The 57,671-nt window shown below is 63.5% G+C and carries 52 protein-coding genes and 1 tRNA gene (2 of these 53 cut by a window edge); 13 read left to right on the top strand and 40 right to left on the bottom strand.

Going from position 1 to position 57,671, the window contains the following annotated elements; all coding sequences use genetic code 11:
- From BJ994_RS05835 to dinB, 14 genes are all read right to left on the bottom strand, one after another.
- Nucleotides 1-400: the beginning of a cell division protein FtsQ/DivIB gene (locus tag BJ994_RS05835; RefSeq protein ID WP_167992432.1), read on the bottom strand. 509 nt of this gene lie to the left of the window's left edge; 400 of the gene's 909 nt are visible here — the first part of the coding sequence; its start codon is at nt 398-400; its stop codon lies off the left edge, out of view.
- A complete protein-coding gene (murC, locus tag BJ994_RS05830; protein WP_167992431.1) occupies nt 397-1,803 on the bottom strand; it encodes a UDP-N-acetylmuramate--L-alanine ligase in 1,407 nt (468 codons plus the stop codon). The genes BJ994_RS05835 and murC overlap by 4 nt, the downstream gene beginning before the upstream one ends.
- Nucleotides 1,800-2,915, bottom strand: a complete 1,116-nt coding sequence (murG, locus tag BJ994_RS05825; protein ID WP_167992430.1) for an undecaprenyldiphospho-muramoylpentapeptide beta-N-acetylglucosaminyltransferase — start codon at nt 2,913-2,915, stop codon at nt 1,800-1,802. The genes murC and murG overlap by 4 nt, the downstream gene beginning before the upstream one ends.
- Complete coding sequence (gene ftsW, locus BJ994_RS05820) at nt 2,912-4,282, bottom strand: putative lipid II flippase FtsW (RefSeq protein ID WP_167992429.1); 1,371 nt, start codon at nt 4,280-4,282, stop codon at nt 2,912-2,914. The genes murG and ftsW overlap by 4 nt, the downstream gene beginning before the upstream one ends.
- Nucleotides 4,282-5,853, bottom strand: coding sequence for a UDP-N-acetylmuramoyl-L-alanine--D-glutamate ligase (gene murD, locus BJ994_RS05815; RefSeq protein ID WP_167992428.1), 1,572 nt, complete (start codon nt 5,851-5,853; stop codon nt 4,282-4,284). Before murD ends, ftsW begins: the two co-directional genes overlap by 1 nt.
- Nucleotides 5,835-6,938 carry a phospho-N-acetylmuramoyl-pentapeptide-transferase gene (gene mraY, locus BJ994_RS05810; protein ID WP_167992427.1) on the bottom strand — a complete coding sequence of 368 codons (1,104 nt, stop codon included), beginning with the start codon at nt 6,936-6,938 and terminating at the stop codon, nt 5,835-5,837. Before mraY ends, murD begins: the two co-directional genes overlap by 19 nt.
- Complete coding sequence (locus tag BJ994_RS05805) at nt 6,935-8,458, bottom strand: UDP-N-acetylmuramoyl-tripeptide--D-alanyl-D-alanine ligase (RefSeq protein WP_167992425.1); 1,524 nt, start codon at nt 8,456-8,458, stop codon at nt 6,935-6,937. Before BJ994_RS05805 ends, mraY begins: the two co-directional genes overlap by 4 nt.
- Before the next feature lie 6 nt (nt 8,459-8,464).
- Nucleotides 8,465-10,066, bottom strand: coding sequence for a UDP-N-acetylmuramoyl-L-alanyl-D-glutamate--2,6-diaminopimelate ligase (locus BJ994_RS05800; protein ID WP_167995879.1), 1,602 nt, complete (start codon nt 10,064-10,066; stop codon nt 8,465-8,467).
- 58 nt (nt 10,067-10,124) lie between these two features.
- Nucleotides 10,125-11,915 (bottom strand): peptidoglycan D,D-transpeptidase FtsI family protein, encoded by a 1,791-nt coding sequence (locus BJ994_RS05795; protein WP_342450298.1) that lies wholly within the window; start codon nt 11,913-11,915, stop codon nt 10,125-10,127.
- A gap of 35 nt (nt 11,916-11,950) precedes the next feature.
- The gene (gene ftsL / locus BJ994_RS05790; RefSeq protein ID WP_167992423.1) at nt 11,951-12,691 is read right to left on the bottom strand and encodes a cell division protein FtsL; all 741 of its coding nucleotides are present in this window, start codon (nt 12,689-12,691) and stop codon (nt 11,951-11,953) included.
- Nucleotides 12,688-13,680 (bottom strand): 16S rRNA (cytosine(1402)-N(4))-methyltransferase RsmH, encoded by a 993-nt coding sequence (gene rsmH, locus BJ994_RS05785; RefSeq protein ID WP_167992421.1) that lies wholly within the window; start codon nt 13,678-13,680, stop codon nt 12,688-12,690. Before rsmH ends, ftsL begins: the two co-directional genes overlap by 4 nt.
- 237 nt (nt 13,681-13,917) lie before the next feature.
- A complete protein-coding gene (gene mraZ / locus BJ994_RS05780; RefSeq protein ID WP_167992418.1) occupies nt 13,918-14,349 on the bottom strand; it encodes a division/cell wall cluster transcriptional repressor MraZ in 432 nt (143 codons plus the stop codon).
- 334 nt (nt 14,350-14,683) lie between these two features.
- Nucleotides 14,684-15,064 (bottom strand): DUF3040 domain-containing protein, encoded by a 381-nt coding sequence (locus BJ994_RS05775; RefSeq protein ID WP_167992415.1) that lies wholly within the window; start codon nt 15,062-15,064, stop codon nt 14,684-14,686.
- Between the two features lie 230 nt (nt 15,065-15,294).
- Nucleotides 15,295-16,518, bottom strand: coding sequence for a DNA polymerase IV (dinB, locus tag BJ994_RS05770; protein WP_167992413.1), 1,224 nt, complete (start codon nt 16,516-16,518; stop codon nt 15,295-15,297).
- Between the two features lie 182 nt (nt 16,519-16,700).
- On the opposite strand from dinB, the gene BJ994_RS05765 reads away from it, so the two are divergent.
- Nucleotides 16,701-17,810: a polyprenyl synthetase family protein gene (locus BJ994_RS05765; RefSeq protein ID WP_167992403.1), complete on the top strand. Its 1,110-nt coding sequence runs from the start codon at nt 16,701-16,703 to the stop codon at nt 17,808-17,810.
- Between the two features lie 33 nt (nt 17,811-17,843).
- Here BJ994_RS05765 and BJ994_RS05760 read toward each other — a convergent pair whose 3' ends face one another.
- Entirely contained in the window at nt 17,844-18,197 is a 354-nt protein-coding gene (locus BJ994_RS05760; protein ID WP_167992401.1) for an Rv2175c family DNA-binding protein, read from the bottom strand.
- 250 nt (nt 18,198-18,447) lie between these two features.
- Between BJ994_RS05760 and BJ994_RS05755 the strand changes: the two genes are divergently transcribed.
- Nucleotides 18,448-20,022, top strand: a complete 1,575-nt coding sequence (locus tag BJ994_RS05755) for a lytic transglycosylase domain-containing protein (protein WP_167992399.1) — start codon at nt 18,448-18,450, stop codon at nt 20,020-20,022.
- On the opposite strand, the gene BJ994_RS05750 is transcribed toward BJ994_RS05755, so the two are convergent.
- Complete coding sequence (locus tag BJ994_RS05750) at nt 20,004-20,180, bottom strand: hypothetical protein (RefSeq protein ID WP_167990072.1); 177 nt, start codon at nt 20,178-20,180, stop codon at nt 20,004-20,006. The two genes, BJ994_RS05755 and BJ994_RS05750, sit on opposite strands and share 19 nt — an antisense overlap.
- Before the next feature lie 21 nt (nt 20,181-20,201).
- Here BJ994_RS05750 and pknB point away from each other — a divergent pair, with 21 nt between their 5' ends.
- The gene (gene pknB, locus BJ994_RS05745) at nt 20,202-22,232 is read left to right on the top strand and encodes a Stk1 family PASTA domain-containing Ser/Thr kinase (protein WP_245192259.1); all 2,031 of its coding nucleotides are present in this window, start codon (nt 20,202-20,204) and stop codon (nt 22,230-22,232) included.
- Between the two features lie 50 nt (nt 22,233-22,282).
- Here pknB and BJ994_RS05740 read toward each other — a convergent pair whose 3' ends face one another.
- Nucleotides 22,283-23,653, bottom strand: a complete 1,371-nt coding sequence (locus tag BJ994_RS05740) for a class II 3-deoxy-7-phosphoheptulonate synthase (RefSeq protein WP_167992395.1) — start codon at nt 23,651-23,653, stop codon at nt 22,283-22,285.
- Nucleotides 23,654-23,719: 66 nt separating this feature from the next.
- Nucleotides 23,720-24,646, bottom strand: coding sequence for a 1-acyl-sn-glycerol-3-phosphate acyltransferase (locus BJ994_RS05735; RefSeq protein ID WP_167992392.1), 927 nt, complete (start codon nt 24,644-24,646; stop codon nt 23,720-23,722).
- A gap of 169 nt (nt 24,647-24,815) precedes the next feature.
- Between BJ994_RS05735 and BJ994_RS05730 the strand changes: the two genes are divergently transcribed.
- Both BJ994_RS05730 and BJ994_RS05725 read left to right on the top strand, forming a co-directional pair.
- Complete coding sequence (locus BJ994_RS05730; RefSeq protein ID WP_167992390.1) at nt 24,816-25,580, top strand: alpha/beta hydrolase; 765 nt, start codon at nt 24,816-24,818, stop codon at nt 25,578-25,580.
- On the top strand, nt 25,577-26,035 hold the full coding sequence (locus tag BJ994_RS05725; protein WP_167992388.1) for a hypothetical protein: 459 nt from the start codon (nt 25,577-25,579) through the stop codon (nt 26,033-26,035). The genes BJ994_RS05730 and BJ994_RS05725 overlap by 4 nt, the downstream gene beginning before the upstream one ends.
- A 24-nt stretch (nt 26,036-26,059) precedes the next feature.
- Here BJ994_RS05725 and BJ994_RS05720 read toward each other — a convergent pair whose 3' ends face one another.
- The gene (locus BJ994_RS05720; RefSeq protein WP_167995877.1) at nt 26,060-27,109 is read right to left on the bottom strand and encodes an ROK family glucokinase; all 1,050 of its coding nucleotides are present in this window, start codon (nt 27,107-27,109) and stop codon (nt 26,060-26,062) included.
- 241 nt (nt 27,110-27,350) lie between these two features.
- On the opposite strand from BJ994_RS05720, the gene BJ994_RS05715 reads away from it, so the two are divergent.
- Nucleotides 27,351-29,171 carry an AMP-binding protein gene (locus BJ994_RS05715; protein WP_167992385.1) on the top strand — a complete coding sequence of 607 codons (1,821 nt, stop codon included), beginning with the start codon at nt 27,351-27,353 and terminating at the stop codon, nt 29,169-29,171.
- Here the strand turns inward: BJ994_RS05715 and BJ994_RS05710 are convergent.
- The 3 genes from BJ994_RS05710 to BJ994_RS05700 all read right to left on the bottom strand — a co-directional run bounded on the left by BJ994_RS05710 (nt 29,168) and on the right by BJ994_RS05700 (nt 35,619).
- On the bottom strand, nt 29,168-30,586 hold the full coding sequence (locus BJ994_RS05710; protein ID WP_167992382.1) for a mycothione reductase: 1,419 nt from the start codon (nt 30,584-30,586) through the stop codon (nt 29,168-29,170). The genes BJ994_RS05715 and BJ994_RS05710 overlap by 4 nt on opposite strands.
- A 5-nt stretch (nt 30,587-30,591) precedes the next feature.
- Nucleotides 30,592-32,079 (bottom strand): MinD/ParA family ATP-binding protein, encoded by a 1,488-nt coding sequence (locus BJ994_RS18105; RefSeq protein ID WP_245192258.1) that lies wholly within the window; start codon nt 32,077-32,079, stop codon nt 30,592-30,594.
- Nucleotides 32,080-32,217: 138 nt separating this feature from the next.
- Nucleotides 32,218-35,619: a pyruvate carboxylase gene (locus tag BJ994_RS05700; RefSeq protein ID WP_167992380.1), complete on the bottom strand. Its 3,402-nt coding sequence runs from the start codon at nt 35,617-35,619 to the stop codon at nt 32,218-32,220.
- Nucleotides 35,620-35,888: 269 nt separating this feature from the next.
- On the opposite strand from BJ994_RS05700, the gene BJ994_RS05695 reads away from it, so the two are divergent.
- On the top strand, nt 35,889-36,716 hold the full coding sequence (locus BJ994_RS05695; protein WP_167992378.1) for an AAA family ATPase: 828 nt from the start codon (nt 35,889-35,891) through the stop codon (nt 36,714-36,716).
- Nucleotides 36,717-36,864: 148 nt separating this feature from the next.
- Here the strand turns inward: BJ994_RS05695 and BJ994_RS05690 are convergent, their stop codons facing one another.
- The 5 genes from BJ994_RS05690 to gcvH form a co-directional block, all read right to left on the bottom strand.
- A complete protein-coding gene (locus BJ994_RS05690; RefSeq protein ID WP_167992375.1) occupies nt 36,865-37,458 on the bottom strand; it encodes a MerR family transcriptional regulator in 594 nt (197 codons plus the stop codon).
- Nucleotides 37,459-37,638: 180 nt separating this feature from the next.
- Entirely contained in the window at nt 37,639-38,148 is a 510-nt protein-coding gene (locus BJ994_RS05685; protein WP_167992373.1) for a bifunctional nuclease family protein, read from the bottom strand.
- A gap of 9 nt (nt 38,149-38,157) precedes the next feature.
- Entirely contained in the window at nt 38,158-38,907 is a 750-nt protein-coding gene (gene ftsR / locus BJ994_RS05680) for a transcriptional regulator FtsR (protein ID WP_167992371.1), read from the bottom strand.
- 8 nt (nt 38,908-38,915) lie between these two features.
- Nucleotides 38,916-39,395 carry an FHA domain-containing protein gene (locus BJ994_RS05675; protein WP_167992368.1) on the bottom strand — a complete coding sequence of 160 codons (480 nt, stop codon included), beginning with the start codon at nt 39,393-39,395 and terminating at the stop codon, nt 38,916-38,918.
- Between the two features lie 76 nt (nt 39,396-39,471).
- Entirely contained in the window at nt 39,472-39,858 is a 387-nt protein-coding gene (gene gcvH / locus BJ994_RS05670; RefSeq protein WP_167992365.1) for a glycine cleavage system protein GcvH, read from the bottom strand.
- 147 nt (nt 39,859-40,005) lie between these two features.
- Between gcvH and BJ994_RS05665 the strand changes: the two genes are divergently transcribed.
- The 5 genes from BJ994_RS05665 (at nt 40,006) to BJ994_RS05645 (ending at nt 44,330) form a co-directional block, all read left to right on the top strand.
- Nucleotides 40,006-40,773: a class I SAM-dependent methyltransferase gene (locus BJ994_RS05665; RefSeq protein WP_167992363.1), complete on the top strand. Its 768-nt coding sequence runs from the start codon at nt 40,006-40,008 to the stop codon at nt 40,771-40,773.
- Nucleotides 40,774-40,805: 32 nt separating this feature from the next.
- Entirely contained in the window at nt 40,806-41,855 is a 1,050-nt protein-coding gene (locus BJ994_RS05660) for an ATP-dependent DNA ligase (protein WP_167992361.1), read from the top strand.
- A 68-nt stretch (nt 41,856-41,923) separates the two neighbouring features.
- Nucleotides 41,924-42,592: a DUF6318 family protein gene (locus BJ994_RS05655; protein WP_167992359.1), complete on the top strand. Its 669-nt coding sequence runs from the start codon at nt 41,924-41,926 to the stop codon at nt 42,590-42,592.
- 473 nt (nt 42,593-43,065) lie between these two features.
- Nucleotides 43,066-43,548: a PKD domain-containing protein gene (locus BJ994_RS05650; protein ID WP_167992356.1), complete on the top strand. Its 483-nt coding sequence runs from the start codon at nt 43,066-43,068 to the stop codon at nt 43,546-43,548.
- Between the two features lie 134 nt (nt 43,549-43,682).
- Nucleotides 43,683-44,330: a DUF6318 family protein gene (locus tag BJ994_RS05645; protein ID WP_245192257.1), complete on the top strand. Its 648-nt coding sequence runs from the start codon at nt 43,683-43,685 to the stop codon at nt 44,328-44,330.
- Nucleotides 44,331-44,407: 77 nt separating this feature from the next.
- Here the strand turns inward: BJ994_RS05645 and ligD are convergent, their stop codons facing one another.
- Nucleotides 44,408-45,430 (bottom strand): non-homologous end-joining DNA ligase, encoded by a 1,023-nt coding sequence (gene ligD / locus BJ994_RS05640; protein ID WP_167992349.1) that lies wholly within the window; start codon nt 45,428-45,430, stop codon nt 44,408-44,410.
- Between the two features lie 60 nt (nt 45,431-45,490).
- A complete protein-coding gene (locus tag BJ994_RS05635) occupies nt 45,491-46,324 on the bottom strand; it encodes a siderophore-interacting protein (RefSeq protein ID WP_167992346.1) in 834 nt (277 codons plus the stop codon).
- Nucleotides 46,325-46,434: 110 nt separating this feature from the next.
- Here BJ994_RS05635 and BJ994_RS05630 point away from each other — a divergent pair, with 110 nt between their 5' ends.
- Nucleotides 46,435-47,463, top strand: a complete 1,029-nt coding sequence (locus BJ994_RS05630) for an ion channel (protein ID WP_167995876.1) — start codon at nt 46,435-46,437, stop codon at nt 47,461-47,463.
- Between the two features lie 388 nt (nt 47,464-47,851).
- On the opposite strand, the gene BJ994_RS05625 is transcribed toward BJ994_RS05630, so the two are convergent.
- The 11 genes from BJ994_RS05625 to BJ994_RS05575 all read right to left on the bottom strand — a co-directional run.
- Nucleotides 47,852-48,091 carry a hypothetical protein gene (locus tag BJ994_RS05625; protein ID WP_167992344.1) on the bottom strand — a complete coding sequence of 80 codons (240 nt, stop codon included), beginning with the start codon at nt 48,089-48,091 and terminating at the stop codon, nt 47,852-47,854.
- Nucleotides 48,092-48,241: 150 nt separating this feature from the next.
- Entirely contained in the window at nt 48,242-49,105 is an 864-nt protein-coding gene (locus tag BJ994_RS05620; RefSeq protein ID WP_167992342.1) for a hypothetical protein, read from the bottom strand.
- Entirely contained in the window at nt 49,102-49,668 is a 567-nt protein-coding gene (locus BJ994_RS05615) for a hypothetical protein (protein ID WP_167992339.1), read from the bottom strand. Before BJ994_RS05615 ends, BJ994_RS05620 begins: the two co-directional genes overlap by 4 nt.
- A gap of 165 nt (nt 49,669-49,833) precedes the next feature.
- A complete protein-coding gene (locus tag BJ994_RS05610; protein ID WP_167992337.1) occupies nt 49,834-50,439 on the bottom strand; it encodes a hypothetical protein in 606 nt (201 codons plus the stop codon).
- Between the two features lie 1,578 nt (nt 50,440-52,017).
- Nucleotides 52,018-52,091 (bottom strand) — tRNA-Pro (locus BJ994_RS05605).
- 88 nt (nt 52,092-52,179) lie between these two features.
- Nucleotides 52,180-53,712, bottom strand: a complete 1,533-nt coding sequence (gene der / locus BJ994_RS05600; protein ID WP_167992334.1) for a ribosome biogenesis GTPase Der — start codon at nt 53,710-53,712, stop codon at nt 52,180-52,182.
- Nucleotides 53,713-53,730: 18 nt separating this feature from the next.
- Nucleotides 53,731-54,429 (bottom strand): (d)CMP kinase, encoded by a 699-nt coding sequence (gene cmk / locus BJ994_RS05595; RefSeq protein ID WP_342450297.1) that lies wholly within the window; start codon nt 54,427-54,429, stop codon nt 53,731-53,733.
- Nucleotides 54,426-55,541: a prephenate dehydrogenase gene (locus BJ994_RS05590; protein WP_167992329.1), complete on the bottom strand. Its 1,116-nt coding sequence runs from the start codon at nt 55,539-55,541 to the stop codon at nt 54,426-54,428. The genes cmk and BJ994_RS05590 overlap by 4 nt, the downstream gene beginning before the upstream one ends.
- 3 nt (nt 55,542-55,544) lie before the next feature.
- A complete protein-coding gene (locus BJ994_RS05585; protein ID WP_167992327.1) occupies nt 55,545-56,573 on the bottom strand; it encodes a pseudouridine synthase in 1,029 nt (342 codons plus the stop codon).
- Between the two features lie 19 nt (nt 56,574-56,592).
- Nucleotides 56,593-57,234 (bottom strand): SMC-Scp complex subunit ScpB, encoded by a 642-nt coding sequence (gene scpB / locus BJ994_RS05580; RefSeq protein ID WP_167992324.1) that lies wholly within the window; start codon nt 57,232-57,234, stop codon nt 56,593-56,595.
- Between the two features lie 43 nt (nt 57,235-57,277).
- Nucleotides 57,278-57,671, bottom strand: the final stretch of a protein-coding gene (locus tag BJ994_RS05575; RefSeq protein WP_167995875.1) for a segregation and condensation protein A. The gene runs 473 nt beyond the window's last position; 394 of the gene's 867 nt are visible here — the last part of the coding sequence; the start codon falls outside the window, past its right edge; the stop codon is at nt 57,278-57,280.

Raw genomic sequence — 57,671 nt, 5'->3', positions numbered from 1 at the left:
ACCTCCCTACGAGCGGTGCCAGGGCAGCCGACACCCGTTCGGTGGGCACCAGCCCGTTGCCCTGGATGTCCAGGTTCCGCACTGCCAGGGCAGGCGAGAAAACGAGGTAGGCGAGCAACCCGGCAATCGCCAGTATCACGGCGGAGGTGCCGATCAGCCACCACCGCCGTCGTCGCCGCGCCTGCGGTTCAGGGAATGCGACGACGGTGCCGGAATCCTCACCTCGGTCCATCAGGGCAACCGGGGCGTCCTTCCGTGCAGTAATGGCTTCCTGGGGCGCTTCTCCCCTGTGCTCCGCAGCCGCCTCGGGAACGCTTTTCTGTGCGCTGATGGTGTCGGAGGCGAACGACGACGCCGGGGGTCTGCCGCTGTTCGGCCGGCGTGGAGCGCGGGAGCTCATGACGAACCTCCTCCATCTTCGGCAAGCAGTTCGACCAGCACAGGGCCGAATCGGGTAACGTCGCCTGCTCCGACCGTCAGGACGATGTCTCCGGGCTGCGCTGTATGCACGATCTCACGCAAAGCGTTCTCGGCGTCGGGGAAGTAGCCGCCGGGAACCGTAAGGCGGTCGGTGATCCGCCGGCTGGTCACTCCCGGCACAGGATCTTCACGCGCGGCATAGATGTCGAGCACGCGGACCGAGTCGGCCTGGGACAGCGCAGCGGCGAATTCCACCGCGAACTCACGCGTGCGGGAGAAGAGGTGCGGTTGGAAGAGGACGTGCACTCTGTGATCACCCGCAACCGTACGCGCAGCGGCCATCGCTGCAGCAACCTCTGTTGGGTGGTGCGCGTACTCATCGAAAACCCGCACACCGCGGTTCTCGCCTTTAGCCTCGAACCGGCGGGCGGCGCCGGAGAAAGCGGCAAGGCCCGCGGCTGCGGCCGCTGGATCCACTCCCAGCTCCAGCCCCACTGCGAAGGCGGCTGCAGCGTTCAGGACGTTGTGCCGTCCCGGTACGCCCAGCTGAAGTTCCTGCTGGCTGTCCAGACCGTCCAGCGTGAAGGACAGGAGACTGTTGGAGGTGCTTCCCACAGCCCGGGTGGCACTGACTCGCACGTCGGCGCTCTCGCCGTATCCGTAGGTGCACACGCGACGCGAGCCGGCCGTCCGCTCGGCGAGAGCCGCGGCACCCTCGTCATCCCGGCACGCAACCAGAACGCCGTCGTCGTCGGGAAGGAGCGCCGCGAAACGGTCGAACGATTCGAACACCGCGGCCGCCGAACCGTAGTGGTCCAGATGATCGGCCTCGACATTGGTCACGACACCGATGCGCGGCCGGTAGTTGAGGAAGGAGCCATCGGATTCATCCGCCTCGGCCACGAAGACCTCGCCTTCTTCCCAGGCGGCGTTCACCCCCAGTGCCGCAACGTCCCCGCCGATGGCGAACGACGGCGCCCTGCCTGCAGCCTGCAGCATGACGGTGATCATGGATGTGGTGGTGGTTTTGCCGTGGGTGCCAGCCACCGCGACCACGGTACGTCCGTCCATCGCTGCCGCCAGTGCCTCCGAGCGGTGAAGTACCCGCAGTCCGCGCGTTTTGGCCTCGAGAAGTTCCGGATTGCTCTCCCGGATAGCGCTCGAGACGACGACCGTGTCCGCAGAGCCAAGGTTTGCGGCGTCATGCCCGACGTGCACGCGAGCGCCGAGTGCAGCAAGTGCCTGGAGTCCCCTTGAATCCGCCGCATCCGACCCGGAGACCGGTACCGATCTCCCGAGCAGTACCCTTGCGACGGCGGACATCCCCGCACCGCCAAGCCCGATGAAGTGGACCGTGCCCAGCTCTGCTACTACCGCGCTCATGGGCGAACTCCAGCAGCGTCGAGGATCAGGCCGGCCATCCTGGCGTCGGCGTCACGCACGCCCAGGGGTGCGGCGGCAGCGGACATCCGTGCCAGCCGCGCGGTGTCTCGTGTGAGCGGGAGCGCCTCGGCTGTGAGCCAGCTCCCCGAAAGACGCGCGTCCTCCACCAGAACTGCACCGCCCGCCGCGACGAGCTCGGCAGCGTTTCGGCGCTGCTCACCGTTGCCGTGCGGCAGGGGCACCAGGATGGCGGGCAGACCTACCGCGGCAACTTCACAGACGGTCGCCGCGCCGGCACGCGCGAGCAGGAGGTCGGCCGCGGCGTAGACGTTCTCCATGCCGTCGACGAACTCGATCTGGCGGTATCCCGGCCGGGTAAGCAGTCGACCGTCCGGCCCGGTGACCTGCTTGTCCCGGCCCGTGATGTGCAGAACCTGTACGCCTGACCCATCCGTGCCGAACCCCGCAGCGGCTTCGGCCACCGCTCGGTTGATACTGGCAGCCCCGGATGAACCACCGGTGACTATCAGGGTAGGCAACTGCGGATCCAGCCCGAGGCGTTCCCGTGCCGCAGCACGGGCGCTTGTGCGGTCGAGGGTTGAAATCTCCTTGCGCATGGGCATACCCACCCACTGCTCATCCGGCAGGCCGGTCCCGCGGAAGGCGACGGCGACTGTCTTCGCTATCCGGGAGCCGAGGCGGTTCGCCAGGCCCGGCCGCGCGTTCGCCTCATGGATGACCACCGGAACACGGCGAAGCCAGGCGGCGAGGTAGAGGGGCGTCGAGACATAACCGCCAACCCCGACGACGACGTCCGCTGACGCTGCATCGATGATTCGGAGGGCCTGCCGCACTGCGCGAAGGAGCCTCACCGGCAACTTGATCAGGTCAATCGACGGCCTGCGGGGCATGGGCACGCGTTCGATAGTCTCAAGCCGGTAACCGGCCTCGGGCACCATGCGGGTTTCCATTCCGGCTGCGGTACCGACCGCAACGATGGAAACGCCGGGTTGGGCTTCGTCCAGGGCGCGTGCGATGGCCAGCAGCGGACTGATATGACCGGCCGTACCACCGCCGGCGAGGACAACGGACGGGTTTGTGGGCTCGCTCAAGGTGTTCTCTTGCTCTTTTCCATGCTGCTTGCGATCTGGGCGGGTTCGGGGACGGCAGGGGGCATCCGGCGCGCGAAGGCCAGGAGTACGCCAACCGCCGCCAGGGTGAAGGTCAGAGCCGAACCACCATAGGAGATGAACGGCAAAGGTACTCCGATGACGGGCAGCACACCCGTGACCATACCGATATTGACGAACGCCTGCCCGATCAGCCACACCATGATCGATCCCATCAGGATCCGCACGAAGGGATCGGTGTAACGCCGGGCAACCCGGAGCGTGGCGACGGCCAGGATGCCGAACAGGATGATAACCACGAGCGTTCCGACGAGACCGAACTCCTCGCCGATGATGGCGAAGATGAAATCGTTGTGCGCTTCCGGGATCCAGTTCCATTTCTGGCGACTCTGCCCGATTCCCACGCCCCACCAACCGCCGGAGGCAAGGGCGAACAGGCCTTGGTTCGATTGGAAGCACGGGTCCAGGGCGCTCTCACAGTTGAGGCGCAGCCAGGCTTCGATGCGTGTACTCCGGGTGGAGTTCAGTAACGTGGCGCCGAAAGCCGCGGCGATCCCGACGACCCCGAGAAGAATGAACATCCTCATTGGCGCTCCGGCGAAGAAGAGCGCGGCCGCAATGATCATTCCAAGGATGATCGCGGTCCCGAGGTCCCCACCGAGCATCACCAGTAGGAGGATGACTCCACCGAGCGGCAGCACAGGGACGAGCGCGTGCTTCCAGTCCCTGACGAGCCCGCGCTTCCTCTCCAGCACGGTGGCGCACCAGAGTGCGAGGGCCAGTTTGGCGGGTTCGGACGGTTGCAGCGACTGGTTGCCGATGCGGATCCAGTTCTGGTTCCCGTTGATGCTTTCACCGATGATGAGCACAAGAACCAGGAGAACCACCGCGACGCCGAGTCCCGGCCACGCCAGTATTTTGAACATTCGGGGCCCAAAGCGTGAGAGGACAAGCATCATGACAACACCGAGCACGGCATACATGCTCTGCTTGAAGAAGAAGTCGAAGACGATCGCGCCCTCGTCAGTAGGTTCAACGCTTGACGCAGCCTTGGCGATCGACTCCACGGAGGACGCCGAGAGGACCATCATGAGACCGATGGCGGTCAGTGCCAGGGTGGCGCCGAGAATCATGTAGTAACTGGAACCGCTGGTTTGTTTGTCGGACCCCTCGAGGAAGCGCCAAAGGCGAACAAACTTACCTACTAATCCGGTTCTTTCCGGAGGGGGTTCGACGACGGCGGGGCCCGGTGAGCTTTCCGCTTGCGTTGTCGGTGTGGACCGCTTGGCTACGGGGTGCGGCCGCAACGCCGGTTTCCGGCGGGGATGCCGGGTGGGCGTGCTGACCATTACAACTCCTTAGCGGTGAATCCCTGTCCCTCCACAATCCCGCGGACCGCCTCGATGAAGGCGTCGCCACGGCGATCGTAGGAAGGGAACTGGTCCATTGACGCGGCCGCCGGCGCCATGAGCACCGTGTCGCCGTCCTCGGCTATCCGTAGCGACTCAGAAACTGCCGCCCGCATGGCCAGGACGCCGTCGGAGTTCGAGTTCTCGACCGGCAACCCGTCCTTACCAGTGTGACCCGCTGCCGGGTGTATCAGCGGAACATCCGGTGCGTGTCGGGCCAGAGCGGACGCGAGGTCCGAACTGTCCTTCCCGATCAGGACCACGGCCTTGAAACGCGTCACATTCCTGCGGACCAGATCCGTGTAGTCGACGCCCTTGGAAAGCCCGCCCGCGATCCAGACGACCGAGTGGAAGGAGGACAGCGAGGCATCCGCCGCGTGTGGATTCGTTGCCTTGGAATCGTTGATCCACAGCACTCCGTCCCGTGCTGCCACCAGTTCTATGCGGTGGCCGGACGGAGAGAAGTTTCGGAGCCCGTCCCGCACGGCCGCCGCCGGTACTCCCGCCGCCCGCACCAGCGCGGCGGCGGCCAGCGCGTTGGCCACCAGGTGCCGGGGAACGACCTCACCGAGGTCGGTGACGGAGGCAAGTTCAGCGGCAGAGTCCTTCCTCTGCTCGATGAACGCGCGGTCAACCAGCAGGCCGTCCACTACGCCCATCATGCTGATTGCCGGCGTGTCCGTGGTGAAGCCGATGGCCCGGCAACCCTCCTGGACATCGGCTTCCTCGACCATCCGTTCGGTGGCGGGATCCTCTACGTTGTAGATACAGGCAATCTGCGTGTTCTCGTAGATTTTGGCCTTGTCCGCCCGGTAGGCCTCAAAGCTTCCGTGCCAGTCCACATGATCTTCGGCGAGATTAAGGCAGACGCTGGCCAGCGGAGCAATGCTGGAACTCCAGTGGAGCTGGAAGCTTGAAAGTTCAACGGCGATCACGTCATACCCCTGCGGGTCACGAATGGCATCGAGCAACGGCGTACCGACATTGCCTGCCGCAACCGCGCGCAGACCCGCTGCCCGCAGCATGGACTCTGCGAGGGTTACCGTGGTGGTCTTGCCGTTTGTGCCGGTGATGGTCAACCACTCGGCTGTGGGTCTTCCTTCGCGGACGCGGACGCGCCAGGCGAGTTCAACGTCCCCCCAGATCGGGATGCCCGAGCCCGCGGCGGCCGCGAGCAAAGGTTGGTTCGGACGCCAACCGGGTGAGGTGACAATGAGCTCTGGTGCCGATCCCTCTACGTCAGGGAGCGTTTGCGCGGGCTCTGCTCCCAGCAGGACCTCCACGGCACCCACGATTCGCAGTGTGTCGGCTTTGGCCCGGTTCTCCTCCGAGTCCGTGGCGTCGCACACCACGACCCGGGCGCCGAGTTCAATCAGGGTGTCGGCGGCTGAGAACCCGGAAAGCCCTATTCCCGCGACCACCACGCGGAGTCCGGCCCAGTCGGCGTCCCACGTCTTGAGATGATCCAGCCGGTCCGTGGCACCCTCGAAAGTCACAGCAGTACAACCCATTCAGCGTAGAAGATACCCAAGGCGACGGCGACGAAGAGTCCCGCCAGGATCCAGAAGCGCACCACCACGGTGACCTCCTGCCAACCCTTCAGCTCGAAGTGGTGCTGCAGCGGAGCCATCTTGAAGACGCGCTTGCCGCCCGAGAGCTTGAAGAATCCCACCTGGATAATGACGGACAGCGTGATCATGACAAACAGGCCGGCCATTATCACCAGGAGCAGCTGGGTGCGCGAAAGGATCGCAAACCCGGCGATCGCGCCGCCGATTGCCAGCGACCCGGTGTCGCCCATGAAGATCTTGGCGGGTGAGGTATTCCACCACAGGAATCCGACAAGGGCGCCGCACATGGCTCCCGCGATCAACGCGAGATCCAGTGGGTCCCGCACCTCGTAGCAGATGTTCGCCGGAACTGAAGGGTCCGCGCAGCGCTGGTTGAACTGCCAGATTCCAAGGAGCATGTAAGCCCCGAAAACGAAAACGGACGCTCCGCTGGCGAGCCCATCAAGCCCGTCCGCGAGGTTTACCCCGTTGGAGGCTGCCGTGATGATCAGGTTCGACCATAAGACAAAGAGGATTGCGCCGATGAGGGAGCCCGCGAACGCGAGATCGAACGCTGTGTCGCGAACGAAGGAGATAGCTGTCGACGCCGGAGTGCGCCCGTTCGCGTCCGGGAAGTTCAGGGCAAGGATGGCGAAGAGAACGCCCACCACCGTCTGGCCGATGATCTTGGCCGGCGCGCTGAGCCCAAGGCTTCGCTGTTTGGAGATCTTGATGTAGTCATCGAAGAACCCGACAAGTCCCATTCCGACGGTCACCAGCAAAAGCAGCATTCCTGAGGCTGTGGGACCGTCTGAAACTCCGGCGGCCATCATGATCAGGTGCGTGCCGAAGTATGCGAGCACCACCGACCCAACGATCACGGCACCGCCCATGGTCGGCGTTCCGCGCTTGGTGTGATGTGCAGTTGGTCCGTCATCCCGGATGAACTGGCCGTAGCTTTTGTTCACCAGGAGGCGGATGAAGAGCGGCGTCCCGATCAGGGCAAGGACGAGGGCCGAGGCGGAGGCTATCAGCAGCGCAATCACGGCGTGGTGCCCCCCTGGTTCTTCGGATCAGGTCCGTTCGGCCCACCCTGTGATCCCGGATGATCGTCGGGCACCGCCGGCGAAGAGTCTGAGGCCAATGCTATCCGATCGCCCAGATGGCGCAGTCCGGCTCCGTTGGAGGATTTCACGAGCACGAGGTCCCCGGGAACAAGTTCGCGGTCGAGGATTTCCGCGGCCTCACTGACATCGCGGGCGAACAGCGCTTCGTCTCCCCAGGAACCTTCCAGCACGGCGCCGGCGTGCAGAGCCCGTGCTCCGTCCCCGACAACGATCAGCTTCGATATATTCAGCCTGACCACAACGCGCCCGATCGCGTCGTGTGCTGTGACCGATTCCTCACCGAGTTCGAGCATCTCGCCCAGCACCGCCCAGGTGCGGCGTCCGCGTCCGAGTTCAGCGAGGGTGGCCAGGGCAGCGCGCATCGACTCCGGGTTGGCGTTGTAGGCATCGTTGATCACGGTGACGCCATCCGCACGGTCCGTCCGTTCCATTCTCCAGCGGCTCACCGCCCGAGCCGCGCACAGCCCGGCTGCGATCTTCTCCCCCGGCACTCCCGCGGCATGCGCGGCCGAGGCCGCTGCCAGCAGGTTGGCGACATGATGCCGGCCGATCAGCAGGGGGCGCACATCGTGGCGGGCGCCGTTCGGAAGGACCAGCGTGAAGCATGGGTTTCCCTCAACCGACAGGAAGACTTCTTCGGCGCGCACAACTGCGCTGTCTGCGCTCTCGAAGGTGGAATCCTCGCTGAAGTAGACAACCGGTGCCTGGGTGCTCTTCGACATCCCACGAACCCGGTGATCATCGGCGTTGAGGATGGCAAGCCCTTTCTCACCGAGCGAGCGCGGGAGTTCCGATTTCGCCTCGGCAATCCGCTCCACTCCGCCGAACTCACCCGCGTGGGCCGAGCCGACGCAAAGCACGACGCCGATGTCCGGCTTGACCATCGAGCAGAGGTAATCGATATGCCCGGCCCCCGTGGCGCCCATCTCAATGACGAGGTACCGCGTACCGTAATCCGCGGAAAAGACGGTAAGCGGAACGCCGATCTCCCCATTGTAGGAGCCGATCGGCGCGACCGTGGGCCCTTCGGCGCCGAGCAGCTGTGCAAGGACATCCTTGGTTGTGGTCTTGCCTGCCGACCCGGTGATGCCGATAACAGTCAGCGGGGAGTGTTCCCTTAGCCGGCGTACCGTCTCGGCGGCCAGCTTGCCCATCGCTTCCACCGCATCGGGTACCACGACGGCGGGAAGGTCAGTGCCGTCGTCGTCGGCCACTGCACGCTCGGCCAGCGCAAGGACCGCGCCGTTCGCGAAGGCTGCAGCCACGAAGTTGTGCCCGTCTGTGGTCTCGCCCGGTTTGGCGATGAAGAGACCGCCCGGGCGGCTCTCGCGTGAGTCCGTTGCGGCGGAGCTCACAACGAGCGTGGGCTCCTTCTGAGCCGCCTCGGAGAGCCTACCGCCGGTGACCGCCGCGATCTCGGTTGCGCTGAATTCAATCATGACGATCTAGGACTCTATCCTGTTGCCGGAGAGCGCAGAGAATCCATGCCGTGTCAATGCCGCCGCCAGTTCAGCCCGGTCATCCAGCGGCAGATTCACGCCCTTGACCTCCTGCCAGACCTCGTGTCCGCGGCCCGCGACAAGGACGATGTCGCCCTTTCTTGCCAGCGCCACGGCCTGGTCGATTGCAGCAGCCCGCGGGAAGATTTCAAGGATCTCGCAGGAAAGATTCTCGGCGTCTTTAGCCCCTTGCGCGCCCTCCAGCACACCTGCGCGGATGACCGCTTCGTCCTCGTCATGCGGATCATCGTCAGTGATGATCACCACGTCGGCGAGGCGCGCGGCGGTAGCTCCCATCACCGGGCGCTTCGAGACGTCGCGCTGCCCTGTTGCACCGAAAACGATGAGCAGGCGCGAATCCGCTTGAGGGACTCGCACTGACTCGAGAGTCAGTGCGAGGGCATCCGGATTGTGGGCGAAATCGACAATCGCCGCCGGGTTTTCGCCGATCAATTGCATCCGGCCAGGCACTTCGGTGGTGAAGGGATCATGGAGCTCGGCCGCGCGCTGCAGGTCCTGACATGTCGTGCCCGTTGCGAGAACCATGACGGCCGCCAACGCAGCGTTCGCCACGTTGAAGATTCCGGGCAGTCCACAGCGGAGTACGAGCTCCTCCCCCGCCGGCCCTTCAAGGGTGAAGGCGTGGCCCAACCCGACCCGGGAAATCCCGGATACCATCCAGTCCGCGGGCGATCCACCGCTCACCGACAGCGTGACGGTTTCCAGGTCCGTCCGCCGGGCCAGGCGCCGACCCCACTCATCGTCCACGATGATGACCGCCCGGTCCGCCCTATTCCGGCTGAACAGGGCGGCCTTCGCGTCGAAGTACTCGTCCATGGTGCCGTGCAGGTCGAGGTGGTCCTGGGTGAGGTTGGTGAAGCCGACGACGTCGAACTGCACACCGTCAACCCGGCGGTACTCCACGGCATGGGAGGACACCTCCATGGCGGCCGCCTCGATACCCCTCTCCCGCATGAGCGCGAGGATCCCGTGGACCTGCGGGGACTCGGGTGTTGTCAGTGCGGACGGGATGGCTGTGTCCCCGGCGCGGATCTCGATCGTGCCGATCAGGCCGGTGCTCAGACCCAGCGCAGCACTCAGCGCGTTCAGGAAGTAGGTGGTGGTGGTCTTGCCGTTGGTTCCGGTAACCCCAAAAAGAATCGGACGGTCCCGCGGCGGCTGGCTGTCGAAAACGACGGCGGCAAGGGGCCCGACATAGTCCCGCACCGGCGCCGCACGGTACAGCGGAATGCCGGTCCCCCGAAGCGCCGCCGCTGCGGTTTCCAGCCCCGCGTCGTCGGTCAGCACCGCGCTGGCGCCCTCGGCAACCGCCTGGGCGGTGAAGTCGGCACCGTGACGCCCGGTGCCGGGCACTGCGATGTACAGGTCCCCGCGAAGCACTTCCCGGGAGTCGATGGTGACACCTGTGATCGAGGCGGCGCCGTCGTCGTTGTCTCCCCCGCCTACGAGCTGCACCGGAGGGAGCCCGGCCGGGAGGGCAGCGAGGATCTGGCCCATGGAGCGGGGCACAACGACGTCGGGACGCATGCGCGCAGCGGCGCCTGACTGCTCATTTATGGACACTGGAGCCTGCTTACGCGAAAAATCAGTACACAACCGGGTAAGTTTCGGGCTTACCGGTGGAGGGCGGAACGTTATTCGAATTGAGGACGTGCTTCATGACCTTCTGGAAAGATTCCCCCGGAAGCAGATAGTACAGGTCTCCCTGGGGCCGCTGCAGGGTCACGACCACCACGTACTTCGGGTCCTCCATCGGAGCCATCCCCGCGTAGGAGAGTGTGTAGCCGTCGTAGCCTCCCTGGGGGCTTGGCGCTTCGGCGGTGCCGGTCTTCGAGCCTACGCGGTACTCCTCCAGCGCCCCTGTGGCACCCGATCCCTCCACTGTCACCGTCTCGAGCATGTTGTGCAGCTTGCCCACGGTCTCCTCAGATACAACCCGTGCGCCCTCCACCTGCGGAACCTTGTGCTCCGTGCCGTCAGGGTCAATATAGGCATCGATGAGGCGAGGCTGCAGCCGCACGCCGTCGTTCGCGATCGTCTGGTAGATCGATGCTGTGTGGAGCGCGGTCTGCGCGAGGCCCTGCCCGAACAGGACGGTGTACTGCTGCCGGGGATCCCAGGTATCGGGGGTGGGCAAAATGCCGGAGGTTTCACCGTTGAGCCCGACGTTGAGCGGCTCGCCGACGCCGAACTTGCGGAGCCAGTCGTAGCGCTGTTGGGGTGTGAGTTGTTCGCCGATCATCACTGTGCCGGTGTTCATCGATTTGGCGAAGATTCCCGCAGCAGTACGCTGCTCGGTGCCGTGCTCGAAGGCGTCCGTGAAGGTTTGGCCGTCGACCGTGTAGCTCGGCGGGATCTCGAACCGGCTAGTGGGCTCGATGATGCCTTCTTCCAGCGCGGCGGCCATGGTGATGAGCTTGGTGGTGGAGCCCGGCTCGAACGAGGCCGTCACGGAAAGAGCCTTCCGAAACTCAGGGTCCGTCGCGGCGAAGTTGTTGGGGTCCGGCGACGTGGACTGCGCCATTGCCTTGATGGCGCCGCTTTCCGCCTCCATCACCACAATGCTGCCCCATTGCGCGTTGTAGTCCTGTACCTGGGCGGCGATGGTCTGCTGTGCGAAGAACTGCAGGTCCTGGTCGATGGTGAGCCGGACGGACTGCCCGTCCTGGGCAGGCACATCCTCATTGGTTGCGTATGGGATGCGGATGCCGTCGCCACCGATTTCAAAGGTGCGGCTTCCCGGCGTTCCCCTCAGCCGATCTTCCTGGGTGAGTTCGATGCCGCTCAGCGCACGTCCGTCGCCGCTCATGAATCCGAGAATGGATCCGGCGACCGCTCCTGATGGATAGGTGCGCAGGGTCGTGGGGTCAGCGTAAACCCCGGGCATCTTGACGTCCATCACATCATTGCGGACCTCGGGCGTAACCGAGCGCGCCACGAAGGCGAACTTGTCCTCGCCCAGGATCGAGGCTTTGAGCGTTTCGACATCCTGGCCGAGGATCGCGGACAGCTCCTGGAACCCCTGCTCCATCGGGATCTCAGTGGGCTCCTCATCCGTTTCGTCTTCAAACCGGTAGAAGGATTCGACGTCGCTGAGTGTCTGGTCAACCACAATGTCGAAGCGCTGGACCGTGTGCGCCAGTTCGTTGCCTTCGTCGTCTAGGATGCTCCCCCGGATGGCCGGCACGGGCTGCGAGACCAGCCGCTTGTTGAGCCCCGCCTGGGCCATGCCTCCGAGGTCTAGCCCCTGCACCTGGAAGAGTCGAACGCCGAGCACCAGCAGCAAGATGAGCACGAACGCCAAACCCACCCTCAGACGCGCGGCTCCGAGTGCCACCCGAAGCGATTCGTGGTTGGGGGTTTCCGCTCGTGCCACTGTCGGATCCTCGCTATTGCTTGACGATTAGGTTCTTACTGTCCGGGTGCGGCCTGCTGGGGTGCCGGGATGGTTCCGCCGCCCGTCGGTTCGGGCTCTGTGGGCGCGGCGGCCTCCGCTTCGCCTGCCGGGGTCTCCTCCGAGGACGACGGCGGTGCTTCCGCCGGGAGCTCTGACTCGCCGGCCGCGCCGGCAGGCTCCGCGGGCGCAGGCGCCGTACCGGCGTCGTTGGTTGTACTCACGGCTGGCGCCGGGATGAGAACGGGCGGTGCATCGGACTCCTTGGCTGGCTCCGGGCTGCCGGTGACTGTCAACGAATCTATATCAATGGAGCCGAATGTCGGGGAGGCGACCATGTCGAGTTCACCCGCCGCCACAGCAAGATTCTGTGGCGCGCGCAGGTTCTCCAGTTGCTGGGTAAGCGCCTGGTTCTCCTGTGCCAAAGCCACTTCCTCGCCGCGGAGTGACACAAGCCGGTACTGGCTGCTCGAAACGGAGATGTTGAGCATTAGTACCACCACCAGCGCAGCAACGAGGGCGAGCATACTGAAAACAGCGAACGGGACCCGGCCACGCGTGGGCCGGGCCGGCACAACGGACAGAGGCGTCCGGCGTCGTACGCGCTCCGGTTGCTGTACCGCCGGAAGGGACAACGCCCGGGCTGTGTTGCCGGCGACCGCGCCCATCGCTGCGTAGCCGTCCTGCGGCCGGCTTGCGCTGGGGTGCGAATGCGGGCGCGACGTCACAGCTGGCCTCGACTTCAGGGAAGTGCTCATCGCGCGTTCCTGTCTCTCGTGCTTGGTCGGGTGCGTTCCACTGCTCGAAGCTTCGCGGAGGCGGCGCGGGGATTATCCGCTATCTCCTGGTCGGTGGGGGCTTCGGTCCCCCGGGTGAGCGCGCTCAGGTATGGCTTGTGCTCTTCGAGTTCCACCGGGAAGCCCGGCGGGGCGGAGGAGCGCGTTCCGGCAGCGAACGCAGCCTTCACGATCTTGTCCTCGAGCGAGTGGTAGGACATGGCAACCACACGGCCCTGCACCGCGAGAACGTCGATCGCGGACGGGATGGCCCGGGTGAGCACGGTGAGCTCTTCGTTGACCTCGATGCGCAATGCCTGGAAGGTACGTTTAGCGGGATGCCCTCCTGTGCGGGCCGCACCGGCGGGTACCACGGAGCGGATCGCGTCCACCAGCTCCCCGGTGGTTGCGAATGGCTTCTCCCGGCGTGCTCCTACGATTGCGGACGCGATGCGCCCCGCGAACTTCTCTTCGCCCCAGGTGCGGATGATCCGAAGCAACTCGTTCTCCGGATACGTGTTCACCACCTCTGCTGCGGTCTGTCCGGTGCTGGTGTCCATGCGCATGTCCAGCGGGGCATCAAAGGAATAGGCAAAGCCCCTTTCGCGCTCATCGAGCTGCAGGGAGGAGACTCCGAGGTCGAACAACACGCCGTGCACTTGGGGGATCCCTAGGTCTTCGAGAACTGCCGGGATTTCGTCATAGACGGCATGAACCAGATCCGTCCGGTTCTCATAGGCGGAAAGACGCTCCGCGGCGAGCTGAAGCGCCTGGCGATCGCGGTCGATGCCTACCAGGTGAAGTTTGGGGAACCGTTCGAGGAGGGCTTCGGAGTGGCCTCCCATGCCCAGGGTGGCGTCAGCGACGACGGCGTGGTCACCGGCTGTTTCGATTGCGGGCGCCAGGAGGGCCAGGCAACGATCGCGCAGTACCGGGATGTGCCGGTCCTCGGTAGGACGCTCCTTGCCCATCTGCCCGCTCCTTCCTGCCGTTCCTCCAGATGCGCACCCGGTGACCTGATCCCTGCGGCCACTTCTTGAATCAGATCCCCATCCGCTCCGGGCCCTTGTCTGCCTGACTCAGGGGAAGGTGAGTCAGGTAGTTCAAGGCCCAAGCGGCTGGAGGTCTCATGCAAGAGAAGGCCTCGCTGTTGTCCTGCCGGGTACTTTGCTTGTCGAATGTCCTGTTGTGGTGGTTGGCAGCGGCTGTCAGATAATGCCCGGCAGCGCATCTTCGTCAGTTTCGGAGAAGGAGGTTTCCTTCTCTTCGAGATAGCTGTTCCAGGCGGATGCATCCCAGATCTCCGCGCGGCTTCCCGCACCGATCACTGCCAGCTCCCGGTCCAACCCTGCGTAGTTCCGCAGAGCAGGTGGAATAGTAATCCGGCCCTGCTTATCCGGAACCTCATCTGAAGCGCCGGACAGGAAGACACGGATATAGTCCCTTGCCTGACGCGAAGATATGGGTGCTTCCCGCATCTGCTCGTGAACCTTTTCGAACTCCCGCTGACTAAAAACGTAGATGCAGCGCTCCTGTCCCCTGGTCAATACCAGGCCGTCGCTCAGCTCATCGCGGAACTTGGCCGGAAGGATCAACCGCCCCTTTTCGTCAAGGCGGGGAGTGTGTGTTCCGAGGAACATCCGCCACCGCCTGTCCGTCCCGGGAGGGCCAAGCGCAACCACTACGCTCTTATGACCACCACTTTACTCCACATTCCTCCCCCGTCAATCCATTTCGGTCCGTTTCGCTTCCGAATGTGGCGTCAAACCTACGCGAACACGCGGAAGAAGCCCGGTGGTGGGAAGTGGAGGAAGTTGGGCGTCCCGGGGCGCGCCGCGGGCAGGCCCGCGCACCGGTTAGCAGGGTTCGGTAGCACAGAAGCCCCTGAGGACATCAAAAAACCACCGGACCCGCTATCTAAGCGGGTCCGGTGGTTGAAAGTGGAGGGCGCTGGTTACCAGCAAATGGGTAAAGCTACGGTTGATCCCGTTTGCGCTCATCCCATTTCTCTTCGAGGCTGCTGAGGAAGCCGTTACCGCGGGATGCGCTTGCCGTTTTCGTGTCCTTGCCTCCGCCTGGAGCAGATCCGCTCAACTTGGACTTTGTGGTGGCGTAGTACACCCCTGCCCCCATGATGAGGAAGCCGACCACCCCCACAGGGATGAACTGGTTGGTGATTCCAAGCAGCAAAACCGCCAAGCCTGCCACAGTGACCAGCGACCCAAGCACAATGCGCCGCGTGGACATGGAGCGGGGCGTGCTCGACGCCATGGAGTGGGCAAATTTGGGATCATCGGCATGAAGCTGTTGTTCCAACTGGTCAAGCAGCCGCTGCTCGTGCTCCGAGAGTGCCATCACTGCCTCCTTGCTACTAATACCGAATCCCTCAAACCCAACAACGTTTTCAGCCGGGAACAGGTTCCCGGCTGAACTGCCGCCAATGGCGCCAGCCTGCTGATTCGAGTGGGGCCAACACCTGGTTCGCCCCCTTGTAATAAGGATAGATTGCAATGCCGTCCAGCGAAAGCCGGAGATTTGAAGTGGAGCGCCTTACTTCTGCGCGAAATCGGCGATGTGACCGCGGATCAGCTGCTCTCACCGCCTTCCGGCGTACGCCGGTCCAACAGCCGCGCCGGCATGATCACCGAGGCCCCGAATTTTCCCTTCACCTTATCGAGCGTCTCCTCGGCAACGCGCCAGTTGTCGTCCCTGCGATCGATCGTGAGTTGGTGCGCGCCGTCGTCCCCTGTTTCCAGCCGCTCGGCACGAATACCGATCAGCCGCACACTCATCGGCCGCACGCCAAGGGAAGCCAGGAGGAGGCATGCCGCACCATAGAGCGCATGTGCACTGTCCACCGGTTCCGCCAGCCTCCGCGAGCGTGTCAGCGTGGAGAAGTCGGCATACCGCAGCTTGAGGGAAATGCCCCCCGTACGCAGATGCGCTGCCCGCAGCCGGGAAGCGGTGCGGTGGGAGAGCCGAAGCAGTTCGGCCCGCAGGGTGTCGTCGTCGGCCACGTCCGCCGCGAACGTCTCCTCAGCACCAATACTCTTCTCCTGGCGGGTAACCGTCACCGGTCTCGGATCCTTACCCCAGGCGAGCTGGTGGACGTGGGTTCCGGAAACCCCAAGAAGGCGTTGAAGCACAGACACCGGCGTGCGAGCCACATCCTCCACCGTCGAAATACCGAGCCTTGCCAGCACCTCCTGCGTCTTGGCCCCGACACCCCAGAGCGCAGACACCGGCAGCGTATGCAGATACTCCACCGTGCGGGCCGCAGGAATGAGCAGCAGACCGTCCGGCTTCGCGCGCGTTGAAGCGATCTTGGCAACGAACTTGGTTGAGGCGATTCCGACGCTTGCCGTGATGCCGAGCTCCCGGCTGATTCTCGCGCGGATCTCCTCGCCGATTGTGCGCGGCGGGCCAAGCCGCCTGATCGAACCCGTCACGTCGAGGAAGGCCTCATCGACGCTGAGCTGTTCCACGAGGGGTGTGATGGTTCCAAAAATCTCCATCACCGAAGCGGAAACCTCGGCATACCGGTTGTGATGCGGCTCCAGAATCACCGCATGCGGGCATAAGCGCATGGCGGTCGACATTGGCATGGCCGAGCGCACACCGAAACGTCTCGCCTCGTAGGACGCCGAAAGCACTACAGAACGTCCGGACGGCGATCCGGCAATGACAGCCTTCCCCCGAAGCTCCGGACGGGACAAGAGCTCAACCGACACGTAAAACGCGTCCATATCCACGTGCAGGATCGTGCAGTCCGCGTCCTCGATTCCCGCGAGGTCGGAACGAGCGGGCATGAGCCCATCCTATGCCTCGATGCTGCGCCGCCGGCTGACACTCCCGCCGGGACCCTACCGTTAGCGCCTAACGGCCCCCCAGCACTCGCTGGCGCTCGCGCCGGGACCCTACCGTTAGCGCCTAACGGCCCCCCAGCACTCGCTGGCGCTCGCGCCGGGACCCTACCGTTAGGCTTGGATCCATGACTGCCGGGACGCCTTTGACACCATCAGCCGTCCAGGTGGAGCAGGACCGGTTCAGGCAGAATCTCGCCACGGCCAGCCGCGAATTCTTTTCAACCCAGCGCACAGTTCTCGGCTCCATCGCCCAGGACAGCATCGGACTGGTCGACGCGATCGAGGACCTGACAACCGGCGGCAAGAAGCTGCGTCCGTTGCTGTGCTACTGGGGGTGGCGGGGCGCGGGAGGAGCAGACGACGACGCCGGCATAATCACCGCGGGCATGGCGCTTGAGTTGTTCCAGGCTGCGGCGCTCATCCACGACGACATCATTGACCGCTCAGACTTCAGGCGGGGAGCGCCAAGCGTACACAGGCGCTTCGAGGCCCGCCATATCGACGGCGGATGGCGCCTCGACCCGGAGCGTTTCGGCGCTGCTGCGGCCATCCTGGCCGGTGACCTGTGCCTTTCCCTCAGCGAAGAGGCGTTCGCTGGCATCCCAGGCGTGCCCGGCGGAGCGGGCCGCGCGCGCTCCATCTTCAACCTTATGAGAACCGAAGTGATGGCGGGCCAGTATCTCGACCTGCTTGAGGAGGCCGTAGGGCCGGCCAGGGAAGCCGGGGACGCCGTCGAACGCGCCCTCACCATCGTGCGCTTCAAATCCGCCAAGTACTCGACCGAGCATCCGCTGCGCATCGGCGGGGCGCTGGCCGGTGCGCCTGAGTCAGTCCTGGCCGGATACTCAGCATTTGCCCTTCCGCTCGGGGAAGCGTTCCAGCTGCGGGATGACCTCCTCGGGGTTTACGGCGATCCCGAGATGACCGGAAAGCCCGCGGGAGACGACCTGCGTGAAGGCAAGCGGACCGTGCTTATAGCCAAGGCCCTCCAACACTGTGACCCGGCAGATCGCGCTGCCCTCAACACGGGCCTCGGGCGTTCCGGGCTTACTGACGCTGAGGTGGTGACCCTCCGCACCATCATTGACCGGTCGGGGGCACGGGACGAGGTGGAGGCGCTCATCGCCGAACGGGCCGCTGCCAGCTCCAGTGCCCTGGACAGCTTGGACCTCGACCCGCTGTGCCGCGAGGCGCTCTCATCACTGGCTACTGCTGCCATTGTTCGGGTTTCTTAGGGACACCCGCCCGCTGACATACGCCGTAAACAATTACCAGGCGAGCGACTGGGCACGACGGCGAATCTCCGTCTTGCGGCCTTCCTTCAGAGCGTCAATTGGCCTACCCGGAAGGGAATCGTCTTCTGTGTAGAGCCAGCGAATGATTTCCTCGTCAGTGAAACCTGAGTCGCCCAGAACCGCAATGGTTCCCTTGAGGCTCTCCAGCACGTGACCGTCGACAATGAACTCGGCCGGAACGGACCTGATTCCGCGGTCAGTGACGCGCACGGCAACAAGCGCGCGCTCATTCAGCAATCCGTGCACCTTCGTGACAGACAGGTCCAGGGCCTCTGCGACGTCGGGCAGCGGGAGCCAGTCGGGAACGAGATTCTCAAGGGTATCCACCCCTTAAGCGTGCCACGCGGATACCCGCGACTCCAGCCACGCTGCCAACACGCCGGAGGAGGCCAAATATCTGGCGAAAAGTAACTGTTGTGGTATGCGACAAATGGTGTAGATTCACATAAGTCACATGAGTAACACTAACAACTTGTGTCTCAACTGCACCATGGGGCAAGGGGATCACGGCGGCATCGACTGGCGCTCCTGCCCTCCCACGCGCGGGCCAGCCCGCCAACATAGATGAGGACCAGACATGACCGCCCAGCGCCCGTCATCGCCGCTGAACGCATCCGCCGCCTGCAACCAGCCATCAAAGAACCGCGGGATCAACATCGCGGTTTCAACCGCGGCGATCCCCGCCGTCGTGCTGTCATCGGTAGCCCTCGCTGCTGCGCCGGCCGCCGCAGCTCCGGCGCCGAGCCACACGGCCTACCAGCCGCTCAAATACATGCCGGTTATCAAGGGGCCAAACGCAGCGCTCGTGCCCGCAGCGCTTGTCGCCAGTCAGGTTCCGCGGGTCATGCCGATGCAGAGCACCCCCGCGACTTACGTTGTTCGTTCCGGTGACACGATCAGCGGCATCGCCACGCGCCATGGGCTGAAGATGCATGACGTGCTGAAGCTGAACGGGCTGAATATCAGCTCGATCATTCATCCCGGCCAGAAGATCAAGCTCAGCGGATCGCCGAGCACGCCCACGGCTCCGAAGAAGGAGTCCGCCGAAGCCAACACACCCGCGGGCACCTATACGGTGAAACCCGGCGATACCCTCGGCGGTATTGCGGCCCGGCACAACGTGAGCCTGGGCTCGGTACTTCAGGCCAACGGACTCTCGATGAGCTCCATCATCCATCCCGGACAGAAAATCAGGGTCGGGGGTGCGGCTACGCCCGCGCCCGCACCCAAGCCAGCTGCACCCAAGCCAGCAGCGCCCAAGCCGTCCACAGAAAGTCCAGCGGAGACCTACACTGTCAAGCCGGGAGACACCCTGGGCGCAATCGCCGCACGCCACGGTGTCAGCCTCGGCACCGTACTCTCGGCAAACGGGCTGTCGATGAACTCAATCATTCATCCCGGACAGAAGATCAAGCTGGGAGCCGGCTCGAGCGTAGCCGTCCAGTCCACTCCGCCCGCCAAGAAGCCAGCGCCTGCCCAGCCATCCGGCGGCCAGTACACAATCAGGGCCGGCGACACGCTCGGTGCCATCGCTGCCCGGCACGGTATCAGCCTGAGCGCTTTGCTCTCGGCCAACAAGCTCACTGCCACCACGATCATCCACCCCGGCAAAAAGCTCACAATCCCCGGCGCTGCCAAGGCCAAACCGGAGGAGAAGCCCGCGGACCTGGTCCCGAACACTTTCCTCCACTACACCTACCCGGACGCAGTCGTGGCTGAGGCGAACAAGAACAAGCACACCCTCAATGGGTTGCCGGTTCCCTCACAGGCGCAGATGCAAGCCATCGTCGCGGACACCGCACGGAACATGGGCGTTGATCCCAGCCTCGCCCTCGCGTTCTCCTACCAGGAGTCCGGATTCAACCAGCGGGCAGTCTCCCCCGCCAATGCGATCGGAGCCATGCAGGTCATTCCGATGTCGGGCGAGTGGGCCTCCGATCTGGTGGGGCGCAAACTGAACCTCCTGGATCCGTATGACAACGCAACTGCCGGCGTTGCGATCATCCGCGCGCTGATCCGCACCAGCCCCAACCTGGACGATGCGATCGCTTCCTACTACCAGGGCCAATATTCGGTTCAGACCCACGGCATGTTCGCTGACACCAAGAATTATGTGGCCGCAATCAAGGCGCATCAGAAGAACTTCCGCTGAGCCTCCGCTCCGTCCAGCCGCAGGACAGCGGCCGGCACGGACGCCAACACTGTGTTGGTGTCCGCACCGGCCGCTGTTTCACTTAGTATCGAAGGGTGCGCGAGCGGCTGAAGGACCCATTGGTGGATACCGTTGTTGACGGTAGATACAAGGTTCATTCACGCCTTGCGCGAGGGGGCATGTCTACGGTCTACCTCGCCACCGATCAGCGACTGGAACGGGATGTCGCGCTGAAGGTGCTCTACCCCCATCTGGCGGAGGATGACCGGTTCCTTGAGCGTTTTGAGCGTGAAGCGAAGTCCGCAGCCCGGCTGTCGCACCCGCACGTCGTCGGTGTTCTTGACCAGGGAGTCGAAGAAGGCCCGGAGCACAGCATCGCGTACCTCGTTATGGAGTATGTGCCGGGCCGCACCCTGCGGGACCTGCTCCGGGAACGTGGACACCTGACACCGCGCCAGGCGCTCGCGATGCTCGACCCGGTGGTGGAAGGCCTCGCGGCAGCACATGACGCCGGGCTTATTCACCGGGATGTGAAGCCCGAGAACGTGCTCCTGGCGGAGCGCGGGAGCATCAAGATTGCGGACTTCGGCCTTGCCCGTGCCGTGTCCGCGGGCACCAACACCGGAACCTTGGTGGGAACAGCTGCCTACCTTCCGCCCGAACTGGTGTCCGGAGGAGCAGCGGATGCGCGCAGCGACATCTATTCAGCGGGCATCATGCTGTTCGAACTGCTTACCGGCACCCAGCCCTATCATGGGGAAGCACCCATCCAGGTGGCCTTCCAGCACGTGAATTCTCGAGTCCCAGCACCTTCCGCCATGGTGCCCGGCCTTGCCGAAGACCTCGACGAACTCGTGCTCTGGTGCACCGCGGTGGATCCGGAAGAACGCCCTATCGACGGCAATGCGCTGCTGGGCGAGCTGCGCCACATCCGCACCACGCTCAGTGACGCGGAACTCGATTTCGGTCATGACCAGCAGTCTTCTGCGCCCAGTGCAGGTGGAGCGCCGCACTCCGTGCGTCACCCCCAGCCAGCCAACCACACCGAGGTCATGGACGCGGGAGTGCAGTACACCGAGGTGGTGGACAGCCAGTCCCATCTCACGGAAGTGGTCACGGCGCAGGGCTCCCCCACCACCGTTCTTCGCGGTGACTCGAATGCAACCACGGTGATCGGCTCGACGCCGATGGCCGGCTCGGTGCCCGAGCGCCAGCTTGACGCAGCTGCGCGGGAGAAGTTGGCGCGCCGGGATTTCAAGGCATATCAGAAGGAACAGGCGCGGGCAGCGCAGCGGCCGGAAAAGACGCTTCGTCCGGGCAACAGGGGACGCCGGAATGTGCTCCTGATCCTCCTCCTCGCGCTACTCGTCTTCCTCGCCGCAGCCGCAGGCTGGTTTTTCGGTGTGGGGCCGGGCGCACTCGTGGCTGTTCCGGATGTGTCCAGCCGCCCTGTCACCGCCGCCCAGGCGTTGCTGACAGAGGCGGGTCTGTCCTCCACGGCAGAGGAAGTCTATTCCGATTCCGTGGACGAAGGGCTTGTCATCAGCAGCGAGCCTGCGGCAAGCACGGAGATCCGGCGCTGGGAAGGTGTGCAGCTACTCGTCTCGCTGGGCCCCGAACTGTTTGCCGTTCCCGAAACCGTTGGCCTTTCAGAAGCGGCTGCAGCTGGTGCGCTGGTTGCAGCTGGGTTCGGAGTGGGCGAGGTGACACGCGAGTTCAGCGATAGCGTCCCGACGGGAGTGGTCATCGCATCTGATCCCGCAGTCAGCGTTCAACTGCAGGCAGGGACGGTCGTCAACCTGACAGTCTCCCAAGGGCCGGAACCGGTCGATGTTCCCTCAGTACTGGGCCTGCCCCAGGATGAAGCGGTGGCTTTACTCGAGGCGGCCGGCCTCGCCGCGGAAATCGCCGAAGAACAGATTAACGACGTCGACGTTCCGGCGGGATCCGTACTGACCCAAAGTCCTGCCGATGGCCAGCTGACCCGCGGCCAGGCTGTTTCACTCACCATCTCGGCAGGCCCGCGCATTGTGATGGTACCGGACGTCTTCTCCGACCCCGAAACGGTGGCGATCGAGAAGCTGGAAGCAGCCGGTTTCAACGTCGAGGTGAACTACGCATTCGGCAGTTCAGTGCTGGGCCTCGTCGCCGGCCAGGACCTGACCGGCGAACATCCGGAAGGTTCCACCGTAACCATTACGGTGACCTGAACAACTGAACCAGGTGCACGCAGGTTCGCCCCTGATGACTTTTCCTCAGGTCAGCGCCGGGAGAGTGCCCCGGCCACCAGGAACGCCATTTCGAGGGACTGCATGTGATTGAGCCGGGGGTCGCACACGGACTCATACCGTTCAAGGAAGGCCTCCTGGTCCACAGGATCCGCCCCGCCCAGGCACTCGGCGACGTCGTCGCCCGTCATTTCAACGTGCAGACCGCCGGGGAACGTCCCCAGTGAGCTGTGGACCTCAAAGAATCCACGAACTTCGTCCATGACGTCATCGAAGTTGCGCGTCTTGTAACCGTTTGGCGAGGTCACAGTGTTGCCGTGCATCGGGTCTGTCACCCAGAGCACCTGTGCGCCGGAGTCCGTCACCCGGGAAACAAGTTCAGGCAGCTTCTCGCGGATGTTCTTGGCCCCCATCCGCGTGATGAAGGTCAGCCGGCCTGGTTCGCGGTTCGGATCGAGCTTGTCGATCAGCGCCAATGCGTCATCCGGGGATGTGCCCGGGCCAAGCTTCACGCCGATCGGGTTGCGGACCCTGGAAAGAAAGTCGATGTGCGCGCTGTCAATGTCCCTGGTGCGTTCACCGATCCAGAGGAAGTGCGCAGACGTGTCGTACGGCAGGCCAGTGCGGGAATCAGTCCGGGTGAGCGCCCGCTCGTAGTCCAGCAGGAGTGCTTCATGGCTGGCAAAAAATTCCACGCGCGTCAGTGCGTCGAAGTCCGCTCCACAGGCTTCCATGAAGTGGACTGCCCGGTCTATTTCGCGGGCCAATGATTCGTAGCGTGAGTGCGCCGGATTGGCGGTGAATCCCTTGTTCCAGTGATGAACCAGACGTAGATCGGCGAAGCCGCCCTGCGTGAACGCCCGGATGAGGTTCAGGGTGGAGGCTGAGGTGTGATAGGCCCGCACCATGCGGGAGGCGTCGTGTCCCCGGCTCTCGGGAGTGAACTCGTACCCGTTCACCATGTCGCCACGGTAGGCGGGGAGGGTGACGCCTTCACGGGTTTCGTCATTGGATGAGCGGGGCTTCGCGAACTGCCCGGCCATGCGTCCCATCTTGATTACAGGCAGGGACGCGCCGTAGGTGAGCACAACAGCCATCTGCAGGATGGTCTTTACGCGGGCGCTGATTCGGTCGGCCGTAGCTCCGTCGAAGGTTTCAGCGCAATCCCCTCCCTGAAGCAGGAATGCCTTACCCTGCGCGGCATCGGCGAGCCGCCCGCGCAGTACGTCAACCTCGCCCGCGAAGACCAATGGGGGAAGCGTGGACAATTCCTTCAACGCGGACTGGTGCACCGCGGCGTCCTGCCAACTGGGCTGTTGCGAAATCGCCAACTCCCGCCAGTTGTCCAACCCGTGATCGGTGGATGAGGGGGTGGTAGCAGGGGTCACAGTTGTTTCGGTCACCGCTTAAGCCTACTCGTTAGGCTGGACGCCCACGGAAAGAGGTGTCACGCAGCAGGGCCGATCCCGTCACATAGCGCGACTGTTCTGGCCGCCCTCCTCGTCCGGCGCTGCGCCGGACTGCTCTGCGGCCGGGGACGGCTTGTCCATCGGGCGGCCGATGGTGCGAATCTCGCCGGGCAATGGCCCCTCAACGCTCGGCGGCAACGCGGAGTTCGAGGGCGGAACGGCCTCGCTTCCGGAGGAGCCCTCCAGCCGGACGGCGGCCCTGCGCTTTGGGTCCACCGCGCGGGGCGCCTTCTTGCCCGCCGACTTCGCATTCGCGAGACGCTCCTTCACGCTGCTGGCATACACATCAACGTACTCCTGGCCGGAGAGCCGCATGAGTTCATACATGATTTCATCGGTGACCGAGCGTTGAACGAAGCGGTCTTCTCCCAGTCCGGCGTATCTGCGGAAGTCCAACGGTTCCCCCACGATGATGCCGATCCGGCGGATGTTGGGTATCCTGCGGCCGATCGGCTGGACCTTATCCGTACCGATCATCGCTACCGGAATGACCGGAACACCGGTTGCGAGGATGAGCTTGGCAACGCCGGTCTTGCCGCGATAGAGACGCCCGTCGGGGCTGCGGGTCCCTTCCGGGTAGATGCCGAGGAGGCCGCCCGACCGAAGCACCTCTTCGCCGGCCGACAGCGATGTGGCTGACGCGGCGCCGCCAGAGCGGTCCATCGGCAACTGGTTGGTCAGCCGGAAGAAGGCGGCAGTAAGTTTCCCCTTCACTCCCCGCCCCGTGAAGTACTCGGACTTGGCGAGGAACACCACCGGACGCGGTACAGACAGGGGCAGGAAAATCGAGTCCGAGAAGGAAAGGTGATTGCTCACCAGCACTGCTGCGCCGGTTGACGGAATGTTGTCCATCCCCTTGACCCAGGGCCTGAACAGCAGATTCACAAGTGGACCGACGATGATCCGCTTCATGATCCAGTAGAACACTCTGCCAGCCTTCCTGCGTGGGCGTTCCTCATTACGCCGCGTGCGCGGACAGTACAGGCCAACCATAGTCGTGTGTCCGCCAACGGGCTTCTTGGAACATTACTCTACGGGTGCCCTTTGTGCTGGGTGTCACTGGCAGCGGAGGTGCGGCGGTGACACCATGGGGTTCATGACGGATCCTTCGGAGATCGCTGCGTTCTCCTCCCGCGGTGCGGGCGCACGCGCGCGTACCGGTGTGCTGCTCAGTCATGGTTTCACCGGTTCGACGGTGAGCCTCCTGGAGTGGGCGAGATACCTCGCGGACCAGGGGTTCGCGGTGCGCCTCCCGTTGTTGCCGGGACACGGAACCACGTGGCAGGAACTTGCGCGCACACCGTGGCGGCGGTGGTATGAGGAGATTGAAACCTCGTACCGGGACCTGGCACGGCAGAGCGACGACGTCGTGGTCGCCGGATTGTCAATGGGCGGCGCCCTTGCCCTCAGGTTGGCGGCGCTGGAGCCGGTAGCCGGCGTCGTCGTCGTCAATCCCGGGCTGACCATCGCGGATCAGCGGGCCCGTTATGCAGGGCTGTTGAAGTACCTGCTGAGATCCGTCCCGGCGATCGGTAATGACATCAAGAAGGAAGGCATCGATGAACGTGCCTATACCCGCACGCCGGTTGCTGCCGTCCACCAGCTTTCACAGCTGTTCCGTGACACCACCCTGCGACTGCCGCAGGTCACCGCTCCTACGCTGGTGTTCAGGTCGAATGTGGACGCGATCGTGCCGGAGAGCAGCCTCGATGTTCTTCAACAGCACATCGGCAGCCCGGACCTGGAGATAGTACGGTTGGAGAACAGCTACCACGTGGCCACCATGGACCACGACCAGGAGCTCATCTTTGAGCGCTCCGCAGCATTCATCGAGCACGTGACGGCAGGTACCAGCGCATGAGTCCCCGAGCCCAGGACCCGAATGAGTCCACCGACGACGCCGTGTGGCAGGATCTGGTGGCTCGGCTGGAGGAAACTCCCAGCAGCGAATTGCCCGAAGCCGGCTCCCCGGCTGACTCCAGGTCGCCGGATGAACGGGTGCGCGCAATCTTCGAGGGCCAAGCCGGAGCCGCCGTAACCGGCCCCCGCGATTACTCCCCCGTCGAGGAAGAGGAAGAGGACACCTACCAGCCTCCCGAGCCTCCCGCGCTGGGCGTTGGGGATCCGTTGGTGGTCCTGGCGTGGCTCGGGGCGGTGGGAGGTCCTGTTTCCCTGCTGCTGATTGCAATGTTCTGGCGCTCTGCACCCACCTCCGTGATGCTCGGGGTCGTTGCGATATTCATTGCGAGCGTGGTCTTCCTGATCTTCCGGCTCCCAAAAACACGGGATTACGACGACGACGGCGCGGCGGTCTGAGCCTTCTGCCTCACAACTACGTGGTCACCTGCGTTCGCCCCGACGTGCAACAGGCGCGGCACCATAGCCGCGCCGAAGTAACGGCCCGGACCTGATGCGTGAGAGATCCGCGGCCCCGACCAGCCCGGCTTCCGGGCCGAGCGCCGCCGTCGTAATGACCGCTGCCGGGCGGAAGCCGCGTCCGGTGAGATTGCGTTCGAACGACCGGCGTGCAGGGTCGATCAGCAGGCTGCCGGCAGCGCCGAGCCCGCCGCCGATCACGAATGTGCCCGGATCAAGCGCTGCCGCCAGGTTGGCGATGCCCAGTCCAAGCCACTGCCCGACGTCGTCTATAAGTTCCCGACATGCAGGGTCCCCCTGCAGGGCGAGCCGGGTGACAACGGCCCCGGTTATCGACTCCGCCTGACCATGCACCTCGCGGAGCATCGACTGGGCCACAGGCGAGTTCGCAGTAGCCAGCTCGCGTGCTTCGCGTCCCAGCGCGTTGCCGGAAGCGTACTGTTCCCAGCACCCACGATTTCCGCATTCACACCGGTGCCCGTTGGGGACGATGATCTGATGCCCAAATTCGCCCGCTACCCCGTGGCGACCACGTTCGAGGACGCCGTCCGTAATCATCGCGCCCCCGATCCCGGTGCCCAAAGTGATGCAGACCAGGCGAGGTTCGCCGCGCCCTGCACCGAACCGCCACTCAGCCCAGGCCGCCGCGTCAGCATCGTTGAGCACGGTGACCCGGCGGCGAAGCAGCTTCTCGAGGTTCGCCCGCAGCGGTTCGTTACGCCATGCCAGATGAGGGCTGAACAGGACCGTCCCGTTGTCAAGGTCCATCCAGCCGGCGGCGCCTATTCCCACCGAGCGGATACGCCGTCCGCGTCCCAGTTCACGAACGAGGTCCACAATCACGGTTTCGACCCTGCGGGGATCCTGCCCCGGGGTCTCCCGTCTCGCGGAGGCGACGATCACGCCGTCGGGATCCACCACACCGGCCGCGACCTTGGTCCCGCCGATGTCAATGCCGATGGCAAGCCCGCGGCCGCGCAGAGGCCTTGGTGCGTAGCGGGCGGTCCCCGGCATCAATGGCGGTTGTGGACGCCGATGATTTCCGAAGGGATCGCGAAGCTTCTGCGGCGGCACGCTGCCTGTTGGTTCCGCTTTCATCCGGTCTGGACCTCCCGCCGTCGTCATGGGAACGCGCTGTGCCGTGCCGACCCTGACACCGTTACCGATTCGTACATTACTGGAGAGTAAGAACGCGCGGAAAAGCTATAGGCTAGGGAAATCTCGCAGGATGTGACGAAAATCAAAGGAGATTCCCGTGCGCGAATTCAGCGTTCCGGCCAAAGTGCAGGTCCCCCGGGACAGCAACACCACGCACCTCGTCGTGAAGCAGGCCGAGAAAGCCAGCAACCCTGCCCTGTTTGCCACGAAGGACGATTCCGGTCAGTGGTCCGACGTGAGCGCAACTGCTTTCCTCTCCGATGTCCGTGCCTTGGCGAAGGGGCTGATGGCTTCGGGTGTGCAAGCTGGGGACCGGGTCGCGATCATGGCCCGTACCCGCTACGAGTGGTCGCTGGTGGACTTCGCGATCTGGTTCGCCGGTGCCGTGTCCGTTCCGGTGTATGAGACTTCCTCCCCGTCGCAGGTCGGGTGGATTCTCGGTGATTCCGGCGCAGTCGCCGCATTCGTCGAGTCCGGACGGCATGAGAACGTGGTGCGTCAGGCAGTAACTACTGAAGGTCTGGATGCTTTCAAGCACGTCTGGCAGTTCGACGGCAACGGCCTGGACCCGCTGAGGGCGGCAGGAGCCGACATTGATGACGCGGCGCTCGAGGAACGGCGGCTCATCGCCGGTCTCGACGACGTCGCCACCATCATCTACACCTCCGGAACCACGGGGAAGCCCAAGGGGTGCGAGCTTACGCACGGCAACTTCGTCGAGCTCTCTGAGAACGCTGCCGCGGCCCTGCCCGAGGTGGCTCATGAGGGCGCGCAGACCATCATGTTCCTGCCGCTCGCGCACGTCTTCGCCCGGTTCATATCGGTGCTGTGCGTCGCTGCCGGCGCAACCGTTGCTCACACCCCCGACGTCAAGAACCTACTCCCGGATCTGCAGAGCTACAAGCCCACCTTCATCCTCGCTGTACCGCGCGTCTTCGAAAAGGTCTACAACAACTCCATGCTCAAGGCGGAGGACGGCGGGAAGGGCAAAATCTTCCACGCGGGCGCTGACGTTGCCATTGCCTGGTCCAAGGCGGAGCAGGCCGGGAAGGTGCCGTTCGCGCTGAAGGCCAAGCACGCGCTGTTCGACCGCCTGCTGTACGGAAAAATCCGCACGGCCATGGGTGGGAGGGTGCAGCACGCCGTGTCAGGCGGAGCTCCACTTGGCGACCGCCTCGGGCATTTCTTCCACGGAATCGGCCTCATGGTGCTGGAGGGCTACGGGCTCACCGAAACCACTGCTCCGATCGCCGTGAACACCCCGCAGAAGATCAAGATCGGCACCGTCGGCGCTCCTCTGCCAGGCAACGCCGTCAAGATAGCCGACGACGGCGAGATCCTCACCAAGGGCGTCTGCGTGCTGAAGGGCTATTTCAAGCGGCCTGATCTGACCGAGGAGGCGTTCACGGACGGCTGGTTCCACACGGGTGACATCGGCCAACTGGATGACGACGGGTTCCTCCGGATCACGGGGCGCAAGAAGGAAATCATCGTCACCGCCGGTGGAAAGAACGTCATCCCTGCCCAGCTCGAAGACACGATCCGCGCCAATGCGCTTGTGTCGCAGTGCGTGGTCCTGGGGGATCAGCGGCCGTACATTTCGGCACTGATCACCCTGGATGAAGAAGCGCTGCCGGGCTGGCTGGAGCGGCACCACCTACCGGCAGGGACCACTGTGGCCGAAGCAGCCCGGCATTCGGCGGTACAGGCCGAAATTCAGGCGCTGGTGGACCACGCCAATGAATCCGTGTCGCAGGCCGAGGCCGTCAAGGTGTTCCGGATTGTCGAACGGGACTTCACCGAGGCCAGCGGCCATCTCACGCCTTCGATGAAGATCAAGCGGGCGCAGGTCCTCAAGGACTATTCGGCGCTCGTTGAGGAAATCTACGTCCAGCCGAAGGCTCCGCGGGTCGGCTAACCCCCGGTGGAGGGCGTCTTCAGCGAAAGCAGGGCGTTCTCCACCACCTCGGTGAGCGCCGGGTGAATCCAGTATTGTCCGCGCGCCATGGTGAAAGCGTCCAGCCCGAAGTGCATTGCCTGGATGACCGGCTGGATCAGGTTCGATGCATCCTGACCCATGATGTGCGCACCGAGAATAGTCCCGGTGTCTTCCTCTGCGATGAGCTTCACAAATCCGGTGGTGTCTTCCATAGCCCAGCCATACGCCGTCGAACCGTACTGCTGCACCGCCACAAGGGCCTTCGACCCGGTTCTCTCCGCCCGTTCGAGTGCCTGCTCCTCGGTGAGGCCGACGGTGGCGATTTGGGGGCGTGTGAAGACAGCCGCCGGCACGTACCGGTGGTCGCTCGCATGCAGGGCGTCGGGATGCAGCAGGTTGTGCGTCACCACACGAGCCTCGTGGTTGGCTACATGCTTGAGCTGGAACGGACTCGAGACATCGCCGAGCGCCCACACTCCTTCGACAGGCTGGCCGCGCCGGAGAACCCTTTGGAACACGTCGACTTCCACCCTGCCGTCCTCAGCCAGGTCGAAACCGACCTCCGCTGCCCCGGTCCTGTCGCTGTTCGGCTTTCGACCGGTCGCGACCAGAACGACGTCGGCCTCAACCTGCAGCGCGGTGCCATCCGGCCCGGCAAGATCCGCCGTAACGGATCCGTCGCCGTTGCTGCTAACCCGGGACACCTGGTGCCCGGTGAGCAGCTTCCACTGGGCACGCGCACTCTCGGTGAACTGCTCCGACACGGTGTCATCGAGGCTGCGCAGCATGAATTCCGACCGGACGGCGAGCGTGACATCGGTTCCCAACGAGGAGAAGATGTGCGCGAACTCAGCGGCAATGTATCCCCCGCCGATGATCAGCATCCGGCGGGGCTGCTCCGTCAGGCGCATGACTGTGTCCGAGGTGTGTACCTGCGGCAGGTCAAGCCCGGGAATGTCCGGAACGACGGCGCGTGAACCGGCCGCTATCACCACCTGGTCGGCGGAGATTACTTCTCCTGACGCAGTCTTCAGCGTTCGGTCGCCGGTGAACCGCACCTCCTCCTCATAGAGGTCCACGTCCTCCAGTTCAGCACCTCGGTAAGTACGCCCCGCCTCCGAGATGCTGTCGATCCGGGTGAAGATACGGTCCCGTAGGGCCTCCCAGCGCACTCCGGTGAGTTGAACGTCCACGCCAAGCCTGCCGGCGTCGGTCGCGGCGCGCGCCAACTCCGCCGGGTAGACGAACATCTTGGTGGGAATGCAGCCGACGTTGAGGCAGGTACCACCGAATGTGCCGCCTTCGATGATGGCGATTTTCTTGCCGTCCCATTCCGGCGTGATCAGCGTGTTGCCTGAGCCTGAGCCAATGATGGCCAGATCATAGTGCGTCATGCGGATCAGTGCAGCTGGTCGACGACGAGGGCTGCAAGTTCCGTTACGGCGTCCCGCGTGCGCGGTTGCAGTTTAGCCAGGTCAACCCGTGATCCCTCGGCCAGATGCCGGTCATACGGGATGCGGATCACCGTACCGACGCGGGAGCGGAAGTGCTCTTCGATCTCGTTGACGTTGACCTCGGTGCGGCTGCCCGAGGACATGTTGATGACCACGATCGCCTTCGCAACGAGGTCGTGGCGACCATGCGCCTCAAGCCACGAGAGGGTCTCGGAAGCCAGGCGGGCCTCGTCGACGCTTCCACCGGACACAAGCACCACGGCGTCGGCCTTCTCCAGTGTGCCCTTCATCACCGAATGGACCATTCCGGTTCCGGAGTCGGTGAGCACGATCGAGTAGTACCGCCCGAGGATGTCCGTCACCGCCCGGTAGTCGGCGTCGTCGAAAGCCTGTGCAACCGTGGGATCCGTATCCGAGGCGAGCACGTGCAGCCGCGAACCGTCCCGCGCTACATAGCTGGAAAGCTGAGCGAAGGAATCCACCATGAAGCGGTTCTGCACCAGCTGGCGGGCGGTGTACTCAGCCCTGCCCGGCGAACGGTCCGAGAGCGTGCCGCGGTCAGGGTTGGCGTCCATCGCGATGATGCGGTCCTCGCGGATATCGGCAAGCGCCATGCCCAGCAGCGTGGTGACCGTGGTCTTACCGACTCCGCCCTTGCGCGAGAGGACCGGAACGTAGCGGGTCCGCTCCCCCAGCCGCACGCTGATCCGGTGCTCGAGGGCGCGCCGGATGCGGATGGCGTCGGAGTCTCCGAGATTGAGGTACCCGAAGGAGGCCTTATACAGCCATAATCTCCAACCGCCCACCGGAGGGCGCTGCTGGGAAGCCAGCAGGCGGTCGGCAGTGAGCGACGACGCCGGCTCCGGGCCTTCTTCCTTCTCGCGCCGTGCGCTACGGTCCGGAGCACCGCCCATGCCTGCGGAAGACCTACCGGTCTCCGGCCGGCGGCCGGGCGACGGCATCCAGCCCGAACCTTCGTCATCCTCGGATAGCCGAATGTCGCTGTCGGCAACGGTCAGGTCCGCCGCCTCAGTGGGGTGCTGTCCCGGCACCTGTCCGTCCGCTGCAGCGGTTATGCCGATGTGCGGCAACCGCTCAGGCTGGGGCGCCTGGACAACGAAGTGGCCGTTTGCCTGCGCCTCGGAGGCATTGCCGACGTACGGCTCGCTTCCTTCCGAACTGAGGGTGGGCTCAGCGTCATCGGCGGGCTCGCCGTCTGTCGCTTCCGGAGCGTCTTCTGCATTGGGCGCGCCCGCCGCTTCCTGTGCACCTTCCGCTTCCGGCGCACCTGCCTCGTCACCGAAGTCATCCGCGTTCCTGGACGACTCCGACGCCTCTGGAACGGATTGATCCCCGCCGGCTACAGCTTCGTCTGGTCCTTGCTGGGATTGGTCCTCAGCGGACGGTGTAGCCGACTTCTTCTCGTTGGCCATGGTTCCTCACGGTCGGGTGACGCGCTGCGGATGCGCAGCCTGCACTGGCGCCCAGCGGCCCAGGACTTCGCTCCGGGGCCTTGACGCTGAGCTTATGCATCACGATAGCGCAGGCTTTCACACTGCGTGCATGCGGGATCAGGCCGGGTCGATGACCAGCAGGAGGTCTCCGCCCTGCACCTGTTCCACCGCTCCGATGGCCAGCCGTTTGACTGTGCCCCCGACTGTGGTGGTGATGCCCGCCTCCATCTTCATCGCCTCGATGGTCGCAACCGTGTCGCCAGCCTGGACTGTGTCGCCCTCAGCAATCCCGAGGGTCACGGCGCCGGCAAACGGGGCCGCGACATGCCCTGGCTGAGCGGGGTCGGCCTTCTCAGCGGCCTTCACATCGGTATGAACGCTGCGGTCGCGGACAACAACGGGGCGCATCTGCCCGTTGAGCGTGCACATCACGGTGCGCATGCCCTTCTCATCCGGGTCGGAAACAGCTTCAAGCGTTGCGATCAGCCGGACGCCCTTCTCCAGCGGGATGACATGCTCGCTGCCCTGCTGCATGCCGTACAGGTAATCGCGGGTGTCCAGCACGGAGACGTCCCCGTAGGTGTTCCGGGTGGTCTCGAAATCCTTAGTGGGTCCGGCGAACAGCAGCCTGTTCAGCGTTGCTCGACGGGTTGCGGAGTCCCCGTCCAGACCCTGCTGATCCTCGTCGCTGAGTTCCGCGTCACGGACCTTCACTGTGCGGCCTTGGAGGGCTTTGGTCCGGAACGGTTCCGGCCAGCCGCCCGGCGGGTCTCCGAGCTCCCCGCTGAGGAAACCGATCACGGAATCCGGGATGTCAAAGTTCTGCGGGTTCTCCTCGAACGCTGCAGGGTCGACATTGGATCCGACCAGTTGGAGCGCGAGGTCGCCGACAACCTTTGACGACGGCGTGACCTTAACCAGGCGGCCAAGCATGCGGTCAGCGGCCGTGTACATGTCCTCGACGGCTTCGAACCGTTCACCGAGGCCCAGTGCAATGGCCTGCTGGCGCAAGTTCGAGAGCTGCCCGCCGGGAATCTCGTGCCGGTAGACACGGCCTGTGGGTCCGGGAAGTCCGGACTCGAAGGGTGCGTAGACGCGGCGAACGGCTTCCCAGTACGGCTCCAGGGAGCTTACGTTTTCCAGGGACATGCCGGTGTCACGTTCGGTGTGAGCCAGCGCGGCCACCAGCGCCGAAGCCGAGGGCTGGCTGGTGGTGCCGGCCAGTGACGCACTGGCGACATCCACGGCGTCGACCCCTGCGTGCGACGCGGCCAGCAGGGTGGCCATCTGGCCGCCCGCGGTGTCATGTGTGTGCAGGTGCACCGGCAGGTCGAACCGTTCGCGCAGCGCCGTCACGAGCTTGGCTGCGGCGGCCGGACGGAGCAGCCCGGCCATGTCCTTGATCGCCAGGATGTGCGCGCCGGCGTCGACAATCCGCTGCGCGAGCTCCAGGTAGTACTCGAGGGTGTAAAGCTTCTCCTCGGGGTCCAGCATGTCGGAGGTATAGCAGAGCGCCACCTCCGCCACCGCGGTGCCGGTCTCACGGACCGCGCGGATGGCCGGCTCCATCTGGGAGACATCGTTGAGCGCATCGAAGATGCGGAAGATGTCAATACCGGTGGCAGCGGCCTCCTTCACGAAGGCCGAGGCTACGGCCTCGGGGTAGGGGGTGTACCCGACCGTGTTGCGGCCGCGCAGCAGCATCTGCAGGCAGACATTCGGCATTTCCGCCCGCAGTGCGGCGAGGCGCTCCCACGGATCCTCACCGAGGAACCGGAGCGCGACGTCGTAGGTGGCACCGCCCCACGCCTCAACCGAAAGCAGTTGGGGCAGACGGCTGGAAACTGCCCGGCCGGCAGCAACCAGGTCCCTGGTGCGCACACGGGTGGCCAGGAGTGACTGATGGGCATCGCGGAACGTTGTGTCAGTGACTGCCAGTGCGGTCTGTGCCCGAAGTTCGGCCGCGAACCGCTCAGGTCCGAGCTCCTGCAGCCGCTGCCGCGAGCCCGGCTGGTAATCCTCGTCAGCTATTACCGGCAGCTTCTCCGCCGGGTCCAACTCCACGGTCAGCTCACCATGCGGCTTGTTCACCGTGACCTCAGCCAGCCAGTTCAGCAGCTTGGTTCCCCGGTCCGCCGGGACGCGCGCGGTCAATAGTTCGGGACGCTCGTCGATGAAGGACGTCGCCACATCACCGGCGATGAACGCAGGGTCATCCAGCACGGACTGCAGGAAAGAGATGTTCGTGGACACACCGCGGACCCGGAATTCCGCGAGCGCGCGCCGGGCACGGCGGACAGCGGATTCGTAGTCGCGTCCGCGACACGTGAGCTTCACCAGCATTGAGTCGAAGTGCGGACTGATCTCCGCACCCGCGTACACAGTTCCGCCGTCGAGGCGCACACCGGCGCCGCCGGCCGAACGGTAAGCGGTGATCTTTCCGACATCGGGGCGGAACCCGTTGGCGGGATCTTCGGTGGTGATACGGCTCTGGAGCGCGGCACCCTTGAGGTGGACGGTCTCCTGTGACAGGCCGAGGTCCGCTAGAGTCTCGCCGGCCGCGATCCGCAGCTGCGACTGCACGAGGTCGACGTCGGTGACTTCCTCGGTCACCGTGTGCTCCACCTGGATACGCGGGTTCATCTCGATGAAAACATGCTGGCCAGCACGCTCTCCGACGGTGTCCACCAGGAACTCCACCGTTCCGGCGTTCACGTACTTGAGTTCCTTCGCGAACGCGACGGCATCACGGTAGAGCGCCTGCCGGATGCCCTCGTCAAGGTTTGGCGCGGGGGCAATCTCGATGACCTTCTGGTGACGGCGCTGCAGCGAGCAATCCCGCTCGAACAGGTGCATGACGTTGCCCTCGGCGTCGGCCAGGATCTGAACCTCGATGTGCCGTGGACGCAGTACTGCCTGCTCGAGGAACATCGTTGGATCGCCGAAAGCCGAATCGGCCTCACGCATCGCGGATTCCAGTGCCTCCCGGAGCGCGTCACGGGTGTCCACCCGGCGCATGCCGCGACCGCCGCCGCCTGCAACCGCCTTGGCGAAAATGGGAAAGCCGATTTCATCCGCAGCAGCGATGAGTTCTTCAAGGTCGGCGCTGGGCTTCGAGGACTTCAGTACCGGAATGCCGGCTTTCCGCGCAGCTTCCAGCGCGCGTACCTTGTGGCCGGCCAGCTCAAGCACGTCTGCCGGCGGACCCACGAAGGTGATACCGGCGTCGGCTGCTGCGCGGGCCAGACCCGGGTTCTCGGAAAGGAAACCGTAACCGGGGTAGATCGCGTCGCACCCGGCTTCCTTGGCGACACGGACGATTTCGTCCACATCCAGGTAGGCACGCACCGGATGGCCCTTTTCCCCAATGAGGTAGGCCTCATCCGCCTTCTGGCGGTGGATGGAATTCCGGTCCTCGTAGGGGAAGACCGCAACTGTCTTGGCGCCTGTTTCGTAGCCCGCCCTAAACGCACGAATGGCGATTTCGCCACGGTTAGCTACCAGAATCTTCGAGAACATTGCTCTCCTGCATCCTTGCGGGTTCAACGGAACGACAACTTAGCGTCCCCAGCCTACATATTGTCGATCGGCGCACAGTAATTCGTGTCCGCATGCTGGTAACGGTTGGCTCCTGAAATTAAGCATCGCTGTGTTCGGTGTGGGCGCCGAGCCGTGTTCGTCTGCCGTACGGGTCCACCTATGATGAGAAGGTGGGCGGGCGACTTCGATCCGGAAGACTGGACCCTGCGGTACATGGCACCTCAAAACGTTAGGTATTGGTTCATCAAGTGCAAGTAGTGAGCATCAGCAGCCTCAAAGGTGGGGTCGGCAAGACCTCGGTCACCCTGGGACTGGCGTCCGCGGCACTGTCTGCCGGGATTCCCACGCTTGTAGTCGATCTGGACCCACACGCGGACGCAACTACGGGACTCGGTGTACAGGCAGACGGCCAGGTGGACATCGGGCGCCTGCTCAAGAATGCACGCCGCGGCGACCTCGCCTCGAATGTCGTCCCCAGCGGTTGGGTAGGCACGGCGCAGAAACGCAGTTCCAATAAGGCTGCCCCCGTGCTCGACGTCGCAATGGGCTCCTCCTACTCCGGAATCTATGACCGCCCGGACCTCGGGAAGCGGGACCTGAAGCGTCTGGCCACCCTGCTGGAACGCGTCGAGGGGTACCGGCTGGTGCTGGTGGACTGCCCTCCCTCACTGAATGGTCTGACCCGCATGGCATGGACGGCGAGCAACCGGGTACTGCTGGTTGCTGAGCCTGGTTTGTTCTCCGTCGCCGGGACTGAACGAACCATGCGCGCCATCGAACTATTCAAAAACGAATTTGCCCCCAACCTCACACCGGCGGGGATTGTCGCCAACCGGGTCCGGACAGGGTCCAACGAACACACGTTCCGGCTGAATGAGATGAAGCAGATGTTCGGCGACCTTCTGCTCAGCCCCACCATTTCGGAGCAGGCCAACTGGCAGCAGATTCAAGGCGCCGCTCACGCGGTCCATCACTGGCCGGGCGAATCGGCGAAGCAGGCAGCGGGCTACTTCGACGATCTGCTTCGTGCGCTTCTGGACTCCGGACGCATGCGCAGCCGGGTGGCCCGCCGATAGTTGCCGTCTGAACCCCGGCCCGCATCGACCCAGCAGAAATGACTACCTTTCGCGGGTACTTTAGCGATTGTTACTGACTCGATCAGTGGACTGATTGCGGGTTGCACGCAAAATGCCCCGCACTAAGGCGGGGCATATGACTGGGGCGTCAGCCGATCTTTCGGGCCGCGCGCCGCTTGCTCAGCTCATCATCGGGGAAATCCTGGTCTGCGGCGTGCTCGCTTGGCAGTGCAGCGAGGCTCCCCTCGACCTCCCGCCAGACGCGACCGACGGCGATTCCGAACACGCCCTGTCCACCCTGGACGAGGTCGATGACTTCGTCGGCCGAGGTGCACTCATAGACGGAAGCACCGTCACTCATCAGCGTGATCTGCGCCAGGTCCTCGACCCCCCGCTCACGTAGATGCTCAACCGCACTTCTGATCTGCTGAAGTGAGACACCGGTATCCAGCAGGCGCTTGACGACTTTCAGGACCAGGATGTCCCGGAAACCATAGAGGCGTTGGGATCCTGAACCTGACGCACCGCGTACGGCTGGTTCCACCAGGCCGGTCCGGGCCCAGTAATCGAGCTGACGATAAGTGATACCTGCCGCCTTGCAGGCCGTGGGGCCGCGGTAGCCGGCGTCCTCATCCAGAACGGGGAGGTCTTCGGTGAAGAGCAGGCCCTGCGCACTCACCGGTATGGCTGCACCTGCAGCGGCCGCGTTGGAACCCGTACCGGCATCGCCTTTCGGACTCACGTGTTGCCTCCTCGTTCTGGTTCCCGGGGGGAAGTGGCACAAGCCGAGGTCCACAGGGTTTGATGTAAGTGTGCCCTGAGTTTCCGGTGAGTGCAATGGGAACTGTCTGCTTCGACGTTAGATCCCCGGGAACCCGAGGTCAAAGATGCCGCTCATAACAATGTGAGCGTGTCGCCCTGCTCACCGTTCAAAATCTTCCGGTTCGACGTCTGCCAGGAACTCGCGGAACTGCTTCAACTCGCGCTCAGCGTTGGCCTGGCCCTCTTCGGAGGTGGATTCGCCGTCGCCGTCCTCCGCTTCCGTAATCTCAACCCCTGTGTCTTCCATGACCTGGGGCGCGCAGTAGATGGGGCAGGGCACCCGCAGGGCTACGGCGATGGCATCGGAGGCACGGGAGTTCACGGTGGTGCCGTCGTCGAACACCACTTCAGCGTGAAAAACGGTGTCCTCCACGCGCACCAGACGGACCTCCGTGACGCTGTGCTTGAGGGCGGAGATGACGCTGACCAGGAGGTCGTGGGTCATGGGGCGGGGCGGTACGATCCCCTGCTGCACGAAAGCGATCGCACTTGCTTCGGGCGCGCCGATCCAGATTGGAATGTGACGGGTGCCGGCTGACTCTTTCAGGAGGACCAGCGGTTGGTTGGACGGCAATTCGATTCGCACGCCGACCACTTCCACTTCGAGCATGTCCGCCTCCTAATTTTCCATCCGTGCAATCTGTCCCTGGACGAGGGCGCTATGGAGGTTGAGGCACAATTCGCTGATCTCGCGGGCCGTTTCAGCGGCGCGTGCCTTGGAGGCAACGTCGCGGCGGGAGGCTACGGGAGCAACCACCCGCTCCACCAGGCCGAGTTCGCGGTCTGCGGCAGCACGGAAGGGACGAAGGTGACGGGGTTCGATGCCGTGCGCTTCCAGCTGGACGCATGCGCGGGTGATCTTGAGTGCGTGCTCATCGAAACGGCCGTCGACTTCGGCGATGAGCCCGAACGAGATCAGATCGCGGATCAGTTCGGGGCGGGCTCCGGCCTCGGCGGTTAGCGTTTCGCGGGTGAGGCGCCGGGCATGCGATTCGAGTTCACGCGCGAGCTGGTCCGAAACCATGCGGGGTGCAAGGCTGAGGCCGCCGGGGAGGCTCTCCGGACGCTCTCCGCGGTCAATGGCATCAACGTAATCCTTGATCACCTTCAACGGCAGGTACTGGTCGCGCTGCAGGGCAAGGACGAAACGCAACCGTTCGACGTCGACCGGCGTGTACTTGCGGTAACCCGCCCTGGTCCGCTGCGGGGTGATGAGCCCTTTCTCCTCGAGAAAGCGGATCTTGGATGCGCTGATCTGGGGAAAGTCCCCAGCCAGTTCGGTGAGGACTTCCCCAATGTTCAGGACATTCCCGCTGACACGCTCTGGAGCGATGCCTACGGGTCGCCGGGACGGCTGGGAGGAGGGCATGTACTCCCCTAGGCCTGGCCCTGCGGCTGCGAGAAGCTACCTGCGGCGTAAAAAGTGAGCCGGAACTTGCCGATCTGCACTTCATGGCCGTTGCGCAGGACAACATTGTCCACGCGATCGTTGTTCACGTAGGTGCCATTCAGGCTCCGGGCGTCCTCCACCCGGAAGCCCTCGGGACCGCGCCGGAACTCGGCGTGCTTACGGGACACCGTTACGTCGTCCAAAAAGATGTCTGCATTGGGGTGGCGTCCGGCTGTGGTGACGTCCTCATCCAGCAGGAAGCGTGCGCCGGCGTTCGGGCCTGTGTGGGCGATCAGCAGGGCTGATCCCGCAGGCAGTGCAGCAACAGCGGCAAGCTCTTCGCCGGTCAGCCGCGGTTCCACGGCTGTAGAAGCAGTTTGTGGAGGCAGCCCGATGGTAGTGGTTTCCGGTGACGGCACGTGCGATCCCGAAGCGTCCTTAGCGGCTGCATTGTTCTCGCCAACCATTGAAATTTCCTTCCCCAAAATGCGTGGCCAACCGGTTCCCCGGCTGGCCACTTTTCTATTGCCTAAGCCGGTGAGTCTAGCCTACCTGCTGAGCGTATTCGGAAGAACTGAGAAGTTCTTCCACGACCGAGCCGTCCTCGACCTTGATCTCCATCAGCCAGCCATCACCGTAGGGATCCGAGTTGATGAGCGCGGGATCGCCGTCGAGCGCTTCATTGCGGTTGACAACCTCCCCGGCCACGGGGGCGTAGATGTCGCTGACGCTCTTGGTCGATTCCACCTCGCCGACGACGTCAGAGGCGGACACCTTCGAGCCGCCCTCGGGCATCTGGACGTACACCACGTCGCCGAGCGCGTCCTGCGCGAAGTCGGTGATGCCAACACGTACAACTCCGTTGTTGTCGGGCGCCGTCACCCACTCGTGTTCAGCGGTGTAGTAAAGGTCTTCGGGAACGTTGCTCATGATCGGCCTTTCATGGGGCGCCGGGCTGTGATTGGGACTTAAAGAGTGGCCCCTTCTCTTACGATCGGGGGCCTTACGAACGAGTATAGGCACATGCCCCGTGCCGTGCGTCGCTGCCCACCGCCGCGGATCCCGTACGGTGAATGGATGGACGGCACTCGGCATAACACCGAGCTTGATGAGCACTACATCGACGAACGCCTGGTCGCCCTTTACGACCCGATCAACGGCGAACGCGAAGACGTGCGCTTCTACGTGGAGCTGACCGGTGCCGGACCACTCGATGTCCTCGACGCCGGCTGCGGCACGGGCGCACTCGCGCTGGCGATGGCCGAAGCCGGGCACTGTGTGGTGGGCCTCGATCCGGCGGCGCCCATGCTCGAAGCGGCACGGCGGGACGATACGCGGGGTCAGGTCCAGTGGGTCTGCGCCGATGCACGCGAGATGGACCTCGCTGAGCGGTTCGATCTCATCACCATGACCGGGCACGCCTTCCAGGTCTTCCTCGACGATGACTCCATGCACGCGTTCCTGAGACGGGCATTCGATCACCTGCGCCCCGGCGGCCGGCTGGCTTTCGAGACCCGTAATCCGCTCGCCCGTGCATGGGAGCGGTGGACGCCGCAGCTCTCGCGCCGACGGGCACTGGTAGAGGGCATCGGCGAGGTCGAGTGGACTGCTTCGACGCTGCAGGTGGACGGAGAGCATGTCACCTTCGAGATGACGCACCGGTTCCTCGATAGCGGCGAGGAGATCATCACACCCAGCACGCTGCGTTTCCCAGCGCATGAGACGGTTCGCGGCGCGCTGAAGTCGGCCGGATTCGAGGTTGGAAGAACCTACGGCGACTGGGACCGCTCCCCCGTCACGCCATCGTCGTTGGAGTTGATCTTCGTAGCGCGCGTGCCTGCATAGCGAATTCAGCGGCGATAGGACAGGATCAAAGCATGACTGACGTGCCTTTCCCGATTCAGCCCATGCTCGCCAAGGCAATGGACGCAGTTCCGGAGCCTAGCAGCGTTCCAGGCGGGCTCAGTTACGAACCGAAGTGGGATGGCTTCCGAGCGATCGTCCACATCGCTGACGGTAAGTGCGAGATCGGAAGCCGCGGATCGAAGACCCTCACGCGGTACTTCCCCGAGCTGGTGGAAGCCCTCCTTGCGATCCTGCCTGAGCGGTGCGTAGTCGACGGCGAGATAGTGGTCCGGCGAGGTGAGCCGGGGGCGGAGCGGCTCGACTGGGAGGCACTCTCCCAGCGGATTCACCCCGCGGAGAGCCGCGTGCGCCTGCTGGCGGAGCAGACGCCGTCGTCGTTCATTGCCTTTGATCTGTTGGGAATCGACGACAACAACCTGTTGGAGGTGCCCTTCGCCCAGCGGCGGAAAGCGTTGGAGGGCATCGGGGAGTCTTTCGCGGCGCCCGTCCATCTGTCGCAGGTGACGGACGACGTCGAACTTGCCCGCCGCTGGCTCGTCGAGTTCGAGGGAGCCGGGTTGGACGGTGTTGTAGCCAAACCGCTGGCTGCGGCGTACGAGCCGAATAAGCGGCGCATGCTCAAGGTGAAGCATCATCGGAGTGCTGACGCTGTGGTGGTCGGCTACCGGGTGCATAAGAGCGGCCAGGGTGTCGGTTCGCTGTTGCTTGGCCTGTACGACGACGGCGGCGAGTTGCGCAACGTGGGCGGCGCTTCCGCGTTCTCGGACAAGCGGCGGCTCGAGTTGGTCGATGAGCTGGAACCGGATGTCATGCGGGACGATTCCGGTGAGATTGTGCGCGGTGAAACGGACCGCAGCCGATTCGCTTCTGCCAAGGACGTGTCATACGTACGGCTGCATCCACGGCGGGTGGTGGAAGTCCGGTACGACCAGATGGAGGGCGACCGGTTCCGGCATACCGCCCAATTTGAACGGTGGCGGCCGGACCGGGAAGCGCGCTCCTGTACGTTCGAGCAGCTGGAGATACCTGCCGCGTACGACCTCAGTAAGGTCCTCGCCTGACTTCTCCTGTGGATAACTGAATCGGCGGTCCCTGGTTGGCTAGGATGGGTTGCGGTCAAGGTAATCCAATGGTCGGGGAATTCATGATTCAGTCTCGCGTGGTCAGCACTTTTGCGGGTGCGGCACTTTCTGTTCTTGTACTTGCGGGGTGTCAGGGTGGTGTTCCTGATGCCACTTCTTCTTCTGATTCGGCGTCCGCTTCCGCCTCTGCTTCTTCATCCGAGTCGCCTTCTGCTCCTGCTTCGCCCACGCCGTCTCCCGCGTCCGAGGCCGGGCCTGCAGTGAACATTCCGGTGCCCGAGAAGCCTGCGCTGGCGGATGAGAACTCGATCGAGGGGCTTGAAGCGTTCACGGGGTGGTGGTTCGAGCTGTTGAACCACGCCTACGCTACTGGCGACATGGAGCCGCTGTGGTCAGTAACCGATGAAGGTTGTAAAACTTGCCAGAACTTCAAGGATTCGATTCAGGGTGTTTACAAAGACGGTGGCTGGCTGGTCGGCGGTGAGATCGGACTACGTTCGTTTGACACTGCGTTCCAACTAAACAGTGAAGGATCTCTTTCCTCCTTCATCACAATCACTCAATCGGATGCTCGTTATTTTGACTCCGCTGGCGAGCTGATAAATGAAACGGCAGGTTTTTCGGAACCACAGATCAACGAGGCGATCACTCTATTCGAGGACGGCCGTTGGCTCCTTCTAGACGTGGGCAGTGTGAACACCGGATCCTCCGAATGATCACTTCGACAGCTCTCCGAAAAATTGGGCAGACAACCACGGTAGCCGTTCTCTTATTGGCATTCATGTCCGCGCCTGCAACTGCGGTGGAAGAACCATCTCCGAGCGTTGGCTGGAATGATAACTCGGATGAGGCGATATCGAAGGTCAAGAAGGAGACGAGGACGGGAGGAGGTGCGAGCGGAGATACTGGCGTCCCGCAAGCCGACATACCGGCCATCAACTCTACAATCTCCTACAGGTACGAGCGGGTCTGTCTTCAAGGGGCGGCAAACAATCTCGATCGTGAGGTCTGTCAGCGGATCAACGCCGCGTGTAACGCGGAGGAGAACGGCATTCTCGTGATGTGGTTATCTGTGGACTCCAGCACTTCCCCACCGAGTGAGTCTGTGACGGGAGACCGGTCCTGCATGTACCCAGGCTCGCCTGCACCGGAACCGCCGAACGGCGGAGAGCCCGTAGACCCTCCAGTCGTGATAACGCTCGAGGATTTCCAGAGCCAGCCGATCATTGCGGCCGAAGTCGTCTCCGAGCCCAATAACTTCGGCTTGCTCGGCGGACACAACAATGTCTGGGCGAACGTCGAAGAGCAGGAATTCACCTTCGAGACGCTCGGAGACGAGGTCCGAATCCGCGCATGGCCGGTCGAGTACGACTGGAACTACGGCGACGGCACCACCAGATCCACCATGACGGCAGGGAACTCGGTCCCAGAAGAGGACTGGCTCATGGTCGAAACACCAACCAGCCACGTCTACGAGGAAACCGGGGACTACAACCTCGTCCTCACGACACGATTCAACGGCGACTACTCCGTCAACGGTGGACCATGGATCCCCATCGCAGGACAAGCAACCGTTAACTCGGAGCCACACCTGATCAGCATCTGGCGTTCCGACAACCGCCTCGTAGACGGAACCTGCGAAGAAGATCCCTCAGCCTGGGGCTGCCAGTAACCCTTAGTTGTCCCCAGTTCGGTTGAAGATACGAAATTACTCGGAACTGTGCAGGCTCCGTTCAGCTTGCCCTCTCGCTCAACGGAACACCCGGTGTGAAGGTGGGTGCCTACGTCTTTAGGAAATTGAGAAACATGCTTCAGTCTCGTGTGATTGGCGCTCTTGTGGGTGCCTCTCTTTCTGTTCTCGTACTTGCGGGGTGTCAAGACGGTGATCAGGGTGCCGCCCAGACTCCTTCTAAGTCGGCGTCCGCTACGGCCTCTGCATCGGTGTCACCGTCGACTGCTCCTTCATCTACGCCGTCTCCTGTGTCTGAAGCCCGGCCGGCCGTAAATATTGCTGTGCCTGAAAAGCCCTTACTGGCGGATGAGAACTCGATTGAAGGACTGAAAGCGTTCACTGAGTGGTGGTTCGAGTTGCTGAACTACGCCTATGCGACCGATGATTTGCAGCCTCTGTGGGCGGTAACAAATCCTGGATGCAGAACCTGCCAGAACATCCAAGAGTCGATCACCGAGGTATATGCCGAGGGTGGATGGATGACTGGCGGAGAAGTGAGCCTCGACGGTTACTACACCAAATTCCGAGTGAACATTCATGGTTCGGTCGACGCATACGTGTCCATCAAGCAGGCTCCAGTCGACGTCTACAACGAAGCCGGAGAACTCATCAATGAGCTCCCAGAACACGTTGATGAAGAAGCCAACCTATTTCGCGCCACCTTTGTGAATGGCACTTGGACGACTGTCGATTACGGACCGATTCCCATCAGCAACGACTGAGCGCTCAGCTGCCCAGTCGAGAAGGTTCGTCCGATAGCGGCGCAGCTTCAGCATCACCCTGGGGCTGCCAGTAGTCGTTACTTGTCCTTCTTCGCCCGGCTCGGTTGAACTCGGGGCGGCTCGCCCGGCATCTTCGGGTAGTCGGGCGGGAAGGGCAGTTCCCCCAAGCCGGAATCAAGGTCACGCTGCCACCACTCGAGCAGAGTATCGATCGTCCCTGGCTCCTCGTGGAATGTGGCCCATGGGTCGCCGACCGACTTCAGCCGGTCCGGAACGGTCAGAATCGTGAAATCGCTCGGGTTCACTTTCTCCAACTCATCCCACGTTATTGGACACGAGACCGGAGCATGAGCCAGTGCCCGTGGACTGTAGGCACCGGCGATAGTCCGATCGCGATTCGCCTGGTTGAAGTCCACGAAGACTTTCTCGCCGCGTTCTTCCTTCCACCACGATGTGGTGACCTTGTCTGGCATGCGCCGTTCCAGCTCACGCGCCGCAGCGATGACGGCATGCCGGACATCAAGGAACTCCTTGACCGGCTCGATCGGCGCATACACATGAATCCCCCGGTTGCCGGAGGTCTTGAGGAATGCGTTGAGGCCCACCTCCGCCAAGACTTTCCGTAGCTCGATGGCGGCGGGGACGGCGTCGTCGAAATCTGTTCCCGGCTGCGGGTCCAAGTCGATCCGCAGCTGGTCCGGGTTGTCTGAATTCTCGGCGCGCGACGGCCACGGATGGAAAACAACGGTATTCATCTGCGCTGCCCATACAGCGGCGGCCGGCTCATCGATAACCAGCTGCGGGTGCGAGCGCGCGCTCGGATAAACCACTTTGACCGAGCGGATGTAGTCAGGGGCACCTTTCGGAGGGTTCTTCGAGAAGAACTGCTCCCCGTCGATGCTGTCGCCGAAGCGTTGCAAGGCGAGCGGCCTGTCACCATTGGCCGCGATGAATGCGTCCCCGACGTCGGCCAGATACTTGGCGAGATCGAGCTTCGTCAGCCCCAACTCCGGCCACATGACCCTGCTCGGACTGGAAATGCGTACCTCGCGGGTGCCGTTCGGCCCATCTACGGATAGAACTGTTGCCTCGGATGCCATGCGTCCAACATACTCCGCACCATCGTCCACCCAGCTCAGGACTGGTACGACGACGCGCCGTCAGCCCGGCAGGATGACGCCGATCGGCTCACGCTTCTCTGCCTGGAAACGATCCTCCGTCCGGCCTGCGGCCCAGTAGCCTGAGAGCGACAGCTGGCCCTTTCCGAGCCCGCGCTCCTTCAGGAAGACATCACGCAACGCCTTCATCGACTCCCGCTCGCCATGCGCAAAGACCTGCACCCGCCCGGCCGGCCACTCATACGAATTAACCGCGGATGCGAGCAGAGCCTTCGTCGAATCGTCCCGCAATCCTCGCTCAACCCACACCACATCTACGCCGGACGGCTTCGAGAGATCGACGACGTCGTCGCGGCCACCAGCCTCGAGGAACGCGACCCCGACAGCTTCCGCGGGCAACGCCTCCAGCGCGGCCGCGATCGCAGGGAGCGCTGATTCATCGCCGGCAAACAGATGCCAATCCGCCGTCGTATCCGGTGAGTAGGCACCCCCGGGCCCCATTAGCGCGATGCGCTCTCCCGGCTGAACCCGCGCAGCCCACGGACCGGCAAGACCCTCATCACCATGAACAACGAAGTCGATGTCCAGAGTGCGTTCAGTACGGTTGATTCGCCTCACGGTGTAGGTGCGGGTGACCGGTACATCCTCAGGCGGAAGTTGTGCGCGAAGGGCCGCGAGATCGTAGGGAGGTTCGAGAGCGAGCTCGGGCGTGGCAAATAGCAGCTTCACGTAGCTATCAGTCGCCTCTTTGGGTTCGAAGGTGTCGAATCCGGCGCCGCCCAATGTAATACGCGCAAGATGCGGGGTCACCCAAGCACGCCGTACCACTTCGAAGACGTGCTGAGGACGAGCCGGCCGGGGCTGAGCGTTATCCATATTCCAAATTTCTCATGTCGAGGCCCCTCAAGCGGAATTCAGGTGACCCGGCCGCGGGATTCAGCGTAGGGTCAAACGGTGTGCCCGACCACAAGGAAGGACGATCCACGGTGCCGTTTGTACTGTCCCGCCTGATCCGCCGACTTGGTCGCGCCCATACCTGGGGATTGCCCGCGCTCATCATCGTCACAGTCTTTTTCACGAGTTGGCCATTGATGATCTGGGCAGAGCCCTCCTCCAACACCATCACGGCGGTCGAGAACTATTGGTGGTGGTTCCTGGTCACGGCGTCGACGGTCGGGTACGGCGACTTCTTTCCAACCACCGTGGGTGGGCACCTTGTCGGCGTCTACGTCATCATCGGAGGCATCGTCACATTGACGACCCTCTTCACCAGGATCGCCGCGGCGATCGACAATGCGAAAGGACAACGCATGAAGGGTCAGCTGGATCTGGATCTCTCGGACCACTTGGTGATCGTCGGTTATACCGCCGGACGTACCGAACGCCTGGTCCGGGAAATAACTGCCGATGGATCGCATCCGGTTGCGCTGTGCGTGTGGGAGGACGTGCAGGATGATCCGATGCCCGAGCAGCCGGATCTGGGCTTCGTCCGCGGTGACTTGTCGGAGGAAAGCGTGTTGCGACGCGCAGGTGTGCACCGCGCCGCACGAGTACTCATTGATGCCCGGGACGACAATGAAGCCTTGGCGCTCACCGTGGCGGTGACCCACGTGAACCAAAACGCGCACACCGTCGTGACCCTCCGCGATATGAGCCGTGCCCGCAACTTCTCCTACGTCGACGACGACGTCCGCTGCGTCCAGTGGCACTCCCCCCGTTTAGCCACCGAAGAGTTGCAGGACCCGGGCATTGCGATTGTCTATGCAGACCTCATGAGCCACGGCGGACGGAACACCTACAGCACGCGGTTGCCGGAATCACCCTCGAATATCCGTTTCGGAGACGTCCAGGAAGCCATGGGTCGAACTTTCACCACCACGGTGCTGGCTGTTCAGCACGAAGGATTGGTCATCAACCCCGGTTGGGAGACCGAACTTCCAGCGGGTTCGGTGCTGTACTACGTTGGAGAGCGCCGTCTCTCGTCGAAGGAAATCGAACAAGCGATTACCACGTGAGCGCACCCCGGATTCGGGTAATCGGCACTGGGAAAACCGCGCCGCATCGGGCTACTTCCCAATGCTCGCGCGGCCATCTACTGTCAGGATGACAAGATTTAAACCTGCGCCCCCCTTGAAAGTTCAGATAGATCTGAAGCTTCAGGATTATCTCGGGAACTCGCGAATTCCCTTGCGTGTATGGGGAACCGGGCGAATCGCTCGGTCTGAGCGTACCCGATCCCCTCGGGTTGTTACGGGTTGATTTCGGTGGGTAGACGATGGGGCTCATGACACACGGCAACACGTCAAGCCGTCGCCAAGGATGCATCTTCCCCGCCTGAAACGGGCGGGGCGCAGCTCGCCCGCCAAAGTTGCAAAGGAGAGTGTGAGCTCCCAGCGGGGCGTGTCATCCCAGGATGGCTAGCTGACATGGACGGGTGCGTCGATCCGCCCACGTAGACGCAGGCCCGATGCGCATCACGGTGTGCGCAGCGGCCGGCACGAGCTTACGTCGCTGATCCTGTTGAGCCAGTAGGTGGGTGAGCTGGTCGAGCGGACGGGTGTCGCCGACGAGCCGCGGGCTGGACTTCTCCATCTGCTCGTCAATGCGATGCTGGCGGCCGGCTCCCGAATCTCCAGCATGCATGCATGCACTCGCTCAGCGGCCCGGTGACGCTTGGGACGCGCTATCTCCCGGATGCGGCGCTCTTCGACGCGAGCGTCCGCGTGCCACAGCACCGTCGTGTCGGGTGGCGCCCAGGGGTGTCTAAGAAGGGCTTCGTTCGAAATTATTCGTTCAACAGTCCGAGCACTTGCCGAGTGCGAGGTCCTCCCTTGCCCATTCGTGCACTGCACCCGCAATGGTGGCAGGAGCGTCCAGGTCGACGGGCTTGTAGATGTGGCCTACGAGGTCGGTGGGCATCATTTTGATCGAGGAATCCTTCAGCAGGAGACACCGCCGACCGGCCATGAGCATCGCTCCGACTTCGATGACCAAGTTGTAGTTCATTCCTCGACCTCGGCGGTCCTCGAAGAACGCGATGCCGTAATTGCTTGACCACATGTGCGCCTGGACGTTTCCCCAGAGGTCGTCTACAAGAGCCCGCTGCGACGCGAGCAAGAAGCGCAGGCCATGCCCGTCGAGCACACCATCCGTGATTTCCAGCGCCTCGGCGACAGGGTCGGGGCCGTGGGGCTCCTTCTGATCGTCCGGGAACCGGGTCATCCCGAACACGTGCCCGGCTGAGGGTGAGCCCTTGGTGAAGTTGGCCACGGCACTGACGAGTTGGGGCGGAGCCAGCGAAGACGGGATGAGCGGGTGCCGCAGGTGACCGAGATCGGCACCACCAGGAAGGGACTCCGCGATCAAAGCAGCAGCATCGTTGCCGATGAGTTCTGCCACTCGCTGACGCCCCAGAGGGGTGAGGTTCCAGTTGCCGCGCTCCTTCGCGGAAGTCACCCGACCGGTCTTCTTCAGGGTGGAGAAGACGTTGGCAACCTTTTCGGGCGCTGGCAGAGACGTGTTGAAGAAGAGGTCCGTGACTGCGCGGCCCGTAAAGACGCCATCCTTCGAGCGCGCAGATGCCACGGAGGCCAGCACGAGGGTCTGGTCGGCCACCGGCATCCGCTGTACGCGAACGCCGATGGATTCGTCGGTCACTCGCCGCCGCCGTTGGAGGCAGAGGCCTTTTTGGTGCTCCTGCGAGCACGTCGTTTGGGCAGCTCGGTGAACTTCGACTCCACCGCCGTGCGACCTGTGCGCGGGACGATGAACTGACCTGCCTCGCCGCCCTCCTTTCGAGCGACGTAGTTCTCTGATGCCGCGTTGCCGAAGTCGCGGGAGAAGTTTCTCGGCATGTCCTCATGCGCGTCGGCCAGAGCAGACCTGACCTCCGCGCTCGTGAAAGATCCCGCGCCCTTGATCGTCGTCAGGTAGTAGCTGGCGGCACAGATCTTGTGCGGGAATGTCTTAGCGCCCATTTCGATGATGAACTCGCTGAGAGTTAGATCGTCGTACTGGCCGGACTCGTCGCGAGATCCCGAACCGCCGCCGCTTCCAAGCCCAGGGAGCTGGGTCGGCGCGTTTCCACCGAACAGCACAGCGATGATGCCGCGCATGGTGCGCTCGTCGACCGACTGGGTGATGTCGATGCCGGGGCCGTTCACCGACACCTCAGCGAAGGTCGAATCCTCGGACGGCTCGTGGTACTCGTTGCTGGACATGTGGTGCCTCGTTTCCTATCGGGTTGGTTTCCCCGAGGAAATGCGGCCCTGTATCACCGAGGCTCGGATTGTTACTTTCCCGAGCCTCGGTTACAGTCTGGGTAGTCTGCCAGGACAACGTCAGTCCCCGGTACAGCAGCCGCTCTTCTAGCGGGGTCTTGCGTTTTAGTTGTTAACCAGGTTGTCTACGAGCCCTGGGAAGGCCTGAATACCTGGGCCTCGTGCTCGGATCCTGCGCGATGTGCCGGTGCCGCTCAACACGAAGCCGGTGAGTTTCTGCACTTGCGCCGAGAAGTTGGCCGAGTCGTACACCTTGAGTCGCACGCACTCCGAGCGAATGACCTCTAACTCGGTCGCATCTTCATCCAGGCCGAAACCTCGAACGATCGTGAGGATCTGAGCAACAGCGCGGGTGCGGTCAGCGTTGTTCCTGCCCAGCTTGAGCCCGGCGATATCGATCCGCGGCCCTTCCTCGTCGAGATGCACCAGCAACTGCAATTTGTCTCGATTCACGTCAGTTTGTGCCACGACGCGGTCGTACATCGCATCCTCCGACACGTCGAAGGCGCTCCCCCTCGCCTCTGCAGGCCCAGCCGCGCCGATACTGGAAGGCACACCTTCGGTCCCGGTAGTGGACCGTCGGCCCGTGCCGGATGACGGGGCTATCAGCCGCACCGCCTCTCGAAAAGCAACCTCATGCAAAGGGTCTGGCACGCCAGATTCCCGCACGGCCGCATGTGCCTTCTTGAGAATATCGCTGATCTTGCTCATTTTCCGCCTCTCGTCTCTCCTGAGACTAGCGGGCAGTTGCGACAGAATCAACATGGCCATTCCATATAGACGCCATAATTTTTTGACGTACCTTGATGGCCTGCATGCCACCATCACATTTTCGCAGGTCAACCGGCTGTTGTTATGATTTGCTTCGACGTACTGCAGTCAATCGAGCCATGGCAACAGATTTCAAATTGCCATTTTGATTGGCACGCATAAGTCGCTTTAGTTCTTACTAAGCGCATTACCATGGAAAACCGAACTGACTCCATGGATGGAAGCATGCGACTCAATGCCGTTTACATATTGATCCCTCGGACGTCGGCTAAGGGGCACAGGCTTGAGAAGATCTACGACGGTCAGGAAGTGGCGCTCTCTGAACTGCACTCGTTCAGGCTGCTTGAATTGGAGCGCATGGCGGGAGCCACTATCTGGACGATCTCGCAGTTTGGGAAAGCGTTCTACAACTGGACTCAGTCGTATCAGCTGACTAGACGCGTGACGTCATTCGGGCCGCCGCCAGTACGACGATTTCGCCCATAACGCGCACGCCAGACCGAGTCGTTTTACGGAATGTAACGGAGCAGCGATGGGAATTTACATCAAATGACTCACTAGACATGAGAACCTCGTGTGGCGGCTCCTCGGTCGTGACACCAACAACGAGACGAATCACCCACCAGTGTTGCTCAACATCTCACCTACGCTGATCCGACCCACCGATCCTCAGATCGAGCCATCACGATGCATGGACGACCGGTGACATTCAGGAACTCGCCTGAGATGCCGCGGTATATCCTCATCGTCGAGAACTGCGACTGCCGACTTTGGTTCCCCGAGTTCAAGCACAGGATCATCGTCGAATAGAAGGCAAGGCTGCAGCGTCGCTTGCAAACATCGAGTGGATCGCTAGAGCGAATCATATATTGGGCAATCTCGACGCTGGCGGATTCGGAATGCTAACCTCCTCCGCAGACGACTAGAGCACAGAGGAAGTACCCGTCGAAGCGCTCAGCATGGACGGCGCGGCCTAGTAAAAATACCAGCATTCTGGAGTCACCGCGACCGAAACAGCAAGCTTCTGCAGCCGTCCCGAGCGTGACTCGCTCACCTCACCTCCGGCGAAGCGGATTGCCGCTCCCTATTCGGTACCGACGGATCCGTGGACATTCGCAGGATTGAGCAACAAAGAATTCCCCAGCAGCTGCTGTGGCAGAACTGCGGCAATTGATAGCGATCAGGTCGAGAAGGTACAAAAGATCGGGAAGATTGCTGGGCATACTGGATGCTCGGCAGTCGATATCACCCAGGCCGCGGAGCGAGCACTCACGCGTGCGCGTCTCTGCGGGTCGAAGTTGACAGCGAGACTCGCGCTCAGCGGTCACCAGGCGCGCGACACCCGGCCGGTGTGAGCCGCGCGGGACGTCTGGTCCCGGTTTGGGCCCGGCTCCTCATCATTATTGATGCAACTGGGTCGCCCGACCTCGGCCCCGAGGTCGGGTGAAGCGTACATAAAGCCGTCCGACAACATCACGAAGCCCAAGTGAGAAATCTGCTCTCACCTGGGCTTCTCTGTCGGGATGACAGGATTTGAACCTGCGACCCCTTGACCCCCAGTCAAGTGCGCTACCAAGCTGCGCCACATCCCGATCGGCCCGGACATTTCCGTCCGAACCACCTGAAGAATCCTATCCTATCCCCGCCCTGAGGCACGAACCGGATTGCTCCTCAGGAAGCCTACTTCTTGCGGCCACGCTTCTCGCGGACCCTCATCGAAACCTCGATCGGAGTCCCTTCGAAGCCGAATGTCTCACGCAGCCGGCGCGTGATGAAGCGGCGGTACCCGGGATCCAGGAACCCCGTGGTGAACAGCACAAAACGCGGTGGCCGCGAAGACGCCTGCGTCCCGAACAGGATCCGGGGCTGCTTGCCTCCGCGTACCGGGTGAGGATAAGCCGCGACCAGTTCTCCGAGGAAAGCGTTAAGCTTGCCCGTCGGGATGCGCTTGTCCCAGGACTCGAGCGCCCGGTCCAGCGCCGGAACCAGACGGTCCCTGTGCCACCCGGTCTTCGCGGAAATGTTCACCCGCGGAGCCCACTCCACGTGCGCCAGGTCCTGTTCGATCTCGCGTTCCAGGTACCGGCGGCGTTCATCGTCGAGCAGGTCCCACTTATTGAAAGCGAGAACCAAAGCGCGACCGGACTCGATAGCCAGATTCAGGATGCGGACGTCCTGCTCGCTCAGCACCTCATCGACCGCCAGCAGCACTACGGCAACCTCGGCCTTCTCGAGGGCCGATTGCGTACGCAGCGAAGCGTAGAAGTCAGCACCCTGCTGCATGTGCACGCGGCGCCGGATACCCGCCGTGTCAACGAAGCGCCACACCCGGCCGCCGAGCTCGATCATCTCGTCCACCGGATCGCGCGTGGTGCCGGCAAGAGGGTCCACAACAACCCGTTCGGTACCGGCCAGCTTGTTCAGCAGTGAAGACTTACCGACATTCGGACGTCCGATCAACGCCACGCGGCGCGGACCACCGGACCGCTCCAATCCCCCGTGCTCGGAGAACTCCGGCATCACCTCGACTGCCTTGTCCAGCATGTCTGCCGTTCCACGGCCGTGCAGCGCCGAAACCGGCATCGGCTCCCCCAAACCGAGGGACCAGAGGGCCGCAGCGTCGGCCTCGTTCTGAATGTCATCGACCTTGTTGGCCACGAGGATGACGGGCTTCTTCTTGCGGCGCAGCATCCGGACTACGGCTTCGTCAGTCGCCGTGGCGCCCACGGTCGCATCGACCACCAACAACACGGCATCGGCGAGGTCGACGGCGGCCTCCGCCTGATCGGCCACGCGGGCGTGGATTCCGCGGGCGTCGTGTTCCCAACCACCCGTATCCACCAGCGTGAAGTTGGAGCCGTTCCACGTCGCCGAGTACATGACCCGGTCGCGCGTGACGCCCGGGGTGTCCTCGACAACTGCTTCGCGGCGGCCGAGGATACGGTTCACGAGGGTCGACTTACCAACGTTCGGACGGCCGACAATTGCGAGCACGGGATCGAGCCGCACGGAGGCTTCGTCGTCGTAATCTCCCAGCTCCTGCGCGAGGAGGGCCGCATCTTCGTCGTCGAGCTCGTACTCGGCCAGCCCGGCGCGCAGCGACTCGGCGCGGCGCTCGGCCTCCGCCTCATCCAGGGCGTGGGTGTGCTCGGCAACGGAGTCGTCGCCTGTCGGCTCGTACTCTTCGTCAAGCCCGGTCTGGTTCTCGCTCATGATCGCGATCCTTCGTCCTTATTGGTGTGCAACGGTGCTGACAACCTCCAGCACCGCCGTCACTGTCTGCTCAAAATCCAGGTCCGATGAGTCAACGGTTACCACGCCATCGGCTGCCTGCTGAAAGTTCACCACGGATGAGTCCTTCGCATCGCGCACCAGCACCTGCTGCTTCAACTGTGCGGCAGTCTGTGTTCCACCCAACTGGACCCCACGGCGTCGCAGCCGTGCTTCCTCGGAAGCCGTCAGCAGTATCCGCACCTCTGCTTCGGGGGCGACGACGGTGGTGATGTCGCGGCCCTCAACGACAATCCGGTGGTGCGAGTCGGCGATGATCTGGCGCTGCCTGCGGATCAGCTCACTGCGCGCACCGAGCGTGGTGGCCACGGCGCTTACCGCCTTCGATACGTGCGGCTCCCGGATCGCGTCCGTGACATCGATGCCGCTGACCAGCACCGATTCGGTGTCCGGCCGCGTGCTGATCACAAGGTCCAGTTCGCGGGCTGCCCGCTCCACCGCACCGGCGTCGGCGAAATCGATGCCCTTCTCCAGGCAGTGCAGAGTGACCGCGCGGTACATCGCGCCGGTATCGAGGTATGCGGCATGCAAGCGGCGTGCGGTTTCGCGGCTGACACTGGACTTGCCGGAGCCCGAAGGCCCGTCGATGGCCACGACCAGCGATTTGCCCAGTCGAAAGTACTCAAGAGTTCCAGTCACTGGACCACCTTCCATCCACGGCTCGTCAGGAAATCGGTGAGCTCATGGCGCTTGCCGGGCAGCACCGAAACCTCTGCCATCCCTACTTGCCGTTCGGGCGAGTGCTCAAGCCGAAGGTCCTCAAGGTTGATGCCGGTGTCGCCGATTTCAGTCAGCAACCGCGCGATCTGCCCGGGCACGTCATCCACCAGAACGGTGAGCTTCGCGAATGCCTCAGGCGGGGTGCCGTGCTTCCCGGGGATCCGCGCCTGACCGATGTTCCCCTCGGACATCAGTTGCGCCATATCCAGCCGCGCGCCTTCGCCCAGCGGATTCTCCAGCGTGCCGATCAGCCGGTTCAGGTCCTCACGGACGCCGTACAGAATCTCCACCAGGCGTCCGGCGTTGGCGGACAGGATCTGCACCCACAGCCGGGGATCGCTCGCCGCGATCCGCGTCACGTCGCGCAGCCCGTTACCGGCCAGCGACAGCGCGTGAGCCGGTGTGTCCTGCAACCTGCTGGCGAGCAGCGAGGAGAGCACCTGCGGCAAATGCGAGATCACCGCCACCGATTGATCGTGCTCCTCGGGCGACATACGCGCTACGACGGCCCCGAGGTCAATGGCCAGCGCCTCGGCGATACGGACTGACTGGGGCGCGCTTTCTGCAGCCGCGCAAATCACCCACGGCATGGAGGTAAACAGTTCAGCCCGCGCAGCCACCGGCCCGGACTTCTCCCGTCCTGCCATCGGGTGCGTGCCCACATAACGCGAGAGGGCGGCGTCGTCGGACTGCTTGCGCACTTCGGCAAGCACCGCGTCCTTGACGCTGGCGATATCGACGACGACGGCGGCCGGGTAGGTTGCGAGGGCGTCCAGGACCAGCGTGCCGGTCACGTCCGGAGGTGCGGCAACGACAACCAGTTCAGGGGCGAAATCGGGCCCGGCCTCAGCGATCGCACGTCCGGCGCCGATGTCCTGGGCAACGGCCTGGGTGGACGGCGAAATGTCGGAGAGTACGACGTCGATACCCCGACGGCGCAGACCCAGTCCGATACTTGTGCCCAACAGACCCGTCCCGATGACCAGCACCGGCCCGGACAGATGGGTGCCGCCGTTGTTGACTACGGTCATCGCCTACAGCTCCACAGCGGCCAGGAGGTGCCCAACTTCCTGACGGCCAAGTACGCGGATGCTGCCCTGACGCTGATCGCCGACGCGGATGGGGCCGAACTGAGTGCGGACGAGCCGCTCCACGGGGTGCCCGATGGCGTCGAATAACCTGCGGACTACGCGGTTGCGCCCCGAGTGCAGCACTACCTCCACCAGGACGTGACCAGGCGTTGAGTCCACAAGCCGGAAGGAGTCGACTTTCGCAATGCCGTCCTCAAGCTCGATGCCTTCCTTCATCTGGGCGCCGAGTCCGTGCGCCATGGGACCGCGGACCTGCACGAGGTAGGTCTTCGGCACCTCGAAGGAAGGGTGGGTGAGGCGGTTGGTCAGTTCGCCGTCGTTGGTCAGCAGCAGCAGGCCCTCGGTTGCGACGTCGAGCCGGCCAACATGGAAGAGGCGCTCGCCCTTGCGGTTCTTCAGGAAATCAGTGATGCACGGGCGGCCGTCGGGGTCTTCCATCGTGGAAACCACGCCCTTGGGCTTGTTGAATGCGTAGTAGACCATTGTCTCGTTGAGCTGGAGACGGATGCCGTCCACATGGATTGCCGCTTTCTCAGGGTCCACGCGGACTCCGAGGTCGGTGACAATGCTTCCGTCCACCTCGACGCGGCCCTCGCGGATCATGTCCTCGCATACGCGGCGGGATGCGACGCCGGCGGAGGCCATGACCTTCTGAAGGCGGATACCATCCGGATCGTGGACATCCAGCCGGTCAACGGGAGGCGCCTTGGGACGGCGGGGACGGTGCACGGGGCCAAGGCTGCGGCCGAACCGTTCCTTCGCGAATGGAGCCGAGCCCTTCTGACCGGTTCCAGCCGTGCCCTTCTGCCCCTTGCCGGCAGCCTTCGGCGCGCCTTTCCCGCTGGCCGTTCCTTTGCCGGCACGCCCAGTCTTCGCGTCATCCCGGTTTTGTCCGGTCTTCCCCGATGGGTCCTGGGCACTGTTACGGCCGGCGCGGTTCCTTCCGGATCCGGAGCGGGGCGCCTGTGTCATTGAAAGTCCTTAGCTGTGGTTAGTACGTGGTCTCGTCGAAGTCCTGCAGGTTCTCAAGACCGGGCAAATGCGGTGAAAGTTTCGGCAGATCGGCCACGGTGCCGATACCCAATCTTTCCAGAAAAAGCGGAGTGGTTCCGTAGAGCACGGCGCCGGTCTCCGGATCATTGGCGACATCAACGATCAGCCCCCGCTGAACGAGTGTCCGCACCACGCCGTCCACGTTCACTCCACGGATAGCTGACACCCGCGAACGCGATACCGGCTGCCGGTATGCAATCACCGCGAGGGTCTCGAGGGCTGCCTGCGAAAGACGCGCACTCTGGCCTTCCAGGACAAAGCGTCCGACGACGGCGGCGAAGTCGCCGCGCGTGAAAAACCGCCATCCGCCTGCGACATTTCGAAGCTCAATACCCCGGCGTCGTGGTGATCCGGCATCTGGACCCTGATTAGTATAGCCGTCATACTCCGCCCGTAGCGCTTCGAGGGCCTCCCGGACCTCAGCGACCGGCACCTCCAGAGCCGCGGCCAGCTGGATTTCGGTCACCGGCTCCTCGACGACGAGGAGGACGGCTTCCACCGCTGCCGGGACCCCGCCGGGCAGGGAGCCGACATCCACAGCGCCGGTGCCAGAGGCTGCTTCCTCCGTCTGCTCACTCACTTGCTTCTCCTTCCTCTAGATTCGCGGCAACCGGCAATTTGTCCTACGTAGACACATCCACGTCATATTCCTCGCTGATGCTCAACGCGTCCCATTCCCGCTCACCGGCGGACCAGCGCACGGTCAGCTCCCCCAGCGGCGCTGCCTGATCCAGCGTGATGACCGTATCGCGGAACATCTCCAGGAGTGCCAGGAACCGGGCAACCACTACCAACAGGGAGTCCGCGTCTGCAGTCAGCTGGCGAAAAGACAGCGTTCCATGCTCCTGCAGCCGGTGCCCGAGGATGTCCGCCTGCTCACGTACGCTCACCGCCGGGGCGTGCAGGTGCCCGATGCCCACTTCCGTAGGGGCAGGCTCACGCGGTTCAAGCGCCTTGGCAGCGAGCGCAGCAAAGTCCGGCGGCGACATTCGCCAGGAGAGTTCCGGCATCATTGCC

It is taken from the genome of Arthrobacter pigmenti (genome assembly GCF_011927905.1).
Taxonomy (GTDB): Bacteria; Actinomycetota; Actinomycetes; order Actinomycetales; family Micrococcaceae; genus Arthrobacter_D; species Arthrobacter_D pigmenti.
This window is presented reverse-complemented; position numbering and strand designations above follow the sequence as displayed.

What these genes read in the sequence shown, in the direction of transcription:
- murC (WP_167992431.1), bottom strand. Translation starts at nt 1,803, where the DNA reads ATGAGCGCGGTAGTAGCAGAGCTGGGCACGGTCCACTTCATCGGGCTT.
- ftsW (WP_167992429.1), bottom strand. Translation starts at nt 4,282, where the DNA reads ATGGTCAGCACGCCCACCCGGCATCCCCGCCGGAAACCGGCGTTGCGG.
- murD (WP_167992428.1), bottom strand. Translation starts at nt 5,853, where the DNA reads ATGGGTTGTACTGCTGTGACTTTCGAGGGTGCCACGGACCGGCTGGAT.
- BJ994_RS05805 (WP_167992425.1), bottom strand. Translation starts at nt 8,458, where the DNA reads ATGATTGAATTCAGCGCAACCGAGATCGCGGCGGTCACCGGCGGTAGG.
- BJ994_RS05800 (WP_167995879.1), bottom strand. Translation starts at nt 10,066, where the DNA reads ATGCGTCCCGACGTCGTTGTGCCCCGCTCCATGGGCCAGATCCTCGCT.
- ftsL (WP_167992423.1), bottom strand. Translation starts at nt 12,691, where the DNA reads ATGAGCACTTCCCTGAAGTCGAGGCCAGCTGTGACGTCGCGCCCGCAT.
- rsmH (WP_167992421.1), bottom strand. Translation starts at nt 13,680, where the DNA reads ATGGGCAAGGAGCGTCCTACCGAGGACCGGCACATCCCGGTACTGCGC.
- mraZ (WP_167992418.1), bottom strand. Translation starts at nt 14,349, where the DNA reads ATGTTCCTCGGAACACACACTCCCCGCCTTGACGAAAAGGGGCGGTTG.
- BJ994_RS05775 (WP_167992415.1), bottom strand. Translation starts at nt 15,064, where the DNA reads ATGGCACTCTCGGAGCACGAGCAGCGGCTGCTTGACCAGTTGGAACAA.
- dinB (WP_167992413.1), bottom strand. Translation starts at nt 16,518, where the DNA reads ATGCCCGCTCGTTCCGACCTCGCGGGAATCGAGGACGCGGACTGCACG.
- BJ994_RS05765 (WP_167992403.1), top strand. Translation starts at nt 16,701, where the DNA reads ATGACTGCCGGGACGCCTTTGACACCATCAGCCGTCCAGGTGGAGCAG.
- BJ994_RS05755 (WP_167992399.1), top strand. Translation starts at nt 18,448, where the DNA reads ATGACCGCCCAGCGCCCGTCATCGCCGCTGAACGCATCCGCCGCCTGC.
- BJ994_RS05750 (WP_167990072.1), bottom strand. Translation starts at nt 20,180, where the DNA reads ATGAACCTTGTATCTACCGTCAACAACGGTATCCACCAATGGGTCCTT.
- pknB (WP_245192259.1), top strand. Translation starts at nt 20,202, where the DNA reads ATGTCTACGGTCTACCTCGCCACCGATCAGCGACTGGAACGGGATGTC.
- BJ994_RS05730 (WP_167992390.1), top strand. Translation starts at nt 24,816, where the DNA reads ATGACGGATCCTTCGGAGATCGCTGCGTTCTCCTCCCGCGGTGCGGGC.
- BJ994_RS05725 (WP_167992388.1), top strand. Translation starts at nt 25,577, where the DNA reads ATGAGTCCCCGAGCCCAGGACCCGAATGAGTCCACCGACGACGCCGTG.
- BJ994_RS05720 (WP_167995877.1), bottom strand. Translation starts at nt 27,109, where the DNA reads ATGCCGGGGACCGCCCGCTACGCACCAAGGCCTCTGCGCGGCCGCGGG.
- BJ994_RS05710 (WP_167992382.1), bottom strand. Translation starts at nt 30,586, where the DNA reads ATGACGCACTATGATCTGGCCATCATTGGCTCAGGCTCAGGCAACACG.
- BJ994_RS18105 (WP_245192258.1), bottom strand. Translation starts at nt 32,079, where the DNA reads ATGGCCAACGAGAAGAAGTCGGCTACACCGTCCGCTGAGGACCAATCC.
- BJ994_RS05700 (WP_167992380.1), bottom strand. Translation starts at nt 35,619, where the DNA reads ATGTTCTCGAAGATTCTGGTAGCTAACCGTGGCGAAATCGCCATTCGT.
- BJ994_RS05685 (WP_167992373.1), bottom strand. Translation starts at nt 38,148, where the DNA reads ATGCTCGAAGTGGAAGTGGTCGGCGTGCGAATCGAATTGCCGTCCAAC.
- ftsR (WP_167992371.1), bottom strand. Translation starts at nt 38,907, where the DNA reads ATGCCCTCCTCCCAGCCGTCCCGGCGACCCGTAGGCATCGCTCCAGAG.
- BJ994_RS05675 (WP_167992368.1), bottom strand. Translation starts at nt 39,395, where the DNA reads ATGGTTGGCGAGAACAATGCAGCCGCTAAGGACGCTTCGGGATCGCAC.
- gcvH (WP_167992365.1), bottom strand. Translation starts at nt 39,858, where the DNA reads ATGAGCAACGTTCCCGAAGACCTTTACTACACCGCTGAACACGAGTGG.
- BJ994_RS05665 (WP_167992363.1), top strand. Translation starts at nt 40,006, where the DNA reads ATGGACGGCACTCGGCATAACACCGAGCTTGATGAGCACTACATCGAC.
- BJ994_RS05660 (WP_167992361.1), top strand. Translation starts at nt 40,806, where the DNA reads ATGACTGACGTGCCTTTCCCGATTCAGCCCATGCTCGCCAAGGCAATG.
- BJ994_RS05655 (WP_167992359.1), top strand. Translation starts at nt 41,924, where the DNA reads ATGGTCGGGGAATTCATGATTCAGTCTCGCGTGGTCAGCACTTTTGCG.
- BJ994_RS05645 (WP_245192257.1), top strand. Translation starts at nt 43,683, where the DNA reads ATGCTTCAGTCTCGTGTGATTGGCGCTCTTGTGGGTGCCTCTCTTTCT.
- ligD (WP_167992349.1), bottom strand. Translation starts at nt 45,430, where the DNA reads ATGGCATCCGAGGCAACAGTTCTATCCGTAGATGGGCCGAACGGCACC.
- BJ994_RS05635 (WP_167992346.1), bottom strand. Translation starts at nt 46,324, where the DNA reads ATGGATAACGCTCAGCCCCGGCCGGCTCGTCCTCAGCACGTCTTCGAA.
- BJ994_RS05625 (WP_167992344.1), bottom strand. Translation starts at nt 48,091, where the DNA reads ATGCATGCTGGAGATTCGGGAGCCGGCCGCCAGCATCGCATTGACGAG.
- BJ994_RS05615 (WP_167992339.1), bottom strand. Translation starts at nt 49,668, where the DNA reads ATGTCCAGCAACGAGTACCACGAGCCGTCCGAGGATTCGACCTTCGCT.
- BJ994_RS05610 (WP_167992337.1), bottom strand. Translation starts at nt 50,439, where the DNA reads ATGAGCAAGATCAGCGATATTCTCAAGAAGGCACATGCGGCCGTGCGG.
- der (WP_167992334.1), bottom strand. Translation starts at nt 53,712, where the DNA reads ATGAGCGAGAACCAGACCGGGCTTGACGAAGAGTACGAGCCGACAGGC.
- BJ994_RS05590 (WP_167992329.1), bottom strand. Translation starts at nt 55,541, where the DNA reads ATGACCGTAGTCAACAACGGCGGCACCCATCTGTCCGGGCCGGTGCTG.
- BJ994_RS05585 (WP_167992327.1), bottom strand. Translation starts at nt 56,573, where the DNA reads ATGACACAGGCGCCCCGCTCCGGATCCGGAAGGAACCGCGCCGGCCGT.